Source organism: Ruegeria sp. Alg231-54 (genome assembly GCF_900143525.1).
Taxonomy (GTDB): Bacteria; Pseudomonadota; Alphaproteobacteria; order Rhodobacterales; family Rhodobacteraceae; genus Ruegeria.
Window position 1 is genome coordinate 1 of the sequence record NZ_FREZ01000004.1, and the last position, 57,671, is coordinate 57,671.

Sequence of the window (57,671 nt, forward strand, 5' to 3'; positions counted from 1 at the left end):
AGCGCGGCGAAGCGGGCGAAAACAGGGGCGCGCTGCTGCGCGGGATCGAGCGTGAAGGCGTTGAGAGTGGTCAGGTTCTGTGTAAGCCGGGTTCGGTTACACCGAACACCAAGTTCGAAGCCGAAGCCTATATCCTGACCAAGGAAGAAGGCGGTCGTCACACCCCGTTCTTCGCGAACTACCGTCCTCAGTTTTACTTCCGTACAACTGACGTGACCGGCACCGTGACCCTGGCAGCTGGCACCGAGATGGTTATGCCCGGCGACAACGTGTCGTTCGAGGTTGAATTGATCGCACCGATCGCGATGGAAAACGGCCTGCGTTTCGCCATCCGCGAAGGCGGCCGCACTGTCGGCGCCGGCGTTGTATCGAAAATCGTCGAGTAAGGCGGCTCTGCCACCCAATCGGTTGAACTAAAGAAAGGGCGTCCCTCGGGACGCCCTTTTTTTGTTTGCATTCCTGCTATGGTCAGCACGCGTTGTGCGGAAAGGAATTAATCGTAGGCCGCGTCGACGATGAATTCTACCTTCAGCTCGGCGCGAGCCAATTTGGCTTCGCCGCAAGCCCGCGCAGGGGCATGGCCCTTTGGAACCCAGGCATTCCAGACCTCGTTCAATCCGGCAAAATCCTTCATGTCCGCCAGCCAGATCGTCACGCGCAGCATCTTTTCGCGCGATGAGCCAGCCTGTTCGAGAAGGGCGTCAATCTTCTCGAGGCAAATCCGGACTTGTTCCTGAATTGTCTCGCCCTCGGCGACTTGCCCGGTCAGGTAGGCTAGGCCGTTGTGTTTCACAATTTTGGAGGACCGTTCGCCGGTGTCGATGCGTTCAATCATGGGGGTGTTCTCGTTTTTTGGTGTCGGATACGGTCGTTCATGGTCACAATCCACCAGTATGGCAAACGGAAACCGTTTGAGTGCGTTTCAGAGAAATTTAATACACAGGAAACAAACGTGATCTGAAAGCGCGTGGATCTATCACGCATTCGTGCTGCCTCGATTGCTTGTTTTTGCTTTCTTCCGTCCAAACGCGAACGGGCTTTTTCATCCCGGCGTTGAGTGGCCTCGGCGTGGATTGTAGAAGCTGTTGCTACCTACAACAAAACAGCCACCGCCAACCCCACAGCCCTTCCGTAAAATCTCAGAAAGATCTGCGGCGTGGTTTCTTCCGGCACGCAGGCGAATTATTTGGCCGCGTCACCCGGGGTGGTCTTTTTCTTTAGCAATGTCTGCATAGCGTGTTGGTTGGTTCCGATTTGAAGGAAAAGGCCAATATCGCCTCTGAACACAAGGAACAGAGGCGAAATGAAACAGAAATCATTCGAAAACCTACTGAAACGACTACAGGGGCTCACACCGGATCAAGTGGATGCCCTGATGCGGTCAATTCAGGACATGACTGCCCAGAACGCCGCCCTGACTGGGATCGACCAAACGGCCAGAATGGCCTGCTGTCCTCATTGCCAAGCAACGGAAAAGCAGAAATGGGGGCGCACACGCTCCGGGACTCAGCGCTATCGGTGCAATCAGTGCGGCAAGACTTTCAACGGTAGGACTGGTAGCTCAATCGGCCACATTCGACGGCTCGATCTGTTCTACCGAGTGCTCCAGGACATGTTTGCCTCAACAATCCCGGGCTCGGTCCGCCAACTGGCCGAACGTCTGGGTATCAACAAAGATACCGTATGGCGCTGGCGCCAAATTATCTTGCGTTCGTTGTCGCAACGTATCGAGCCCCTCTCGGGTATTGTTGAGGTTGATGAGACCTTTGTGCGTGAAAGTCGCAAAGGCAGCCGGGAATGGGTGCTCCACCATAGAGACCCAGCGAACTATCCCAAGCCACCGCGCCTGCGCTGGTATGAATACAAGCTCACGGGCGCGTTGATGAAGCGCGGCCTCAGCAAATGGCGGCTGCCGGTGCTCACCGCAATGGATCGGGCTGGAAATCGCTACGCCGAGCGACTGCCTGATAGGCGCGATCGGACGATCTATCAATGCCTGTCGCCGATTATTCGCCGGGATGCGGCTTTGTGTTCCGATGGGTTGGGTGCCTATGCAAGGTTTGCACAAGCCTCTGGTGTCTCTCACTTCGTGCTCGGCACGAAACCCGGTTCCCGTAAGATCGGACAGAGCTTTCACATCCAGAATGTGAATGCCCTACACTCACGTCTGAAAGACTTCTTACGCCCTTTCAAAGGGCCCGCCAAGAAGTATCTGGACGGCTATGTGGATTGGTATTTCGTAAGAAACAGCACGAAGCCAGAGCGGGCCCTGGACAACCTGCTGAAGCTGCCAAAGGTTCAGGGCGACAGTGGCACCTCTGTCGTGCAAATGGAATCAGAAGTTTCGCCTACGTCTCCATCTTACACTGGCACCGAGACAGGGTTGCGTATCTCGGCAAGGAACGCATCCACCTGTTCTTCTTTGGTGGCCCAAGAGGTGACCAATCGTGTCACTGAACTATGGACATTGTGAGGTTCCCAGACATAGAAATCGAAACTCTTTTTCAGATGCGCGATCAGGTCGTTCGGAAAGATTGGAAACAACTGGTTGGTTTCTGTTTCCGCGACGAATTCGTATCCAGCCTCGGCGATTCCAGCTGACAAGCGCGCGGCCATAGCGTTGGCGTGGTGTGCGAGGTCGAAGTAGAGTCCATCGCGGAACAGCTCGCGGAATTGGAGGCCCAAGATGCGACCCTTGGCCAACAGGGCACCGCGCTGTTTGATATGGAAGGCGAAATCATCGCGCAGCTTCGGGTTAGGAATGACGATGGCTTCTCCCAGCAACGCGCCAACCTTCGTTCCACCTACCCAGAATATGTCGGTGAGTTCGGCGATATCTTCCAAGGTCAGGTCATTCTTGTCAGCAGACAAGGCCGCTCCCAGCCGGGCACCATCAAGCAACAACAGCAGGCCACGCTCGCGACACAGTGCCGAAATAGCCTCAAGCTCGGGTTTGGAGTAAAGCGTGCCGACCTCGGTGGCATTGGAGATATAGACGAGGCGTGGTTTAGCCATGTGCGGGAAATGAGCATTTGCCTCCAATGCCGCTTTGATACTGTCTGGGGTCAGCTTACCTTTTTCGGGTGGGACCGTGATGATCTTGTGCCCAGTCGCCTCAATCGCACCGGTTTCCCGCACGACGATGTGCCCGGATGCCGGGGCAATCACCGCCTCATGCGGTCTGAGCGCGCTGGAGATGGCAAGGATATTAGCAAGGGTCCCACTGGCAACAAACCAGATATCCGGGGCGGCCTCTCCCATATGCTGACGAAGCATGTCCCGGGCTGCCCTTGAATACACGTCGTCGCCGTAGGCCGTCTGCTGAACCATATTGGTTTCTGCCAGTGCTGCCAGAATTTGCGGATGCGCCCCTTCGCTATAATCATCCAGAAAGCTGTGTTTCATTGTCTTCTCCATTCGTCTTGCACCAGACTTAGGGAGGTGAAGGGCGCGAATATAGAACGATATTACGTCCCTTGCTGAATATATCTCGCGGGCGTAACGCCATAAATGGCTCGGAAATTGCGAGTCAGGTGGCTTTGATCAGAAAACCCAGCTTCGAATGATGCGTCGGTGATGTTGGCCCCCTTTTGCAGCATTTCCCTTGCGCGGCGCACCCGCGCCAGCATCACATATTGATAGGGAGCCATGTGGAACTGTTTCTGGAACCGGGACATGAACTGCCGTTTCGTGAAGCCAGACAGGTCTGCAAGGGTAGAAATGTCAAAACTTCCCTGGATGTTATCATGGATGTAGTCGCGCACTTCTCCCAGTTCCTTTCCTCCGACACTCCGTTCCTCGCCCTCTGCATCGGACAAGGTTTCGAAGACCTGCCCGACCGCTTGCAGCACCTCCTGCTCCAGAAGGAGGCGGTCGGAATTGGTTTGCAGAAGTGATCGTAAGTTGATCAGCCGGGTGGCAATCTCAGGTGAGTGTTTGAAGGGTTGATGAAAGGAGTAGGTGCTGTCCGCACTATCCATCGCCTCACGCACAATGTCCTGCGGAAAATAGAAAATGGTTTGGCGCCAAGCATCGGCGTCCCCAAGGCCACCATGATGTGCTTCATCGGGCGAAAATGTGGCCACTACATCCTTCGAAGCATGCCACCATTCACCTTTGCACCAGACATCATGCACACCGCTCTCGATGACTCCCACCAAGTATTCCTCGTGAGAATGTTTGGGAAATGTCTGTTTGGTGTAGTCAGCACGAAGATAATCAAACCCACCGAGGAGATCGGTGTGTCTCAACGTCGCCTCGTTTTGCGGACGGCGACCGACGGGGGCTTCCAAAAGCGGCATGAAAGCAAAGTAGATTAAGCAGCGACGCTATTCAAATCCCGTGTTTCTGAAGTCTGGATCGATTATGCCAACACGCTCTGCAGACATTGCTTTTTCTTTTCACAATTGTCAGTATTCTGGCGGCAGATATTCAGATTTTCGGAAACATGATCAAATCGTAAACCAAATTCACCGGGTTTCCCCTGACAGCAATGATCGCGGTTGCTGGCGTAGGGCAGGCCAAGCCACTGCTTACGAACTCTCAGGAAACCTATGTTTCCACCTGCCTGGATCAGAGTGACACGCCAGAGCGTATCATCGAAATCTGCCAGCACGGGCTGGGTAATGTCGGCGCGTCTGATCGGCAGCGTATTGAGATGTTGGATAAGCTTGCATGGGCCTACTATGATCTCGATGATATTGGTCAGGCCGATGACGCGTTTGCCGAAATATTGACCTTGAATCCCGATGCCGAGCTTGGGCTGCAGGGGCTGGCGTGGGTGTATTACAATCGCGATGATTGTGCGGCTGCGACCGCAATGTTTAGGCAAGCCGTATCGCGCAAGCCCAATGCAAGCAACATGGCCGGTCTGGCCGCCAGCGCGCGCCGGGCCGGAGAGATGGATTTTGCCGATTTCGAAGAGATGATGCAAACCGCTCTGGCTCTGAACCCGGAATACACTTGGGCGATGCGGGAACTGGTCTGGAAATTGGTGGATCATAACCGGCAGAACGAAGCGCTGAGCCTGTTCAGAACCACCAGCGAACTGGATCCATATGATCCATATGCGGAATACGGAGTCGCCTTTCTGTTGTCCGAGCAGAACGATTGGGAAGCCGCGTTTGACCATGTAAGCCGGGCATTGGAACTGAAGCCGGATTTCGTGACCGCACTATCGCGCCGGTCCCTTATCCTGCTGATGCTGGACCGGCCCAAACAAGCATTGAAAGATGCAGAAGCGGTGATTGAGGCCGAACCTGGTGACTCGGACGGCTACGTGCGAAAGGCGCGGGCGCTATCAGACTTAGGCCAAAGATCACAGGCGCATGAGGTGTTGGAGTTGGCGGAAAGCCGGGTGGGACCGGGCAGCTATCTGCTTTATTGGTGGGCCAACCTGTTGGCGGACGACCTCGAGTATGAAGCCGCTCTTTTCCACATTCGACGCAGTGTCGCGCTTGAGGGTGTCGACCGCTTTGACAACCGCCTGCATGCGGATATTGCGTTAGGTCCGGGCCACACGGACGAGGCGCGTGATGCCATTGATCAGGCGCTTGGTCTCTATCCCGATGGAGAGTTTGAGCAGTATACGAATGCGCTGGTGCTGCTGGCCGAAGGCAGGTTCGATGCAGCAGAAAGCATGTTCGATTCTGCCACCGCCGCAGGCCTGCACCAGGATTACCTTAGCGACTTTCTGGCCGCTTTGGTGGCCGAGGGGCGGTTCATGCAAGCGATCAAGATGCGTGCTCGGCACAAAAACGGCCAACCGGATGCGACAAGTGACGCGCAACGTTCGAACTAGCGCGTCACTTCGAATTCGGTGATATTTACGACGTCGCCGATTCCGCTGCGCTACGCACCGCTTTGATGTTTGCGCCGTAGACGTCCGGGTTATCGACCGAACCGCCCTTGAATACGGCTGAACCTGCGACCAGCACATCCGCACCAGCTGCGGCCACCAACGGGGCGGTCTTGGGGTCGACGCCACCGTCAATCTCGATATGGATCGGACGGTTTCCGATCATCGACCGCAGTTTGCGAATCTTGCTGGTCATGTCGATGAATTTCTGGCCGCCAAAACCGGGGTTCACTGTCATGACGCAAACCAGATCGGTCAGGTCCAGCAGGTGTTCAACCGCGTCGGCCGGGGTGCCGGGGTTCAACGCAACGCCCGCCTTCATGCCAGCGGCGCGAATCGCCTGCAAAGTACGGTGGGTATGGGCCCCGGCCTCGACATGTGCCGTCAGGATATCGGCACCGGCATCCGCGTAGGCCTGAATGTAGGGATCAACTGGCGTGATCATCAGATGCACGTCCATGACCGTTTTGACATGGGGGCGGAACGCTTTGACGGCGGGCGGGCCAAAGGTCAGGTTGGGCACAAAATGGCCGTCCATGACGTCGATATGTACCCAATCCGCCCCCTGGGCTTCTATGGCCTGAATCTCGGCACCGAAATTGGCAAAATCTGCGGACAGGATCGACGGGGCGATCTTGATGCTGCGGTCAAAGCTCATGAATGGCCTCATATGGATAGCGTGTTGGCACAGCGTATAGCGACGATATGCGCCAATGGGTAGGCCCTCGGTGCGCAGGGGTGTTTACAAAACTTTCACTGTGGCGACACAAAGCCGTTGAATCCCGCCTGTAGCTGGTCGCCAACACGAATTGGGGTGGCACGTGCTGCGGATTGTCTGACTTCGGCACCGACTGGACAGATTTTGGGGTTTGAGCAACGGAGGGTCTCCGGTTCATCGAAGCCACTATAGAGCGAAGATGAACAAGAGATCTGGAGCACCGTGGGATGCTGCTGATCAGTTGGTCAGAGGCATCAAAAGGAAGTCCTGTTAAAAGTGTTCGGCGGAAGAGAAGGTCATGATCGCCCTGGCTCGTATTCGCGGGGAGGAAGGCTGTCTGACGCCAGCGCCTAAGGGTCCAATTAGGGCAGTTTGGTAAGTGAGTGTTTCAGGCTGACCGTACCCACCGAAGAGTGGAAGACGAGAAAGACAATTAGAAACCGGAAAGGCCCGAGTGAGAATATCGTCAAGAAATTGACCTCGCATCTCGATTCTGACCTCGCAGAAATCCCATGCGAAGCATTTGCGGCACTACGAGCGTTGGATTCAGGGGCTACCGTTTTCCCCAAGGTGGATGATCGCATAATTGTCGAATTAGTTGCCTACATGGCCGCACTACTCTCAAGCTTTTATGAAAAATGGCGGGAGGTAGCGGAGGTCTGTCATGGACACAAACTCCACACATTAACCTTCTGTAAAATAAGGGGGTCGTGACCTTCGAGGGGTAAGCAAATGGGTCAATTTTCGTAACGGTACACTGCTTGGCGAACTCGATCTAATGAAATTGGATTTCACCGATTTGCCCTAAATTGAAGTCGCCGTAATTGCAGCAAGGGGGAATGATCTACATTGCCTCTAAGGTGTGGGCGAGGCCGTTTCGGATGTGATCCTCCAACAGCTTCTTGGCCGTGCCCGCGTCCCTGGTCAATGCGGCGTCGAACATTCCCTTGTGCTCCTTAACCGCATCTTCGCCACGATAGGTCAGTACGAGCATCTGATACCGCAGATATTTGTCGTAGATGATCGAGTGCAGGGACAGAAGGTTTTGGGAATTGCAGGCAGCGATCATCGCTTGATGGAACTCCCAATCATACCGCTTCCATGTTTCTTTCTCGGACTCGTCACCCTTGAGAAGCTGCTGTTCCATAAGATGAAGCTTGTGGTGTGCGGCGACGAGATTCCCTTCCCAATCCGTGTCGCCGTTCGCAATGGACAGCTCCAGCGCGTGGCATTCCAACAGGACTCGCAGCTCTGATATCTCGGTCAGATCCTCGCGGGAGACCGGCGTAACCAGGAATCCCCGTTGCTCGGGCGCTTCGACAAATCCGTCGCTGGCAAGCCTGTTCAGGGTTTCACGAAGTGTCGAAAGACTTGCCGAGTAGCGTTCCTTCAAGGCGTCCAGCTTCAGTTTGGAGCCGGGCTGCAACTCTCCGAAAATGATATCCCGCTTGATGCGCTGGTAGGTGCTTGCACCAATCGTAGACGGCTGTTTCGCCATGCGTTTCACCCGATATTCTTAGTTTCTTCGTTCATTTAGCATTTTTCGCAGACGTCAGCAATCCAAACCGATGTATGGTAAAAATAAAAATACCATACATTATTGTGGAATCGGCAAAACGCCAATACGGTCGTGGCCAAGTTGGGCAATGCAGCCCGGTCGCAATTTTCGGTTTCGGGATTTTTCCGGACCCTCCGGAAGGAAGCAAAGTGTCAATGAACTTTCGCATAGCCATTGTTGGCATTGGCCTTGTAGGACGCCGTCATGCAGACGCTATCCGAGCGTTGCGTCATGTCGATCTTGTTGCAGTTGTAGATCCCAGCGACGAAGGCCGTGCGTATGCCGTTGAGCACGGGGTGGCACACTTCGAAACCCTTAAGGAAATGCTCGCAAGTCAGACGCCGGACGGTGCTGTGCTCGCGACCCCGACGACGCTTCATGTGGAACAAGGCCTTACGTGTGTTCGACATGGGTGTGCCGTACTGGTCGAAAAACCGATCGCCGTGGAAGCTGCCGCAGCACTTGAGCTTGTCCAAGAAGCGGAGAAGGCCAATGTGCCGCTCATGGTCGGACATCATCGTCGGCACAACCCTCTGATTAAGTCAGCTAAGGAAGCCATTGTAAAAGGGAAGATCGGAGATGTTCGCGCGGTCCACGCAAACTGCTGGTTTTACAAACCCGACACGTATTTTGAGGCCGCGCCGTGGCGCAAGAAACCCGGTGCGGGGCCCATCTCGGTCAATCTTGTCCACGATGTTGATCTGCTGCGGTATCTGGCCGGCGAGGTTGTGACCGTACAGGCGCAGTCAGCTGCATCGAAGCGCGGTTATGACAATGAAGACGTTGCCGGGGCATTGTTGACGTTCGAAGGGGGAGCGATTGGGACAATAAGCGTGTCCGACAGCATCGTTGCTCCGTGGAGCTGGGAGATGACGTCTCAGGAATACCCAATCTATCCATCGACCACTGAGAGTAGTTACATGATTGGTGGCTCTCATGGGTCGCTATCTGTCCCCGATCTTCGACTTTGGGGCTACCAGGATGAGCAGAGGGACTGGTGGACACCAATCTCGTCAACGGCGCTAAAGAAGGGTGCCTCGGACCCATTGGTCAATCAACTCAGGCACTTCGTTGACGTGGCTCGGCACGACGCGGAACCAATTGTGTCTGGGTGGGAAGGCCTGAGAACACTTCAAGTCATTGAAGCTATTCAAAATTCCTGCCGAACTGGAGAGACCGTCCGGATAGAAAGTCTTCAACAAAATTCGAAAACGGAGGCGGCGGCAATATAAAATATCAGATATTTTTCAAAAAATCTTGCAAAATGATCAAAATAGGTCAAAACTCGGAATCGTCAAAAAGGAAGCATCATGATGTCTCAGGGAGGAGCAAAGTGATTACCAAATTTACCCGACGGGCTGCTGTATCAGCCCTGGTCGCAACCGGTGTACTGTTTAGCGCAACAAGTGGGGCGCTGGCGGAAGGCAAAGTACAACTACGCCTCGCAACATCAGGATCGGAGACCGATCAGCGTTCGGTCGCTATGGCCGAAGTTTTTGCGCCCATGGTTGCCGATTTCGCCAGCTATGAACCCAGCTATAACGGTACAATCTTCGCTCAGGGCACCGAGTTGGACGCCCTCAGCCGAGGCAACCTGGAAATGTCGATCACTTCGGCGCAGGAACTGGCCCAGTTCTTCCCCGAGTTTTCGATCTTTACCGCAGGCTATGTCCACCAGGACGCCGCGCATCAGGTGGCTGTCTTCAACGATCCCTTGATGGATGCCTTTAAGCAGAAGGCCGAAGAAGAACTGGGCGTCAAACTGCTGTCGGTCATGTATCTGGGGCGTCGTCAGGTGAACCTGCGCCAACCCAAGGACGAACTGACCGTCAGCACTCCGGCTGATCTGGAGGGTGTGAACCTGCGGATGCCGGGCACAGATGCGTGGCAGTTCCTTGGTAAAGCGCTGGGTGCCGCCCCGACACCAATGGCGTTCTCAGAGGTTTACACAGCTCTGTCGACCGGTGCCGTTGACGGTCAGGACAACCCATTGCCGACCGTGGTTGATGCCAAATTCTACGAAGTGACTAATCAGATCGTACTGACATCGCACTTGGTTGATTTGAACTATATCGCCATTGGCAAACAGGTTTGGGATGGGCTGACCCCCGAACAGCAAGCCAAGGTCCAGGAAGCTGCTGACGCAGCCGCTGAATCGGGTCGCCAGAAGCAGCTGCAAAAAGAAGAAGATCTGGTCAGTTTCCTCAAAGAACAGGGCATGGAAATCTACGAACCCGACCTCGCCGCGTTCCGCGATCAGGTACAATCGATGTACCTGGACAGCGAATTTGCGGGCGCTTGGCCGGAAGGCGTGCTCGAGCAGATCAACACTCTGGGCAACTAAATCTGAGTAGCGAAGGGAGGGAGAACCCCAATGAAAGCCTTCATCAAGGGGTTCTCCCGACTGACCGAAGCGATTGCCGGCGGGATGCTGGCGGCAATCTTCCTGATCTTCCTGCTGCAAATACTTTTACGCTACTTCTTCACCCCCGCCGGATGGACGCTTGAACTCATCGGCATTCTTTGGGTCTGGGTGATCTTCTTCAGTTGCGCTTTCATAGTGCGTGAACGTGATCACGTGAAGTTCGACATCATCTACCTTTCGGTGCCGATGCGCGTGCGGCAGGTCTTTGCGATGCTGGCCGCCGCAGCGATCGTGGTCGGGATGCTCTACAGTTTCCTGCCGACGTGGGACTACATTGACTGGATGAAAATCCGCAAGACATCGACTGTCCGCAATCCGTTCTCGGGCGAGAAGATACCGCTGCGGACCGTGTTCTCGATTTATGCCGTTTTCATGCTTGTTGTGGCGGCGCGCTACGGGTGGCTGTTCTTTGACATCCTGCGCAATGGGCCGCCAAAAACCGAACTTGAAATGGTCGTTGGGTACAACGTGGTCGACGACCATCCCCGTGTCGATGTGGAAGACGACGAGGACGCTGACAAATGAGTTTTGAACTTCTTTCCTGCCTGCTCGCTCTCTTTCTTCTGGCAGGCATCGGGACACCTATCGGCTATTCCATCCTCTTGGCCTCATTAGTGTACTTGGGCACGGCCGGACTAGACGTCGCTCTCGCAGGCGAAAAGATCCTGCAAGGCTTCTACAAAAGCACGATCCTGCTTGCCGTGCCTTTGTTCATCGTCGCTGCGAATATCATGAACGCTGGGTCGATCACGGACCGTCTGTTGAACTTCTGCGTCGCTGCTGTCGGTCGTTTCAAGGGCGGCCTCGGGCACGTAAACGTAGTCGCGTCTCTGATCTTTTCGGGTATGTCCGGTTCGGCCGTCGCGGATGCTGCGGGGATCGGCAAGATCATCATTGAGATGATGACCAAGGATGGCCGCTACAGCCGAGGTTACGCAGCCGCAATCACGGCGGCGTCGGCGACAATTGGCCCGATCATTCCGCCCTCGATCCCGATGGTGTTGTACGCGCTCGTTTCCAAGGCCTCTATCGGGTCGCTGTTCCTGGCCGGTATTCTGCCGGGCCTAATCATGGGCGTCGTCCTCATGGCGATGAACTACTATCTGGCCGGAAAGCGGAACTTTGCATTGGAAGATCCTGTTCCACTGCGAGAATTGCCGGCTAAAACCGCCAACGCGTTTCCGGCACTGCTGATGCCCGCCATCTTGCTGTACGGCATATATGGCGGTGTCACCACTCCGACCGAGGCTGCAGCCGTGGCTGCATTCTACGCCCTGCTACTGGCAGCGTTGTTCTATCGCGCACTGACCTTCCGTGGCCTGTATCAAGTGTTTGTCGACAGCGCGCGCTCTTCCGCGGCCGTCGGGGTTGTCATTGGTGGCGCCTTCATTCTGAACTTCATCGTCATTCAGGAACAGATTCCACAGTCGATCTCGGCCTTGCTGGAGGGTTCGGATGTCAGCCCGATTGTGTTTCTGATCCTCGTCAACCTGCTGATCCTCGCGCTGGGATGCGTATTGGACGCAACGACGATTATCTTGGTGATCGTGCCTCTGTTCATCCCGACCTGCGAAGCGCTCGGGATTGATCTGGTACATTTCGGGGTGTTGGTCGTCGTGAACTCGATGATCGGTCTGATCACGCCGCCCTATGGCATTCTACTGTTTGTGATCAACGCCGTGACGGACATTCCGCTGCGTGAAATCATCTCAGAAATCTGGGCCTTCCTCGCGGTTCTCATCTTCGCCTTGGTGATCATGATGCTGATGCCGGATCTGGTCCTGTGGTTGCCGCGTATGTTTGGATATCAAGGATAATGTGCCTCTCGGTTTCGACAACGTCGATCCCCGGTGATCTGGCCGAAAAACTGAGTGCTATCGCTGACGCGGGATTCGGGGGCGTCGAACTACACGAACCGGATTTGACCGCTTTTGACGGGTCGCCATCGCAAGTCCGCGAAATTGCATCAGATCTCGGCCTGAAGATTTGCCTGCTACAACCCTTCCATAACCTTGAAGGCCAGGCCGACGCCGGACGGGAGCGCGCCTTTGATCGGCTGAAGCGTAAACTCGACCTGATGAGCGAGTTGGGAACGGAATTACTGCTTATCGGGTCTGCCTTCGAGGTCGATGCCGCTGCGACCGAAGAACAGGTAGTCGCAGATCTTGGCGAAGCGGCCCAGATCGCGAAAGAGATGGGATTGCGTCTGGCCTATATGGGCTTGCCGTGGTCAGATCTTATTCACTCGGATGAACAGGCGTTAGGCGTCGTTGAAGCTGTCGACAGCCCTCATCTGGGGTTGGTTTTGAACTCATTCTTCTCGCTCGCTGACGGGTCTAAACCCGCCCGCCTTCGAGACATTCCCGGAGAGCGGTTGTTCCATGTGCAACTGTCCGATGCACCCCGGCTTGAGATGGATATCCGCAGGCTCAAGCGGCACTTCGGGCTTTTGCCCGGTCTGGGATCGCTGAACCTTGCGGGCTTCGTGCGGGTGCTGTCCCGCGCCGGTTACAAGGGGCCGTGGTCCATCGCGCGCGTCAACGAAGCGGCCCCGCAACCGGGTGGTCGAACACTGGCCCGAGACAGCTACAGATCGCTGGTCAATCTGCTGGACGAGGTGTCGCGGACCGAGCCGGGAACCGATTTCGGCATCCCGAACCTGCCGGAACGCGTTTACGCGTCAGGCTTTGAGTTCGTCGAATTTACAGCCGACGAAACAAGCGGCGCGCAGCTGGCAGATATGCTGTCAGCAATGTGTTTTCGAATGGAGCGAAAACACGTCGCCAAGTCCGTCGAGCTGTGGCGGCAAGGCGCGATCAACATCGTTGTGAATACCGAAAAGGAAGGTTTTGCCCATTCGGCCTTCCTGGGTCACGGCCCTTCCGTTTGTGATATGGGGTTGCGTGTCAAAGATGCGGATCAGACGGTTCAGCGCGCCAACGCGTTGGGCGCGCCGAATTTCTCACAGCCGGTGGGAACAGGGGAACTGGATATCCCGGCCATTCGGGGCGTTGGTGGCAATGTTGTCCATTTCATCGATGAGAAATCCGATCTGCATCGGGTGTGGGATATCGAGTTCGAGCCAGTCGCCAAGACCAAAGCGATCCAGCCCGCCGGTCTGCGCCGCATCGACCATCTGGCACAGACGATGCGTAACGATGAGATGCAAAGCTGGCTGCTCTATTACATCTCGACTTTTGAGATGGCAAAATCCCCGATCGTGAACGTTGCCGACCCGTTGGGTGTTGTGCAAAGCCAAGCCATCGAAAGCCCCGAAGGCGAAGTGCGTTTAAACCTGAATGGTGCAGTTGGGCGTCGAACACTGGCGGCTTCATTCCTTGAAGGCGGTTTTGGTGCCGGTGTTCAGCACATCGCCTTCCAGTCGGACGACATATTTGAAACCTCAGCCCAATTGCGGAAGTCCGGTTTTCCCAGCCTGTCCATCCCAGAAAACTACTACGCTGATCTGCAAGCGACATTCGGGTTAAGTGAAGACCTGATCGCCCAAATGCGCAGGGATAACATACTCTACGATCAGGCGGCGGGTGCCGAGTACTTTCAGATCTACAGTCGCCCCATTTTTAACGGCTTTTTCTTTGAAATTGTAGAGCGCCGAACTGCTTACGCCGGCTATGGCGCGCGTAACGCTGCGTTTCGATTAGCGGCGCAAACGCGACACCACGAGGCGGAAGGAACAACCTAATATGAAGGCCGCACTAATCGGACAAGGGATTTCTGGCTCCATGACGCCTGAGATGCACGAGGCGGAGGGCCGGGCGCAGGGTATCGATCTGAGCTACGGTAGGATCGACACGGCAAAAGAGCCATTTCGTGGAATGTCGGTCGCTGATTTACTACATTATTCCGTTGAATTAGGCTGTGCGGCGGTCAACGTGACACACCCCTACAAAGCGTCGGTCATTGATCATCTCGATGAGCTTTCCAAGACTGCTGAGGAGCTTCAAGCTGTCAACGCGGTGGTTTTTTGTGACGACCGAATGGTTGGCCATAACACCGATTACATAGGTTTCCACAGTGCCTTCGGAGATTTTTTGGGATCATCGAAGACTGAAACGGTTCTCATGTTTGGTGCTGGTGGCGCGGGCAGTGCAGTCTCTTTGGCTTTGCTTGATTCAGGTGTTCGAGATCTGGAGATCATCGATCCTGACTTCCACCGAGCGCAGGCGCTGGTCAGTCGACTAAAGGTCTTGCGCCCTTGTGCGAAGCTTCAGGGTTCCCCCTCGATTTCGTTGGAACGGGTCAAATTTGTGGACGGAGTGGTCAATGCAACACCGCTCGGGATGGATAAGTACCCCGGGTCGGTAATTGATCCATCATTGTTGCGGCCGGATGCTTGGGTGGCAGATATAGTATATTTCCCGCTCGAGACACATCTTCTGAGCAGCGCCCGCACAACTGGGTTAAAAGTGATGAATGGTGCTGGAATGGCAGTTCATCAGGCTGCAGCGTCTTTTGAAATCTTCACCGGCTGCACCGCCTCAATCAGTCGTCTTCAAAACGTTTTCGATTCACTTCGTCAGCAGCGCATGCGCGAGTTTAGAGGTGCAACGGTATGACAAACGACGAGCAAGCTATCCGCCAATGGTGGCGTACCTCCATCATCGACATGAAGCCCGGTCAGATCGCTTTTCGTGGCAACGCCATAGAGGACCTGATCGGGAACGTATCTTTCCCGCAGATGATCTGGCTGATGGTGCGGGGTGATCTGCCCAGCGACGCACAAGCGCGCTTGTTCGAAGCTGCTTTGGTCGCAGGCGTGGATCACGGCCCACAGGCTCCCTCAATCGCGGCTGCGCGTATGGCCGCCACCTGCGGGGTAGGTCTCAATAATGCGATGGCGACTGCGGTGAACATGCTGGGCGACGTGCACGGCGGGGCAGGAGAGCAGTGTGCAGAGCTGTACTATGATATCGCAGTCCGCATGGATGCGGGAGCTTCGCTGAATGACGCTGTTCGGGATGGCTTGGACAGTTGGCGCGAGACCTACGGCAAGATCGTATCGGGCTTTGGTCACAGGTTTCACAAGCCTGTCGACCCACGCGCACCACGATTGATGAAACTTGTTCGTGATGCGACGGCAGTAGGCGCAGTATCTGGCCAGTTTGCCGATATCGGAGAAGAGGTTCAAGCCGAACTCGGTCGTCAACGCGGCGGTCGGCCAATTGCCATGAATATCGACGGCGCGACAGCTGTGATCTTCTGCGAACTTGGCTTTCCTGCGCCCTTGTCACGAGGGCTGTTCTGCCTGTCCCGCTCGGTCGGAATACTCGCCCACGCTTGGGAGCAAATGGGGCAGGGCGGTCGGAACAAAGGGCCGATGCCCCCGAATTACTTACCCCTCTACGAAGACAGGAATGATGACACGTGAGACATCGAAATCCTTCCGGGTCGGCCTTATTGGCTGTGGTCGTATCAGCGATATTTATCTAAAGACACTATCCAATTTTTCGAGCGTCGAGGTCGTGGCTTGTACATGCCTTGATCCTTCGGAAAGCCGCGCCAAAGCGGATCAATACGGTGTCGCCAAGGCCTGCACGCCAGATGAAGTGTTTGACGATCCGACGATTGACTGCGTTCTGAATCTGACAATTCCGGCGGCGCATGCCGAAATCAGCCTGCGCGCGTTGGAGGCGGGCAAGCACGTCTATTCCGAAAAGCCGCTGGTTATGAATCGAACAGATGGTAAGGCGATCCTGCACATGGCCTCTGAAAAGGGGTTACTGGTCGGTTGCGCACCCGACACGTTTCTGGGCGGTCGCTGGCAGACCGTTCGGCGCTTGATCGACGAGGGTGCCATTGGCAAACCGACAGGGGTTTTTGCCCATGTCGGGACCCACGGGACGGAGCGCCACCATCCCAACCCGGATTTCTACTACCAGGCCGGTGGCGGGCCCTTGCTGGACCTTGGGCCATACTACCTGACCGCCATGATTTTCTGTCTTGGTCCCGTAGACCGGGTCGCCGGAATGGCTCGGCGTACTTTCGACAAAAGGATGATCGAAAACGGCCCTCGCAACGGTGAATGGATAGATGTCGAGGTCGACACGCACTCCCTAAGCCTGCTGCAGTTCTCTTCCGGAGCTATAGGGTCGATGACCATGAGCTTCGACGTCTGGGACAGCGAAACTCCGCGGTTCGAGATCTACGGTGAAAACGGCACCATCAGCATCCCTGACCCTGACCCGGTTCATGGTGCCAATATCTTTCAGGGGGATGTCTGGTTGAAGACACGGGACACCTCGCGCTGGTCTCATCAGCCCCGTCCAACTGGTCGCGAGGACTGGCAGGTGGTCGAAAACAAACATGGATTCAATGAAGACAGTCGCGGGCTCGGCCTTTTGGATCTGGCTCTGGCGGCACAAGAAGGACGCCAACCCCGTGCAAGTGGAGCGCTTGCATACCACGTTTTCGAGGTTATGGACGCGATCGAACGGGCGCCGAAATTTGGCGCCTATCAGACAATAGAAAGCCGGTGCGAAGCGCCGACGCCTTTGCCGGTCGATTTCCTTAACGACGAGAGAAAGGAATTGGTTCATGCCGATTGAGACACTCGACTTTGCTCAGCCATTCTTTCGCGTCCAGCACATCAGTGATGAAGACAGAATATCTGTCGAGGGTCGCGCTATCGTCCTTAACCTTGGGCGGCTGGATATCTCGCTCGAGGATCAGGCCGTTGCACCGCTTTCGTCTGTTATCGTGCAAGATAGCTCACTCAAAGGTGTGGAACGCGCAGTAATTGTCCACGGTTTTGACGCTCATGCCGATGAGAACGAGTTGTTCGCATGGGTGAAAGATACATGGCCATCTGCTTTTGATGTTCGCCAAGAGGAGCGTCTGCGCGGTGTCAGCCACTACATGTCGCCAAAGGTCTTCGTGGGTAACGTTGGACTGACCATGTACCATTCCGGTTCGGTCCCATTGAATGTCGGATTGCACAAGGATCATCCGTTCTGCCCGGTACCGGGGTTTCGCGAAGTGCATACGCAAATCGTAGGCTTTGGCAAAATGCAGCAATGCCGTGAGCGGGATGTTGAAACCCTTTACCTCGAAGAATTCATGGCCCCTGGCACGACGCACAAACCGATGTATGACGCCGAATGCAACTATCCCTGGCATCAGTACGAGACGATTACCCCCAGCATTTTCATGGCAGTGGAAATGCTGCCGGAAGGCGTACGGGTCCCGGAAATGGAGATTCAGAATGGCTGAAAGACTTTTACCCCAAGACCTGAACTTCGACGGCCCTTTCCCCCGGTTGTCTCGCCGTTTGCGGCTGGGCGTTGTTGGAGGTGGACGTATTTCAGTCACGCAAGCAACGGCCGCGCGGATGACCGACCGGTGGGAGGTCGCCGCAGGCGCGCTCAGTTCTGACGCTGCGCGCAGCAAGGCACGTGGGGCCGAGTGGTATCTGCCAGCAGACAGGTGCTATGCGTCATTCGACGAGATGGCACAGGCAGAGGCGGCGCGCCCGGATGGCGTAGATGCCGTAATGATCACTACCCCGAACCACGTTCATTTCGAAGCGGCCAAAGCGTTTCTGGATGCGGGCATTGACGTGTTGTGCGACAAGCCCCTGACCAACGAAGTCGCCGAAGCCGAGGGGCTTGAGGAGATTACCGCGCGCACGGGACAGGTCTTTGCCGTCGGATATGCGATGTCGTGCTTTCCAGTGATCCGGCAAGCTAGGCAAATCGTGGCCGACGGAGCTATCGGAAAAATCAACCAAATACATGTTGAATTTATGCAAGACTGGATGACGCCCGAAGATGTAGCCGATGCGCCTCATGTAAAGTGGCGGCTGGACCCAAAGATTTCTGGCCCGACCAGTTGTGTCGGCGATATCGGCACCCATGCCGCGCATCTGGCCAGTTTTGTCTCGGGCCTGCCCTTGACCGACCTGCGGGCCGAGTTTCATGTCTGCGGCGCACCAAAGCCTTTGGAAGACACGGTGTTCATATTCACCCGTTACCAAAATGAAGTCCCAGGAACCTTGATGGCAACACGACTTGCCCCCGGAAACCGGGGTGGGTTGCGCCTGCGCATATTCGGGAACGAAGGAGGCCTCGAGTGGGACCTGGAGAACTCGGAGCAGCTGAAGTTCAATCGGTTCGGTGAGCCGGATCGTATCATCAGCCGAGGTCACGGGCATGGCATCGGCCGCGGCGCAGAACGTCTGATCCGTACCGCGCGCGGCTTCCCTGAAGGGATTATCGAAGCCTGGGCCAACCTCTATACGGAATTTGCCATGGCCGTAGCCGCGCGTCGGGATGGCGTTACCGTCCCGGCCGATTGGCTTGCCTATCCCAGTGTCGAACAAGGCGCAGACGGTGTCCGATTCATTGACGCCTCTGTGCGCTCTCACCAGTCCGGAGGGGAATGGGTCACTCTCTAAGGCTGTTCCAACACGAATGTAGAACATGCCCGGGCCGTTGCTCGGACGTTTCTATTTTTCGCGCAGTATTCAGAGTTGATGTTTTTAAAAATATCAGATATTTTGGATTGCGTATGATGAATTTTAGATTCGCAGACACATGGAGCTGTCGTTCATGGTGAAACCCGAAGAGGCAGGCGCAAGCCCCTCTCTCTATTCCTTGGCGCATCTGACGCTGATTGGCTGCACGCCGCCCGAGCTGGTCTATATAGCCGCCCGCGCCGGTTACGATGCCGTCAGTCCTCGGTTCATTCCGATGCATGTGCCCGGTGAATTCACTCAATCTCCAATCGACAAGGCACAGGTGCAGGCCACCAAAACTGCTCTCTCTACCACCGGCTTGAAAGTGCTCGACGTCGAGCTCGCGCGCATCACCGAAGATGTCGACCCGCGCAGTTTTGAGCCTTCGTTGGAGATCGGCGGGGAACTGGGCGCCAAGCGCATGATCATGAGCGCGTGGACCAACACCCGCGATGATCGTGACTTTCTGATCGACGTCTATTCCGAGACCTGCGAGTTGGCAGCACCTTATGGGCTGACGGTGGACCTGGAGTTTCCAAGTTTTTCACGCCTGCGCACTCTGGATGAGGCGCTCGATATTGTCCGTGCCTCCGATCAGCCCAACGGCGGTATTCTGGTCGACACGCTCTACCTGCACCTCAGCCGTGTGGATCTGGGAGAACTGTTGCACGTCCCATCGGAGTTGTTTCATTTCCTCCATATTTCCGATTGCCTGCCCGGCATCGCCGATACGCGCGAGGGCATGATCCAGCTGGCCCGTGATGCAAGGTTGTACCCTGGCGAAGGTTGGATTGATTTCACCGGCATCATCGAACGGATGCCACCCGTCGACTATTCCATCGAACTGCCCAACCAAAGCCGCGTTGCCGAGTTGGGATATGAAGAACACGCGCGTCGCTGTCTCAGCCACGCCAAGCGAACATTCGGCGAGGCGCGATCGCAGCGCCGCATGCCCGATTCAGCAATTCTAAAATACCAAGAGGATAATCATGGGCAAAGAGCTCACTGAAAACGACCGACAACTCGCGGCCGATATGCTGGCGCGCGCCCGCGCGGCCATGGCCGAAATCGAGGATTGGGATCAGGACAGGCTGGACCGCCTGTCTCAGGCCATCGCGTGGTATGCGGGGAACGAGAAAACCTTCACGCGTCTGGCCCAGCAGGGCGTGGACGAAAGCGGTATCGGAGATCGTGAAGGGCGTCCTGCCAAACGGTTCAAAATCCACATGGTGCTGCGTGATGTCCTGCGCACTCCTTCGACCGGTATCGTCGAAGTGGATGAGGAAAAAGGACTGGTTAAATATGCCAAACCTGCCGGTGTGATCGCGTCTCTGATCCCCATGACCAATCCAGCGATGACACCACCGGTGACCGGCGTTTCCGCCGCCAACGCCCGGAATGCGGTCATCTTCAGCCCGCACCCGCGAACCGCTCATACCACCTTCGAAATGGTCGAGGTCATGCGTGCAGCTTGTCGTGCTGCCGGTGCCCCCGAGGACTTGTTTCAATCCATTCGCAAACCGTCGATCCCATTAACGCAACATCTGATGGAGATCTGCGACCTGACTTTGGCTACGGGCGGCAAACCCATGGTAAAAGCGGCGTACAGTTCAGGGCGTCCAGCCTATGGTGTCGGCGCGGGCAATTCATCTATTGTCATCGATGAGACAGCCGACTTGGACATCGCCGCTCAGAACACACGCATTTCGAAGATGTCCGACTTTGGCTCGGGTTGTTCGGCCGACGGTAACATCATTATCCAGCGTTCGGTCTACGACTATATGATCAAGGCGCTTGAGGCCGAAGGCGGGTACCTGTGTTCGGACGAAGAGAAGGCCACGCTCGAAGCGGCCATGTGGGATGAGAAGGGCAACCGTACCTTCCCGACTATCGCTTGTCCGCCTCAGCAAACGGCAAAGGTCGCCGGATTCTCGATCCCCGAAGATCGCAAATTCCTGATGGTCGAAAATCAGGGGCAAATCGGGCCGCAGCACAAGTTCTCCAAGGAAAAATTGACAACGCTGATGGCGCTCTATCACTTTGATACATTCGATGACGCGCTGGAAACGGTCAGTCAGATCTATAACACGGGCGGCAAAGGCCATTCCTGCGGCATCTACAGCCACAATGACGATCATATCGATCGGCTCGCGCGTTTGGCTCCGGTCAGCCGCATGATGGTGCGACAGCCTCAGTCCAAGGCCAATGCAGGCGCCTGGACCAATGGCATGCCCATGACCAGCAGCCTGGGTTGCGGCATCTGGGGCGGCAACATCACCAATGAAAACGTCACCTTGAAACATATGATGAACTACACTTGGGTCAGCCGCCCGATCCCGGAGGATCGCCCCTCGGAGCCGGACCTGTTCGGTGAGTTCTACGGACAGGAGGTCGCGTGATGGACGGAGCGAAACTGGAAGGCAAAACCGTTGCCGAACATATCGTTGACTTTCTCGAACGCCGTGAGGTCAAGCACGTATTCGGCCTGTGCGGGCACACGAACATCGCGGTTCTGGCTGCGCTGGCCGAAAGTCCAATTGATTTCGTCACCGTGCGGCATGAACAGATCGCCAGCCACGCGGCGGACGCTTACGCCCGGGTGACGGGCGAGGCCTCGGTGGTGTTGTCCCATCTCTCCCCTGGGCTGACCAATTGCGCCACCGGGGTCGCCAACGCCGCACTGGACTGTATCCCGATGGTCGTGATCGCGGGCGATATTCCTACGCACTACTACGGCAAACATCCGCATCAGGAAGTGAACCTGCATGCAGACGCCGCCCAGTGGGAGATCTATCGCCCCTTCGTGAAACGCGCTTGGCGTGTGGACCGGGCAGACCTGATGGCTGAAATTCTGGAAAAGGCGTTCCATCTCGCCGAAAGCGGTCAGCCCGGACCGGTGCTGGTCAATGTCCCCATGGATATCTTCTCAGAGGTGATCCCCGCAGACAGTTTCGACCGTATCCGCGACAACACGCGCGCGCTCAAGAAGCCGTCGATTGACGACGAGACAGCGCGAGAGATTGTCGAAGCGTTGGCTAAAGCAGAAAATCCAGTCGCTTATGTCGGAGGTGGAATTCTTCTGGCACAGGCCAGCGAGGAGTTGCGAGAATTTGTTGAACATATGGGCCTTCCAGTCGCGCATTCCCTGATGGGTAAAGGTGCGTTGCGGGACGACCATCCGCTTGTGCTGGGAATGACCGGGTTTTGGGGCACCGAATTGGTCAACCAGTCCTGCTTGAATGCGGACTACATCTTTGCCTTGGGCACTCGGTTCAAAGAGGCTGATTGTTCAAGTTGGTACCCTGGCTACACGTTCAACATTCCGGGATCGAAGGTCATTCATATCGACATTGAGCCGCAGGAGATCGGTCGGAACTATCCCACCGAGCTCGGAGTCGTTGCTGACGCCAAGGCCGCGCTGCGCGTCCTCAACCGGGTTGCCCGCAAGATGTATCCGGGCGGTTTCGAACGCCCCGCGCTGGAACAGAAGATCGCTGACTTCCGGACAGACTTCAAAGCGCGCAACATGGAAATGGCGACATCATCGGCCTTTCCGATGATGCCCGAGCGTATTTTGGCAGATACCCGCAAGGCACTGCCTGAGGATGCCATCATCACCACGGACGTTGGGTGGAACAAGAACGGTGTCGGACAGCAATTCGATATCCTGACCCCCGGCTCAATACTGACCCCGGGCGGGTTTGCGACTATGGGTTTTGGCCCGCCGGGAGCGATCGGCGCGAAAATGGCGGCACCTGATCGCGTTGTGATCAGTCTGGTGGGCGATGGTGGCTTCGGCCAAAACCCGTCGATGCTCGCAACGGCCGTCGAACTCGATCTGGGCATTATCTGGGTGGTCATGAACAACAACGCCTTCGGAACGATCGCCGGCCTTCAAAAAGCGCATTACGGTTTGACCTATGGAACCACGTTCCCCGGATCAGCCGCCGCACCCGCAAACGGACCGGGCTATGCCGACATAGCGCGAGCCTACGGCGCGGAAGGGCACAGACTCAGCGCTGCCGACGAACTGTTGCCCGCACTGGAAGCGGCAATCGCCAGTGGCAAGCCAACCGTGCTCGATGTGCCAATGATCAACAACCCAACACCAACTACCGGACATTGGAACATCCTGGACATTTATTCGCCGGACAAGGACGTTTCTCACGTCGCGACCTGACGATACTGAGCGCGGTAAGCCGTGCCAGTCCTTTGCCGTCAATAAATCCGTTTGCGATCGAGAAAACTGTAGCGTTGCGGCGGGAAAACGATGCTCGTACCGAATTCTGCGCAACGTGCAACATACCATCAAGGGTGTGCTGTGCGCGTTGTCAAACTGTCTAACATCAGCATTTATGGGTCCAATTTTGGCAGTTTGATAAGAGAGTGCTTCGGGCTGATCGTAGCCACTGAAGAGTGGAGGACGAAAAGGATAATTGGAGCCCGGAAAAGGCCTGGTTAGAACATCATCAAGAAATTGACCTCTCGTCTCGGTTCCGACAAAGCATTTAAAGAACAACCATTCTTCGGCCCTCATTGGGTCGCGTGCAATACTGGTCTCCATCACAGTTACCAACTTGAATCATGTCTGGCGGCAAATTTTAATCCCTTTTGTCAACACGTCCTAGTGAATGCGCACGGTCCCGCTGCTATTTAGCAAACGTTACTCTTCTAAAAGTTCCCGAATATTGGCATCTAGCTGCGCAGTGAAACCTTTGTCATTGCCTGGGTTGGCAACGCAATGGCCCCAAGGGGAATTGTAAGGGCGGAAGATGGCGCGAGGTATGTGGTGGGCCTCAATTTCATTGTCCTCGGGAGGGAAATATAGATCCTGAGTACAGGGCATCAGAATGGCACGAGCCTTGATGGCACCTAGCGCCAGTTCAAAATCTTCATTGTAAAGCGACCCGGCTGAGATGTCGCCTGCCTGCCAAGTGGCAAGCTTTGCCAGTAAGTTGTTGGCATCCCAGCCCTGCACATGGTCCTGCTCCCAATCCTGCATCAGTTCTTCAATGGATTGAAATCCCAGCTGCCGATATAGCCCCTTGCGATAGAATGTCTGAGAGAAGGCCCAGCCTGCATAAACCCGGCCAAAGGCGCTAAGCCCGGCCTCGGGTGGGCTGTCATAGTTACCGCCGTTCCAATTCTGATCCGCGCAAAGGGCGGCCTTGACCCCTTCGAGGAAGACAAAGTTATGCGGTGAGGTCTTGGCCGAGGCGCAGAAAGGCAGGATCGCCTGGACCATGTCCGGGTATTGCGCCGCCCACTGGTAGGATTGGCAGCCCGCCATTGACCAGCCAGCGACTAGGGCGATTTTATCGATCCCCAGCTGATCATGGATCAACCGATGCTGGGCAGCGATGTTGTCCCACATCTGCACCAGCGGAAATCGCGGGCCGTCCTGCGGCGCAGGCGTATTCGATGGCGACGATGAGCGACCATTGCCGAACAGGTTCGGGCTGACGATAAAATGGCGGCTTGGATCAATCGCGCGACCTGGGCCAAAGAACCCCTCGTTACGGGAATTAGTGCCGGTATAAAAGGTGGGCAGAACGATGACGTTGTCACGGGCGGCCGACATTGTACCGTAGGTCTGATAGGCAAGCTTGGCATCCTTCAATACCTTGCCCGACAAAAGCGGAAAGTCGCCCAGCTCGTAAATCTCAAAATCTGGCACCACCCGATCCTTTCCTGTCTTAGTAGAGCCGCAGATATTCCTGCACTTCCCAATCGGTGACCGATTGGTGATACCGCTCCCACTCATCGTTTTTATATTCGAGATAAGAACTACGCATCACCGGGCCCATCACATGTTCCGCCATGGCATCGCCACGCAAAGCCTCAATCGCGTTATAGAGCGTTCGCGGCAATCGGTGGATTCCGAGTTCGGCAAGTTCAGCTTCGGTCTTAGAATAAAGATCAAAATCTGTTGGTTCGCCCGGGTCGGTCTTTTCTTTGATGCCCTTAACACTACAGCTCAGATGCATCGCCATTGCCAGATAGACATTCATGGTCATGTCGCAGGCACGGTTTTCGATGCAGTGGCGGCTCTGTGGCAGGCGGAACTGGGCCGAGCGATTGTTGAAGCCATATGTGATATTGGTCGGAGCCCAGGTGACTGTGCCGCCTTCAAAACCGCCAACGCGCGGCACCAACCCGTTATAAGAATTCACGGTCGGACAGGTGATCGCCGTGATTGCTTCGGCGTGCTGCATCAATCCGCCCACTGCCCAGCGGCTCTCGTCGCTCCAGTTGCCATCGGGTGTCTCAAAAATGTTTTCGCCGGGGCGACTTTCATGCTGCATCGACATGTTGATATGCGCCCCGGACCGCCAGTCTCCCACTGTTGGCTTTGGCATGAAGGTCACAAACAGCCCATGCTGCTTGGCCACCTCTTTCAACGTGATGCGCAAAAAAGCCAACCGGTCGGACATTTCCAGCAGGTTGGTATAATGGAAATCAAGTTCAAACTGGGAATATGCACCCTCGGCCACCACGTCATGCAGGTTCCAGCCTAATCCTTCGATGATGTCGATCAGAGTTTTTAGGAATGGCATCGAGTCTATGGAATACTCAACGTCATAGCCAAATGCCTGACGACGCGGACGAAGCCCATCTGCAGGGTCATCGTCAAATGCCTTAACCGGCTGCCCGGCGTCGTCATATTTCATCACGATAAACTCGGGTTCTACCCCGGCGTAACCGGTGTAACCTTCCAGCGCGGCCTCGTGCATGGCGCGTTTCAAGGCCTGACGCGGACAAACGTTGTAAGGAGCGTCTTCCCAGTAGAGATCCGAGAAGATGATCACCATCGATGTGTCCCATGGACAGACGTAGACGGCATCGAGATCCGGAACCACCACCTGATCGCTGTCGGCGGGGCTTAGCTCGGGCACGTACGAAATCGAATGCACCGCGAACTGTGGCCCTTTCCCAAGGCATAGCGGTTCAAAATCACTCATCGGTACGGGTTTGGTTTTTGGAATACCGTGCAGGTCAATCCAGGCGGCCATCACGTATTTGACGCCAGCCTCTTCCAGACGCTGCCGCACTTCTGCGATACGCGGGCGGTTACGTTCGACAGCGTCGTTGAACGTTTCGTAGTAGATGCGGGTGCTGGCATTATCCTTGGGCATTCGGCGTCCTCCCATCGAATGGCAATCAGATTTGGTTCACCGAGGGTGACCCCTCAGTGTTGGTGCTGGTTTCGGTTGTTCTGTCGCTCAGCGGAAAAGATGTTCAGCCGGGGACAAAATCGTCAGGGTCGATGCCCGGAACCTGCGTGATCCCGGCAAGCTGTTTCCAGTTGTGTGGGTAGGCGGCATAGAAGATCACGCATTTGCCGTCCGACTCGTAGGAAATGTGGTTGTCCTTCGGGACAAACAGCACATCACCACGATTGCAAACATAGCTTTTGCCATCGCAAACCAGCCGGAATGTACCCTCAAGGCAATAAATGATCTCGTCGCAGGTCAGATCCCACGGCACCTTGATGTTGTTCAGGACGTTGATACCGCCGCACATGGACTTGCTGAATTCACTGGTCACCATCGGTTTGATGTAAGTGTCGCTGTCGCCCATCGAGTCGTAGCGATTTTGAACCAGATCGAATTTGAAAAGTTGAGGTGTGTCACCCATTTGGTCAGCCTTCCTGTGCCAGGTGTTTCAGTATGGATTCGTTCAATTCGACCTTGTAACCGTCAGGGTCCTCGCAAAAGGCGATGACCCTTGTGCCGTTTTTCATTGGCCCCGGTGGGCGGGTGATGTTTACCCCCGCCGCAGCCAGCTGTTCGCACGCGGCATAAACATCTGGCGTTTCGATGCAGATGTGACCCCAGCCGTCGCCTTTGTCATAAGGCGTGCCCTGATCCCAATTGGCGGTCAGCTCCAGTGTGGGAAACTCGGCCTCAGGCCCATAGCCGATAAACGTGTTGGTGAATTTGCCTTCGGGGTAATCCGTGCGCCGCTGCACTTCCATACCCAGAATTCCGCAATAGAAATCGAGTGACTTCTCCATGTCGGTGACCCGCATCATCGTATGGGCCAGACGAAACCCTTTGGATATGGGCTTGTTCATCGATCTTATTCCTTCTTGCTTATGCACCTGCCACGTCGCGCTCGATCAGATCCTGAAAGGCGCGCACACTGTCCTCCCAAGCGGGCGACAACAGGCCCCCATCCTCGGCGACCGGGGATTTGCGGCCCTCAAACATGCGCTCAACCATCTCGTGATCTTCCTTGTGGACATCCCACCATAGGTTTCTGAGGGCTTGTACTTCCTCGGCGCTCAGTTCCTGACCTTCGGTCGTGTAAAGTGCTCGGTACTGGCGCATCTTTCCTGGACCAATGGGCACGTTCAGATAGACGCCCAGCTGATCCGGGAAATAGCGGCCCAGAATGAAATTTGGGTACAGGGTCAGATAACGAGAGCTGACACCCAGACTGCCGGATGTGCCCAACTCTTCGTTCAGATCCACAGCGCTGCCGATGCAGGTGCCATCGGTGATGGTATAGTGGTTTTCCAATGGTTGATCAGTGGTTGAGGCATGGACAAACTGGACGTGATAGGGCTCGATAAAGTTCTCCATGATCAGCTTCCAGTTGGTGCCAATCTCACCAAAGTCGAGCAGGCCAATTGGTTCCACTCTGGTGAAGTCCATCCCCTTTAGCCGGCTGATCAAAGGCGCGGCATAGTCTTCGAAATCAGGCGCATTCCCGTCCAGATTGACGAAAATCCAGTCATGCCAGACATGGGTGCGCACGGGCTTGAGGCGATGATTTTTGATGTCAAAGCCGTCGAATTCCTGTTTGCCGGTTCCGGCAAAATGCGGCGCAGCCCGCAGGCGGCCATCCAGGTCATAAGCCCAGGCATGATAAGGGCAGCGGATCAGCTTGCCGACATTCTTGGGCTTGTCGACCAATGTCATGCAGCGGTGCAGGCAAACATTATGAAACACCTGAATATCGCCATCACGACCGCGCACCGCCAGCAGTGGCAAGTCTGCGCAGGTGATTGGATGTGTATCACCGGTGTTGACCATCTGATGGGCAAAGCCGATGAACACCCAGTTCTTGGCCAGGACAGTCTGGCATTCCCTCTGCCAGAACTCTTCGCTGCGATACGCCCCGGCAGTCAGCCCGTGCTGAGGCCCGCCAACGGCCTGCGCTCTTTCCTCGGCAATTGTCATTTGTCCTCCCTTCGACACTGCCACCTGCACCCGCCTGTTCAACGGTATGCGCATGGTTTCCACCGTTTCTCGCGGGGCACCTGTTTGCAGGTATTGTCCCACCGCGCCGGGCTTAGAATATTATTCTGCGAATATCGCACATGTGAGCTAATATTTTTCGGTATCCGCCACTGGAATCGATTTTCGAGCAGGAATTAGAAATTATCTGGTCAATAAACGGCATTTTGATACGAAATTCGAATAACGCAGCCACGCAGGTAACGAGAGCTACAATTTCAACAGGATATTGCAGGGAATTCGGCAATCGCTCCCAAAAATAATACTCGGAATATGTGGTGTTGAGATCGAAGTATGTCGTTTTTCGCACTTCGTTCCGGAAAACTCCCAAGCAATAATTGCGGATTTCGACGCTCTCACCTAACCTCACTTACGAATACAGCAATCGAGCATCAGGTATATGGCAGTAAAAAAGCAGTCAAACGTGCGCGCCACCGCACAGAGCATCAGATCCCCAAAGGATGACTTGAACCAACAGATCATCCGGCTATTGCAGCAAGATGGTCGAATGGCCTTCTCTGAGATTGCGCAGCAGTTGAATGTGTCCGAAGGAACCATCCGCAACAGGGTGAGCGGGCTGCGAGACAACAACATGTTGCGGATTGTTGCGATGTCGGATCCTGTGGCCACAGAGTACACAACCGACGCGATGATTGGGTTAAATGTTGCTGTTGGCGTGACCCCACGCCAAGTGGCGGAACGGCTTGAAAAGAACCCAAGGGTTGTTTTCATCCTGTGGGTCGCGGGCCGTTATGACCTGATCATTGAATTGGTCAGCGACGAGGATAACGCATTGAAGGAATTTCTGGAGCATGAAATCCACGCGAATGACGATATCGCCAATGCCGACGTTATGCCGGGGCTGAAGAATTTCAAGAATCAGTTCCTGCTAAAGCAGAATGTTACGCAGTGATTAGGAGGGAGTCGATCGCTCAAACCAATAGGGCGAAAGGCTTTCAAAAGAGTTTTTTGGGTGGGGCTCTGTTGTGAACTTTTGACCATTGATCTTTGTGACGTTGGCGCCTGAGTCGCGAACTGCATTATCCAGTTTAAGGTTGGTCAAAGAACTTTTTCAAATGTTCGCGGTATCCAAAAGAAGTGAACCTGATCGCAGCATTTTTCCATGTTCGATACGGTGTCACCAATCGAAATCTGGAAGAAATCATTGTGGAACGCTGTGTATCAGTTGATCAAACTACACTGAACCGAGGGGTCACGGGATACTCTTGCGCTATTGTCGAAACTGCGCGCCGCCAAAAAATGACCTGCGACCCTACTTGGAGAATGGACGGGCCCACGTTATGGTGAAAGGCGCATGGTTCTACCTCTATCGGGCCGTCGACAAAAACGGCAAGACATTGGATTTCATGCGTTCTCAAAGCGGAAACAAATCGGCAGTGACGAAGTTCTTTGCCCAGATGCTGGAGGTCAACGGACCTCCGCGGAAGATCGTCATCGACAAGAGTCGTGCCAATACAGATGGGATCAAGGCTGTTAACAAGATACTGAAAGGTTTAGTCTGCCCGGTCCCAATCGAGTGGGAGAGGCGGAGGTATCTCAATAACACCGTGGAACAAGATCACCGTTTGATCAAACGGCGAACGCGCCCGATGCTCGGTTTCAAATCATTCGTTCCTGCAATTTTCACTTTGTAAGGTATCGAAGTCAACAACACGATCCGCAAGGGGCAGTTCTAGCCTAGAACCTGCCCTTTCAAGAAATTCGCGGAACAGGCCGCATAACCGGAAAACGCCGTGATCTCTTCGGCTAGCGAGAAACTTTGCGACAGATCCGACAAGATGAACAAACCATTCTCTCACTAGGAAGCCTGATCGTCCATTCCTCGGCGGTAACTATGAGTCAAAGTGACTCTCAGAAAATCGCCGTGCTTCGACCCATTGGCGCTGGCGCCAGGCAATGTGACAACACCCCAAACAATACTGTGAGTATCGAATTGAGATTGCCTGTTGCATTTTAGCAATGGGCGAGCCGTACGTCCAATAAGGCGAGCTTAAAATAGATAATCTCCTTAATCTTGTGTTTATTCTATTCCGAAGTGAGATGGGGAAATTTGAATTGTAGGTTGCCGTTCTACGCGAACGCAGCTTGCCCTCAAATATTGTGGCTAAGTCGTGTGTGGGGTGCAAGAGTGTCCAAAAAATCAAGATTGTTATTGGCTGTTTCTTTTTATGCATTAATTTCAACGCCTTTATTCGCAGCCCCCACGGCAGACTCAAAAGTAGGCGACACGGTGGCCAACCCGGTGACAGGTATGGACACCACTGTCAGCGCACTGATTGTCGACCCGGCCTCGACGCCCACAGCCGGAACAACAGCATTTGTAGAGACAGCAGATGGCTACGTTTTCCTAGTCAAAGATGTCGGAGCAACAATCTACAATTCCGACAATCCTCCGCTAGCATTCGAAATTGTCTCCATTTCTGGAGCAACGGCTCAGATTAGCAATTCAGGGGCAACCGGAACGGCTGGCTTGTCCACTCAGTTGACCCTTTCGCAATACAATAGCAACTTTAATAGCTCTGGCACCCCGGGCGCAGTGACGCCGCCTGAAGACGTGTCAGGGCCAAACGGCGTGAACCAAGTTGTCTATGGTCAGGATGGCAGCAATGGTCGGGACGGCGCGTTGGTTGTACCGCCCAGCTCTGGCGGCAATGGCTCAACTGGACCGACGCAGACAAAGACCCTCAGTAGCGATGTCAACGCCACAAGCAACATGGGGTGGCAGGTCGGTAGCGTCGGTGGTGATGGTGGCAACGGCGGTGACTCATACCTTAGCTTCTGGGACGGGCGCGACGGCGGCGACGGCGGCAAGGGCGGCACCGTCAATGCAACGCAGTCCAGTAGTAGCACGATCCAAACCTCGGGCAACGACAATGACGGCATTTTCGCATTCAGCCGAAGCGGCAAGGCTGGGAATGGCGGCAGCGGTTTCGCCGCCCCAGGCGGCGGCACTGGCGGGCATTCGGCAGATGGAGGTAACGTAACCGTCACGCAGAGGGGTGTGATTTCAACGTCCGGAGACTCAGCCGATGGTATCTACGCACTGAGCGTTTCGAATAATGGTGGCAATGGCGGCTCGCAGTGGGGATTGGTGGGGGCCTCTGGTGACGGCGGGTTTGGCGGCAGCGGTGGAGCTGTAACCGTCAACACGACATCGACCGGCAGCATTTTGACAACCGGCGATTATGCGAACGGGATTTACGCCCAGTCGATTGGCGGGTCCGGCGGGTCTGCAGGCACCAGTGGCAACCTACTGGTGTCCTTGATTGGCGGTGCCGACAACGGCGGTAACGGTGGAACAGTCACGGTTTCTCATGCTGGCGCTATTGAAACACAGGGCGATTTCTCGCGCGGGATCGTGGCGCAGTCGATTGGCGGTGGCGGTGGTTCTGGCGGCGCAGGGGGCGGGTTGGTTGCGTTGTCTCTGGGTGGTGTCGGATCGAATGGCGGCAGCGGCAGCGCCGTCAGTGTGACGGTTCAGGGCAGCGGCAGCATTTTGACCTCGGGCAAGGGTGCCGATGGGGTCATGGCGCAGTCAATTGGCGGTAGCGGTGGTACTGGTGCGAATTCGTATGGTTTGGTCGCAATTGGTGGTACCGGGTCGCGCGGCGGCACAGGTGATGCGGTAAGCGTAAGCAACTACGGACAAATCCAGACCGGAGGCGACGGCGCGCGCGGCATCATTGCCCAGTCCATTGGTGGCGGCGGCGGCGATGGTGGCTCGTCCGCTGGTATGGTTTCCGTTGGCGGCAACGGCAGCGGCGGCGGTGCCGGTTCAACTGTGACCATCGTAAATGACGGGATCATTACAACGACTGGAGACGATGCGATGGGCATCCTGGCCCAGTCCATCGGCGGCGGTGGCGGCAATGGCGGTTCTTCCGGATCAGTTGGCGCCTTCGTGGGTGTGGCCATCGGTGGCGATGGCGGCTCCGGAGGTGAAGGCGGTGACGTGGATGTCACATTGTCAAACACCGACAGCAGTCAGCCATCGGCAATTCAAACTTCGGGCGACCGCTCGACCGGTGTGTTCGCGCAATCCGTCGGCGGCGGTGGCGGCAATGGCGGCGGTGCAGTGTCTGTGGCGGTTGGGGCCTTCGGCGCTGCATCGGTGTCGGTTGGTGGTTCCGCAGGAGATGGCGGCGACGGCGGCGATGTATCGATTAGCGGCAGCGGGTCGGCCTCAGTGCAGACCGGAGGCGACGACGCAATCGGCGTGATGCTGCAATCCGTTGGCGGCGGTGGTGGTAATGGCGGATACGCAGTTTCTGTTGCTGTTTCGGGCGGTCCGGTTTCGGGTTCACTGGCAGTTGGCGTCGGTGGCGACGGCGGCACGGGCGGTGAAGGCGGCACGGTCACTGTTGGTCAGTTCAACAGCAGCGGCGTTGCCATGGCTGCGGGTTTTGAGGGAACTATAGTTACAACTGGGAACCGTTCGACAGGTATGCTGTTCCAATCCGTTGGCGGCGGCGGCGGCAATGGCGGTTTGGCCGTGGCTGCAACCGGAGGCGCCTCTGCGCTGTTTTCCGGCAATGTCTCGATTGGAATTGGCGGTCAGGCCGGAAGTGCCGGCAACGGTGGTGATGTTCAGGTTTACACCAAGGCAGACATCACTACGACGGGAACCAATTCAAGCGCTCTGATCGCCCAGTCGGTTGGTGGTGGTGGCGGCAACGGCGGTGGCAGCATCGCGGCGGGCATCAGTGCAAGCGCCGGGGCAGCAGTTGGGATCAATGTGGGTGTTGGAGGCGATGGTGGTGGTGCCGGGATCGGTGGCGACGTCACTCTGATCGCCGGCGGGACAACAATTGAAACCAGCGGAGCGTTTTCCAGCGGCGTGGTCGCGCAGTCCGTTGGCGGCGGCGGCGGCAATGGCGGCTACAGTGTCGGAGCCAGCGCCGATATTGGCGGCGCGGCAGCTGGGTCCGTCAGCGTTGGCCTTGGCGGTAAAGCTGGCGGTGGCGGTGACGGCGGCGCAGTTACCGCTCAGGTTGACGCAGACGTCACAACGCGGGGTGATGACTCTGGAGGTGTTGTGGTTCAGTCCATCGGCGGCGGTGGCGGCAATGGCGGGTTTAGTGTTGCAGCCGGGCTGGCCGCAGGCGGTGCCGGTGCAGGAACCGTTGATGTCGGGCTTGGCGGCGATGGCGGCAGTGGCGGTATCGGCGGCAGTGTCACCGGTGTTCGTGTCAATGGTGACGTGAGCACCGAAGGTCTGCGCTCGACCGGCGTTGTGATTCAGTCGATTGGCGGCGGCGGTGGCAACGGTGGCTTCAACGTGACGGCCGGTGTGGCCGCAGGTGGCGCAGGCGCTGGTTCGATTGGTGTCGGACTTGGCGGCGGCGGTGCAACGGGCGGCAATGGTGGCGTGGTTGAAGGCCAGGTGGCGGGCAACGTTACTACGCTAGCGGACAATTCCAGCGGCGTTGTGTTCCAATCAATAGGCGGTGGCGGCGGCAATGGCGGCTTCAACGTGACGGCCGGGATCGCGGGTGCAGGTGCAGGCGGCGGAGCTGTGACAGTCGGTCTTGGCGGAGACGCGTCTGGCGGTGGCATTGGACAAACGGTGACCGCCCAGGTCAGCGGAACTGTTAGCACCGGCGGAGCAGATGCGACAGCTGTGCTGGCCCAATCCGTCGGCGGCGGCGGTGGCAATGGTGGCTTTAATGTCAGCGCCTCGCTGGCGGGCGCGGGTGTGGGCAGCGGTGCCGTTTCAGTAGGGCTGGGCGGCAGCGGCGGCACAGGTGCAACTGGTGGCACGGTAAATCTGACGACCACGGATGCAATCGTAACGGCCGGAGACAGGTCGTCCGGCGTGGTCGCCCAGTCGATTGGCGGCGGCGGTGGCAATGGTGGCTTCAACGTCTCAGGCACCGGCGCTGGGGCCGGTGTCGGGTCCGGCGCAGTTAGCGTGGGGCTTGGCGGCGACGGCGATGGCGGTGGTGATGGTGGCGCGGTCACTCTGACCTCCGGCGGGACAATCCTGACGCAGGGCAACTCGGCAACGGCGTTTCTGGCACAATCCATCGGTGGCGGCGGCGGCAACGGCGGGTTCAACGTCAGTGCTTCGGTCCAGGGATCTGGCGTTGGCGGTGGCGGAGTCTCGGTTGGCCTTGGCGGCGATGGCGCGGGCGGGGGTGATGGCAACACTGTCATCGCGACGTCCAACAATGCGGTTGAAACCCGTGGTAACCAGTCCTCGGGCGTAGTGGCGCAATCCATCGGCGGCGGCGGCGGCAATGGCGGGTTCAACGTCTCGCCGGTTCTGTCGGGTGCTGGTACCGGTAGTGGCGCGGTCAGCGTCGGGTTGGGCGGATCGGGTGATACGGGCGGCGATGGCGGCAACGTGACGCTGACCTCAAATGGCACTATTCTGACCGATGGCTTCGCTTCCAGCGGTTTTGTTGCGCAATCCCTTGGCGGCGGCGGTGGTAACGGCGGCTTTAACGTCTCGCCGACCTTGTCAGGCGCAGGCGTCGGGGCGGGTTCAGTCTCGGTTGGGCTGGGAGGCTCAGGCGGGGACGGAGGCGACGGCAGCCTGGTGACCGCGAGCACAACGGCCAACGTTGTGACCAAAGGCGATGCTTCAGTTGGTATTCTGGCACAGTCCGTTGGCGGTGGCGGCGGCAATGGTGGCTTCAACATTTCACCTGCATTGGCCGGTGCGGGCACCGGTTCAGGCGCGATCAGCGTCGGTCTGGGCGGATCTGGCGGTGGCGGTGGCACCGGTGGTGTCGTTGGTCTGACTGTTGCGAATAATGTGCAAACCGAAGGCGCGCAATCCAGCGCGGTTGTTGCCCAGTCCATCGGTGGCGGCGGCGGCAACGGCGGCTTTAATGTCTCTGCATCCGTCGGCGGTGCTGGAACTGGTTCTGGCGCAGCAGCCGTTGGGCTAGGTGGTCGGGGAACTGGCGGAGGTGATGCCTCAGCGGTAACAGCAAACGTGACGGGAAACCTTGTGACGTTGGGCGAAACCTCGACCGGTCTGCTGGCGCAATCCGTCGGCGGCGGTGGTGGTAATGGCGGAATGAACATCTCAGTCGCCGTTGCAGCGGCAGGTACGGGATCGGGTGGCGCATCCGTTGGTCTGGGCGGCGCATCTGGAACGGGTGGCGACGGAGGAACGGCTGAGGCCACTCTGAACGGCAACGTTTCGACCCAAGGGGACGAGTCCGGCGGTTTCATAGTTCAAAGCCTTGGCGGCGGAGGCGGTAACGGAGGGCTGAATGTCTCTGCGGCCGTGAATATTTCGGGCACCGGCGGCGGCGCTATTGGCGTTGGCATCGGTGGGTCTGGCGGTGACGGCGGTAGTGCAAGCACGGCTGCGGGCTCGGTTACCGGAGACGTAACCACAAGCGGCGATAACGCAACTGGGGTTTTGGTCCAGTCCGTCGGAGGCGGCGGCGGCAATGGCGGCGTCAACATTTCAGGCGCCCTCAGCATTGCGCGCACAGGGTCCGGTGCTGCGGGCATCGGAGTGGGCGGCTTTGGCGGTAGTGGCGGTACCAGTGGGGCCGTCGACAATACGTTCTCGGGCAATGTCAGCACTTCGGGCTCACGTTCGGCCGGAATTATTGCCCAAAGCCTCGGCGGCGGTGGCGGTAACGGTGCCACGAATATTTCCGGCGCGATTTCGGTGGCCAGCAACTATTCAGGTGGTCTCGGGATCGGCGTTGGTGGCTTTGGTGGCGATGGTGGTGATGCAAACAATGTCACGCAACAAGTCACTGGCAATGTTGTAACGACAGGAGACGACTCGGTCGGGATTCTGACGCAAAGCCTTGGTGGCGGCGGCGGCAATGGTGGCACCAACATTTCGGCCGCGTTGTCCCTGTCTCGATCGGCCAATGCGGCCGTGGGTATCGGAGTAGGCGGCTTTGGCGGCGGCGGCGCAAATGCCGGTGCCCTGGTTCAGTCGACTGTTACGGGCGGTGTTGGCACCGTCGGCGATCGCAGCACAGGTATTCTGACACAGAGCCTCGGTGGCGGTGGCGGCAATGGTGGCACGAATATCTCGGCCTCATTGGGCATCAGTCAGGAAAATGGTGGATCGGTCAGCCTTGGCGTTGGAGGCTTTGGTGGCGGCGCCGGCAACGCTGGCGAAGTGATCAGCACGTTGCGGTCCCGCACGGATGGAACCGCGACGACCTCGGTTGTCACAACCGGTGCTGACAGCATCGGTGTCATGGCGCAATCCGTTGGCGGCGGCGGCGGCAATGGCGGCCTCAACGTCTCGGGTGCCGTTAACCTGACAGGTAAATCCGGTGCGGCTGTTGCCTTGGGCCTTGGTGGTTTTGGCGGCGGCGGCGGCGATGCCGGGGCGGTAACACTGGATGTGGAAAGTAATGTAGTCACGGCTGGCGACGGGTCACATGGCGTATTGGCGCAGAGCCTCGGTGGCGGCGGCGGCACAGGCGGCGTGAATATCTCGGGCTCTCTGGCGCTGACAAAGCCCTCGGGGTCGGACACAATCTTTTCGGTCGCGGCTGGTGTTGGCGGCTTTGGCGGATCGGGTGGCGATGCCAGCAATGTTGATCTGGACTACACCGGCAATGTTCAGGCCGTTCCGATGGTCAGGCAACCCGACGGCACATTTGCCGTCGACCAAAGCAAAGGCGGCAGCGGTATCATCGCGCAGTCGCTGGGCGGTGGCGGTGGCAATGGCGGTACCAATGTCTCCGGCGGCATCGCGATCAGCGGCAAGCCGGGTGCGGGCCAAACGGACAGCAGTAAATCTTATGCAGTGGTCGTGGGCGTCGGTGGGTTCGGCGGTGGCGGCGGTGATGCCGGGAATGTCGATGTGAATATCGGTGCAGGCAGCACGATCAGGGCGCACGGAACCGGGCAATCCGGTCTGTTGGCTCAATCCCTTGGCGGCGGTGGCGGCAATGGCGGCCTGAATGTGTCGGGTGGTATCGTATCCGACAGCTCGTTGATTGTTGGTGTTGGGGGCTTCGCCGGTGACGGCGGCAAGGCAGGAGACGTCACTGTCATGTCGCAGGCTGACATCACAGTCACTACCAACCCGGACGATATCTCTATCCCCGATACGACAACATTCGAAGACAAGCTGCGCGATTTCCTCGGCGACACGATTGTTGACGACACCGAAGAGCTGGCCTCTTCCTTCGGGCTCGAACGTTTGTTCATCGATATGGGTGTCTTCAACGAAGAAAAACCGGATACCGATGGTTCAGCTGGTTTGATGGCACAGTCCATTGGCGGTGGCGGTGGTAACGGCGGTCTGAACGTTTCGGGCGGTATTGCGCTGAGCAAAGATGGCAAGATCCCTTCGGTTACCTTTGGCGTCGGCGGCTTTGGCGGCGACGGCAATGTTTCGGGTGATGTGACCGTGGACCACACCGGCACCGTTTCGGTGGCGGGTAACTGGAAGCACGGTGTTTTGGCACAGTCCATCGCCGGCGGTGGTGGCAACGGCGCGTTGAACGTGACCGGACAGCTGAACTATGGCGACTCTAACAACTCCGATGGTAAAACCGATCTGAGCATTGTGGGCGGTCTGGGTGGCCACGGCGGTACCGGCGCGGATGCTGGTGATGTTTCAGTTGCGCAATCTGGCAATATTTCGACAAATGGCTATCACGCGCGCGGTGTCTTTGCCCAAAGCATAGGCGGCGGCGGCGGCACCGGTGGGATTAATGCGACCTTCGTCGGCACGAAAGACAGCTCGCCAATTGCCATGGGTATCGGCGGCTTTGGCGGTGGCGGCGGCGATGCAGGCGATGTCACGGTCGCGCGTGGATCCGCGGTTGCGGCGGCGGGTACCATCACGACCGACGGGGCCGGTTCGCACGGGATCGAAGCCTCAAGCATTGGCGGCGGCGGCGGTGATGCCGGTATCAACGCGGTTGTGGGCATCAGTAAAACCACCGGAAGCAAGAGCAATGGCGGAACCGGCGATTCATCTGATCGGAAAACGCCTACCAATACAGGCGTCGATGACTCGGTGATCGCCAACTACAACGCCGTTCTCGATGAGTTGGAAGGCAAGGTGAACCCGGCCGACTCCTCCGGCAATAAAACCGGCGTGTCCGCTGTTATCGCCATCGGCGGTGATGCTGGAACGGCCGGGGACGGCGGCACCGTGGATATCGACCACTACGGCGATATCGTGACGCTGCAGGACGGTAGTCACGGGGTCTTTGGCCAGTCCATTGGTGGAGGCGGCGGCAACGCGGCTTTGAACCTTGGTATGACCTACGAACTGGCCTCAGACGCGACCAACAAGGGCTTTGGCTTGGCAATCGGTGGCGGTACGGGTGAGGGTGGTATCGGCGGTTCGGTTGATGTTCGCAATACCGGGGACATCACGACCAGCGGCGCAGACTCTCATGGTCTGTTCGCTCAATCTGTTGGAGGCGGCGGCGGCAATGCGGGCTACAACTCTGCCTCGACATCCGTAGATGGCGGCAACGTGAACATTCAAATCGGTCGGACCGGTGGCACCGGAGGAAGCGGCGGCGATGTCTATGCAAGCTCGAACGGCATCGTTCGCACTGCTGGTAACCGCTCATATGGTTTCTTCGCTCAGTCCATCGGCAACGGCGGCGGCAATTCGTCTTCGACATCAGTCAGCATAGGTACGCCCAAGACCGGCGACAGCAAGGGCAACAAAGCCAGCTTGTCAGTCGGGCTTGAAGGAGGCACTGGTGGCGAAGCGGGCGATGTGACGGCGGTTGTTGCAGGTACAATCGTCACAGAGGGGACGGATGCTCACGCCGTGTTTGCCCAGTCCGTCGGTGGTGGCGGTGGCAATGGTGGCAAGGCCAGCAATTCAGCCGGTAAGGGTACGTCTGTTGCGCTTTCCATTGGCGGCACGGGCGGCACAGGTGGCGTAGGCGGCAAAGTCGACGTGTCCAACACTGCACGAATTGCGACCTTAGGTGATCGTTCAGGTGGTTTGATGGCGCAATCCATCGGTGGTGCGGGTGGCACCGGCGGCATGGTTCAGGCGGGTCAATCGAACCTCGACACCATCAAAGCCGTGGTCAATCCGTCGACGGTCGGGACGACTATTTCGGTTAACATCGGTGGCACAGGCGGCGACGGCATGACTTCGGATACCGTGACTGTCGTCAGCGATGGGATCATCACGACCGAGGGCACGATGGCTCATGGCATCTTCGCTCAGTCCGTTGGCGGCGGTGGCGGTATGGGTGGTCTGGTTGAAAATAGGATCATCAGCCTGCGCAAAGATATCGGGAACACAGCGACTCTGTCCATTGGTGGCAATGGCGGAACCGGAGCAATGTCTGCAGCGGTTTCCGTCACAAATCGGGACCTAATCCAGACGACGGGTGCCAAGTCCATTGGCATCTACGCGCAGTCCGTCGGCGGCGGGGGTGGCGATGCGCAACAGGTGCGCAACATCATTCTGGGCCGGTCCTCGGACGGGGCAACGACAAATGCAATTCTGATTGGTGGCACAGGTGGCACTGGCGGGTCTGGCAGCACGGTAACTGTCGTCAATGAAGCTGATGCCACTATCCGCACAACCGGTAAGGAGAGCCATGGCATCCTTGCGCAGTCCATCGGTGGCGGCGGCGGCAATGGTGGCTCTACGATCTCGGTCGACGGGCGCTATGGCGGGGCTGAGGCCAGCACGCGGCGGGCACTACAATTCGGTCTTGGCGGATCGGGTGGTACTGGGGGCACGGGCGGCAACGTCCTGGTGACCAATGCAGGGACGATCGTGACAACTGGTGAAGGTGCGCATGGTATCTTCGCCCAATCCATCGGTGGTGGTGGTGGTAATGGTGGCAGTTCCATCACTGGGACGCTGCGACTGAAGACGGGCGATAGCAGTTCTCCGACCGCGCAGTTGAATATTGGCGGTTCCGGAGGCAGCGGCAACATCGCCGGCAACGTGGTCGTAACAAGCAGCGGTGACATCCGGGTTGATGGCGCGGGTGCATACGGCATCATGGCGCAATCCGTTGGCGGCGGTGGCGGCAATGGCGGGCTGGCCGTTGCGATGGATGTAAATGACCTCAAGAACACCATGACCGGCAAGTCCTACTCGAAGATCGCAATTGGCGGTTCGGGCGGGGATGGCGCAGATGGTGGAGACGTCACGGTCAACCATACAGGCGCGATTGTCGTGAATGCAGAAAACGGGTTTGGCATCTTTGCGCAATCTGTTGGCGGCGGCGGCGGAAACGCCGGATATTCAGTGTCATCCCCGCTGGTTTCGGCATTGGATTACACGGTGTCGCAACTGCTTGGTGCGCGCGAGGGTGCCACTGGGTCGGTTGGAACCGTTACCGTCAATTCGACAGGGGACATTCTTGTGAATGGTTCAGGTAGCGAGGCTATTTTCGCTCAGTCCGTGAATGGCGGTGGTGGTAATTCCGAAACATCAGTCGATTTCACCACCGAAACTGCCAGTGCCGGAGGAACCGGCACTTCCTATATCAGCGACATCTCTTTGGGTGGCGATGAAGTTTCAGACATGGCTGGCAGTCAGGTTGCGCAATCACATACCGGCAATATCGCGACGACAAGCGACCGCTCGACCGGCTTGATGCTGCAGAGCATTGGCGGCGGTGGTGGTACATCCACTAACAATATCAATATTCAGGACGGTGACGGTATCGACATCACAGCACGTTTGGGTGCGATTAACACGGATGACGCCAGTGGCGGCGACGTGAATGGCAGCCGGACCGGAGATGTGGGCACTGACGGCGCGTTTTCCACTGCCGGTGCAGCGCAGTCTATCGGAGGCGGCGGTGGTAAACTTGTGCTGAACAGCACAGGCGCGGCGGATCCAAACAAAGCGGCGTCGGTGATCCTGGGTTCCGACCCAAGTTTCCGCAATGACGGCGGTGATATCGACCTCTCTCTGGACGGAGTCGTTACCACTACGGGTGATCGGTCATTTGGTCAGAGTGTCCAAAGCATTGGCGCGGGTGGCGGCGAGGTCGTTGTCGCTGGACTAGGACGTTTGGATGTAACTTTGGGTGCGCAAGACGATTCAACCGGTGACGGCGGAACCGTTGATCTTACCAATATCGGGGGCATCACCACCAGCGGTTCCGGGTCTCATGGTTTCGTAATCCAAAGTATAGGCGGCGGCGGCGGCCTCGTCTCTACAGATTTGGATGCAAGCCAAATCACCGTGAATCTCTCGCCTGCTAATGGCGGTGACGGTGGTGACATTACGTTCACCCAAAACGGTAATATCGTCACCACCGGCGAAAACGCGATTGGCGTTGTGGCGCAGTCGCTCGGCGGTGGCGGAGGCATGGTGGATTCGGTCTTCCGTGGATCCGCAGGCGGTGTCGGGTCCGGTGGCACCATCGACATGGCGCTGAACGGTAATATCCTGTCCGTGGGCGAAGGCGGTATCGGTGTTCTGGCCCAATCCGAGGGGCGCGACGGAGCGGGTGCAATCACACTTGGCTTCGATGGCGTCGTCATGGGCGGGACTGGGCAAGCAGACGCAGTTGCATCAATCGTCGTGGACGGCGGCGCGAACAACGTGCTGACTTTGTCCAAAGACACAGTGCTTCTCTCCGGGAACAACCAATTGGTGAATGGCGGAGACGGTAATGACCAGATCTCGCTTGCGGGTGACGCCTTGGGCAATCTGGACCTTGGAGCGGGTACCAACGGTCTGACTGTCGAGGAAGGGGGCGCCTTTTATGCGCTGGACACGATCAATCTGGGCGCTGCTGGGTTGATGCAAGTGAATGGCGACTTTATTTTGGGGGCGAACTGGGGTCTGAATACGGACATGACACCGACCGTTAAGTCGGGTGACTTTGTCTTTACCGGAAACGTCAGCCAGACCACGAACCTGACTGGAAGCCTGGCCTTTGGTGCGACGGCGTCCTCGACCTTCGACGCATATTTCCTGACAACGGGTGCATCGGGTGGCAATAGCGATCTGGTCAATGTCAACGGTGACGCCACTATGGGCGGCACCTTGACACCACAGCTCAATACGCTTCAGCGGGCGTTGCCTCTGGTCATCGTCAACCCGAATGGAACAGCTGCGGATGCGGGCACGACGATTCAGGACACAGTAGTGTTGGATTACTCGATTGGCTTGAACGGCTCGACATCGGACGGCAGTTCGATTGATCTGGTGATAACTCCGGACTATTCGACCGCGAATATGAACGCGAACGAAGCGGCTGTTGGTGATTACATCAATCAGGTGCTGAACGGGCAGGGTTCGGCGGCGCAAGGTGAGTTGTTCGCCCTGATCGGGAACATGACCTCCGAAGCTGACGTTATCGCGGCAATTGGTGCATTCACTGTGGCCGATTATGCCGCGGATGCGGTAGATGCCTACTACGGTACCCGGGTATTCGCAGACGCACTGCATAATTGCGAGCGGTTTACCGATTACCAAGCCGGAGACGATCCACGCAATTGTGTCTGGTTCTCCGGAGGAAGGTCTTTCTACGACCGCGAGCAGACTGGTATCTACGATGAGTTGGACATCAACAATACCAACCTGTCTGCCGGTGTCCGTTTGCCGGTTGGGGATGAGCTCTATGCTGGTTTCGCGTTGGGTCACGACCAAATAAGCCTTCGGAATGGATCGCAGTACAATGCGACCGGTGACCGGTTCAATCTGGGTGCTTCGCTGACCAAATACACCGGCCCGTGGGAGTTCGCGGCCATGCTGTCAGCCGGTTGGTCAGACTATGACTCCGACCGGTCGGGTGGGATCAGTGGTGTGCTGCCCAACGGAAATGTGGTTAACACCGTTGGCGTCAGTTCGATCAAGCACAAGATGAACCAGCAAAACCTGCGGTTGAGTTTTGCCTATGATCACAGATTTGCCGGTGGCAGTTCCTATCTGCGACCCGAGATCGCTGTTGATGCCACCCGTCTGGCGACGGAAAGCAACGGCGATGCAACCCTTTCGGGGATCGTCCTGCAGGATGATAGCGAGATGATCTATTCCCTGACCCCATCGCTTGAGATCGGGACAGAACAGATCCTCAGCGCCTCTCAAAAACTACGCGTAAGCTTCCGCGCCGGCGCCATCATCTCGTCGAACGACACAGTTTCAGTAAGCGCCGGTTTTGCAGGCGCAAGCGCAGCCGATGGCGGGTTTACAAATACCAGCTTTATCGGAGACGCCCATGGGCTGGTTTCGGCGCGATTGGGGCTGTTTGCGTTGGATGACAGCAGCTTTATCAATCTAAGCCTCGACCATATGTTCGGGGACTCAACCAAGGCTCTCCAAGTTGGTCTGGGCCTTGGGCTACAATTTTAAGCAATGAGGGACTACAGTATGAAAATTTGGCTTAGCGCACTAGGGGCCTCATTGGGTTTGGCACACCCTCTTGCCGCGCAAGAGAACGGCACGCTCCCGTGGTCGGTAAATTGTGGAAATCCGGGCAACGGAACCGAGCTGGTCTGTGAAATGACCCAAAGCATTGTTTTGACCGAAAACAATCAGAGGCTGACTTCTATTGCGTTCGTAAAGCCTGCGGGAAAAGCTGAGACCGAAACCGTGCTGACCTTGCCGTTTGGCCTGCTATTTTCCGAGGGGCTGATCGCGAAAGTCGATGACGTCGAAGTTGCGCGTCTGGAGTTTCTGACTTGCGAGGCTCAAGGCTGCTTTTCCCGTTCCCTCGTCTCGTCCGAATGGATGTCTGCGTTGCGGATTGGTAACCAATTGGTGATCGAAAGTAAAAATACCGCAGGAGACCCGATCTCCTTTGGTTTTGATCTGACGGGGTTCAGCAGGGTATCTGATCTTTTGCCATGACGGCTGTTTTGAGCATGGCCGTCTTTCGAGGTGTTGTCACGTTAGCTCCGCGCCAACAAAGAAGCCGTGATGTCCGCATTTCAAGTGGCTCTAGTTGTTTTATCCCGGGGATTGCTCATGTGATCTTTTCGTTGGAATGTGAGGCGGCACTAGGGGACAAGTTCGTCATGGTCGCGCCAAGACCACGCACGCGGTAAGAACAGCAATACAGCGATTTCGTCGTTGTCTCGGGGAACTGGGCATCAATCCCAAGACAGTTGCTAAGTGGCGCAAGCGACAGACTGTCGAGGATCAGAAGGCCGGCCCTAAAAAGCCACGTTCAACCGTTTTCAGCGAAGATGAAGACGCAATGGTTTAGCGTCCTGGCGGCGCACCCTGTTGCATTAGACGATTGTCTATATGCTTACAGCCGTCGATCCCGCACCTGACCCGCCCCTCTCTGCGTCGTTGTCGTCAGCGGCATAGCATTTCACGGCTGCCCGATATGAGAGGTGACAAACCCAAGCGTCAGACGTTCAAACGACGAGCCCAAGCGCCGCTTGCTGGAGCTTTGTTGAGTGTCTTGTTTAAAATTTTTCCGCCACGCTGATACAAAAAGAGCGTGAAGCTAGGCGTTAAGTCCCGGCATCTGGTGGATTGGATTGACGATGAATCGATCTGGTCCTGAAGTCCAGATTTTGCAGATGTATTCGCATGGCGTGAGATCGCTTAGTGCCTTCAAACGACGGGCGTAGTTGTAGGCATCGAGGAAGTCGGCCAAGTGCGGGCGAAGCTGGTCGTGGTTTTCGTAGTGATACCGCTTGACGGTTGCGTCCTTGATGGTGCGGTTCATGCGTTCGACCTGACCGTTGGTCCATGGGTGGTTCGGCTTTGTCAGACGATGTTCAACCCCGTTGACCTCGCAGATCATGTCGAACCGCATCGGCCTGGAATAGATAGTGTTCCGGTTCCGGGGTTGCTCTGCGAACTGGATGCCGTTGTCAGTCTAGATGGTGTGGATACGGTAGGGCACCGCTTCCAGAGGGTGCTCCAGAAACTCCCAAGCCGTCTTTCTGTTTGCCTTTTCTACCAGTCGGGCCACGGTGAACTTGCTGGTTCGGTCAATGGCTACAAAGAGAAAGAGCTTGCCGTCGGCGGTCCGGAGTTCGGCGATGTCGATATGAAAATAGCCGATTGGATACCGCTTGAACTTCTGCCGCTTCGGCTTGTCCCCATCCATATCAGGCAGTCGTGAGATGCCGTGTCGCTGCAAACAACGATGCAATGAAGATCGTGTAAGATGAGGAATGGAGGGCTGTAGAGCATATAGGGCACTGAATAAAATCTCAAATACGACCGACATCCAAATGCCAGCAGCTTGAAGCCAGCGCATGAACACCGCTGACGAAAAAAAGATCGCCGCAAAAGCATTCAAAATTGCACCAAGCAATCCGACTTGAAACGCTATGATGATCATCAACCAACCGGGGCTTGCCGGTAGGATAAATGCTGTCAGAATTGACCCAAAAAACAAAACCGCCTTTGGGTTTGTCATCATTACAAAGTATGCTGTTCGAATGGGTGCATTAGTTGCAGGTGATCTGACATTAGCATCCAGGCGGAACATGCCGCCCCGCCGCCCCGCTCGAAAAGCGTTTACTCCTAGATAGATAACATACCCCGCCCCAAGCAATCTCAAAGAGACATAGAGGGATGGGACCACCTCAATCCCGGAAACGGCGATCAACGTCCAAGTTAACGAACCGGAAGCGATACCCATTGCAGCTTTTAGTCCGGCCAGGCGACCGGCGGTCACTGAAGCTGTTATAATTGTCAGGTGGTTTGGACCCGGCACTGCCCGACCAACAATTTGAATGACTGCGATTGGGAATAGTATTCTCAGGAGGGTGCTGGCTTCCATCGTCAAAACATCCTACGCATTTTTCCCGGATTCCAGAAAACAAGTTTTTGCTCTGAGAAAATCTGTATGAGCACGGACACTAAGCACGTATTACCGCGTCACAGGGCGAAAAATTCGCGACACCTTTGGGCTCTTATCAACAATCGATGAGGCCCGCTGAGAATGTCTGCTGCGAGCCCTTAGTAACGAACGCTGCACTCGGAACCAATGTCAGCTACCGGGCCAGTGTACCTTGAGTCGGGTGGGACTGGGCGGCAGTGATATGTAAGCGCTACATTACGTATGGGAAATTGTCGACCCGTGCTAAGGTCAAGCCTCCACAAGGAACAAACCTATGTACCGTGTCCGACTTTTTGCCACTCGCCACTCGCGCGCATTTGAATGGATCTACAAGCGTGTCGAGCAGGTCATGGTGGCGCTAGACCCCCTTTTCGCAAGAATTGGCTACAACCGTGTCGAGCACCCGATTGTCCTTATCGAAAAGGGAGTGAAGACACTTCTTTTCGATTGCAAAATGTGCGGGCAATGTGTGTTGTCCTCAACCGGCATGTCCTGTCCGATGAACTGCCCCAAACAGCTGCGCAATGGTCCCTGTGGTGGGGTGCGGAAGGGAGGGTATTGCGAGGTGAAGCCTGAAATGAAATGCGTTTGGACGCTGGGCTGGGACGGGGCCAGCCACATGAAAGACGGGGCCGCGAAGATCAGGGAGGTTTTGCCACCTGTCGATCGCAGTTTGCAAGGCTCTTCCTCGTGGTTGCGCGTCAGTCGCGAAATGGCGGTACTGAACCGTGAAAAACGGGATGCGGCCCGCATGGCCCTTGCTGACGCCTTTCCAGAGGCACGATTGCAGGAACCAAGCTCGGCTCCTCTGGCAGACGAGCCACCCAAGGCCACGACCACAGGGCGCGGCACATGAGCGATACTTCACCCATCGAAAACACCCTGCTGCCCTATGCCAAGCCACTTGAGGGTCATGTTTCTCACAGTCGGCTTGAGCGTGTTTTGCGCTCGGGCCGCTTTGCGGTGACGGCTGAATTGAACCCGCCCGACAGCGCCAATGCGGCGGATGTTTTTGATGCGGCCCAGCCCTTGGGAGAGGTCGCGGATGCGATCAATGCCACCGACGCATCGGGGGCCAATTGCCATATGTCCTCCATCGGCATCTGTGCTCTGCTGACCCGCGCGGGCTATTCCCCGGTTTACCAGATTTCCTGCCGCGACCGGAACCGTATCGCCATTCAGGGCGATGTTTTGGGGGCTGCCGCGCTGGGTGTCAGTAACGTGCTTTGCTTGACGGGCGATGGCGTGGGCGTGGGCGATCAGCCCGGCGCGAAACCGGTGTTCGATTTTGATAGCCTCAACTTGCTGCGCACCTTGCGCACAATGCGCGACGAAGGTGTGTTTCTGTCGGGGCGAAAACTGTCCAGCCCACCGCAGTTGTTCCTCGGGGCGGCAGAAAACCCGTGCATCCCACCTTATGAGTGGCGTGCGGACCGCCTGACCAAAAAGGTCGAGGCCGGGGCCGATTTCATCCAAACCAACTATATTTTTGACATTCCCCTCTTTGGGGCATTCATGGAGCGGGTGCGTGATGCCGGCATGGACAAGCGCGTGTTTGTCATCGCCGGGGTCGGCCCTCTCGCCTCGGCCAAGGCGGCGCGGTGGATGCGCAGCAACGTGCCGGGCATTCACATCCCCGATGCCATCATCGACCGGTTGGAGGTGGCGCAAAACCCTTCGGATGAGGGCAAGAAAATATGCATCGAGCTGATCCAGCAACTGCGCGAGATTGTGGGCGTCTCAGGCGTGCATATTATGGCCTATCGGCGCGAACACCTTGTCTCCAGCATCATCCTTGAATCGGGTGTTCTGGCAGGACGGCGCAAGCGGAAGAAAGGTTAACCTGTCTGGTCGGATAAACATTGCGTGTCGTTATTGATCTTGCGGAACAGCCGACCACTTGCAGCGACTGGCAGACTTCTAACCGTGCTGCTTTTCGCAGCAGACGTAATGTTCAGATTGCTGCCGTTGGAGCGGGCGCAGCGAGTTCACACTTTGTCTGCTCACCTGTTATTTTCCACCTAGTCCTGAATGTCGGGAATATGCGGTTCGCGACGTGCTGCACATGCGAAAAACCGAAGCTTGACCGATGGCGGCAATGGGTTCAACAGCAGACATTCGAAAGCTAATAATAAGGAGCGCCGGATGTCGGCTCTGCGGGACAAAACCGCCGTTCGCAGCAGCGCAGCATATTAAACGGATTACAGCTGATTGATATGCCGCAAGGTGCACCCTCTGCGATTAGGTTGGAAGTCAATACTGTGTTAGGATCGCCTAAAAGTCAGTTTGAAGGATGGGGGGATAGTCATGAAACACGCCAAAATTTTTAAAAAAATTGCGATGGGACTTGCTAGCTCAGCATTCTTGACTTCAACGAGCGCTTTGGCGTTTGAAGGTGTCGTGTCAGAAGCCACTGTCGATGCCGGGACCGACTATTCGCCATTTGTTGATCGGTCGTATCCGGATCAGGTGCTTTTTGGCGATTTGCACTTTCATACAGAAATTTCCTTTGACGCCGGGTTGGTAGGTACTTCACTCAACATTCACGACGCCTTTCGTGTGGCGCGCGGCGAGCGGATCCTCTCTAACACCGGACAATCGGTGCAACTTGTCCGGCCACTAGATTTTCTGGCCATCACAGAACATGCGGAGATGCTCGGACTGTCCACCGCCATCCGCGCGGCAGACCCCCGCCTGCTGGCTGACGAATGGGGTCGCCTGACATACGAGCGGTTCAATTCGGGACAGGAAGGGCGGATGGCAGCCTTCGCCGACATAATCGAAATATCGACAGTGCAGGGCCGCGACCCTACGGCGGGTTTGAATCTCGATGGCGACTTGTGGCAACAGATCATTGAAACCATTGACCACTACAACAATCCCGGCGTTTTCACAGCGATTGCGGGTTACGAATGGACATCGACCCCGCTTGGGAACAACCTGCACCGCGTCGTTCTCTTCGGTGACGGGGCGGATAAGACAAGCCGCACCCGCCCTTTCACGTACTTCGACAGCGAAGATCCTGAGCCGATGTGGGATCACTTGGCTGCCTACGAAGAGGAAACCGGTGGCAGCGCGATTTCGGTACCACACAATGGGAACGTGTCGAATGGTATCATGTTTGCGCCAACCAAGTTCGACGGATCACCCATGGATGCGGACTATGCAGCCAAACGCGCCCGTTGGGAACCAATGCACGAGCTAACGCAAATAAAAGGCGATGAAGAAACACATCCGATGTTGTCGCCAGATGATGAATTTGCCAACTTCGAAACATGGGACGTCGCAAATCTCGCAGGGACAGCCGCCAAAGAACCTGAGATGCTGCGTTATGAATACGCGCGCTCGGCGCTCAAAGTAGGGCTTGAGATCAAGCGTGAGATCGGTGTGAACCCGTTCAAATCAGGTTTCACAGGCACAACGGATTCCCACACGGCGCTCCCGACAACGCGTGAAGACAATTACTTTGGCAAGTACCAGCACACAGAGCCGTCGCCAATACGGCACAACCTTGATGTGATCCCATCGGACGACCCGGCGCTGCGGATTGTCACCGCGCAGGAATCCGCGGCAGGGTTGACCGCCGTCTGAGCGCGCGAAAACACCCGCGAGGAAGTACATGGAGCGATCTCCCGCAAGGAGGCCTATGCCACTACTGGCAGCAGAATCCGTGTGCGCGTCTTTGGCGGATGGGACTTTGATGCAGAGGACCTTAGCGCCCCCGACTTTGCGGCGCACGGTTATCGTAATGGAGTGCCGATGGGCGGCGATCTGGCCAATGCGCCGGATGGGGCCGCACCCGGATTCCTGATCCGCGCCCTGCGCGACCCTGATGGTGCTAACCTGGACCGCGTGCAGATCATCAAGGGCTGGATCGACGGGAGCGGCGAGACCTTTGAGCGCATCTATGATGTTGCGGTGTCAGGAGGTCGCGAGATCGGCACAGACGGTCGCGCCCGCGAACCTGTCGGCTCGACTGTCAACGTTGAGAAGGCAACTTACAATAACTCAATTGGGGCCGCAGCACTGGACGGATATTGGCAGGACCCAGACTTTGACGCCTCTCAGAATGCCTTCTACTACGTGCGCGTTATTGAGATTCCAAAACCGCGTTGGACCACAATTGATGCTGCGTATTACGACGTTCCTTTACCGAATAGCGTTCCAGCAGAAATACAGGATCGCGCTTACACTTCGCCAATATGGTACAGTTCAAACTAGTACCTTGTATTATATCCGGTGCCGTTAACGCGGCGCGCCAGAACTCTCTATTGCTGCGAATGCAAATTGACTTGCCAGAAGAATGCCTGCTTTGGGCTCAACGCGGTCATCTGAGCACTTTTGACGGATGCCCACAAAGCGGCTGAAACCGGACACTCAATACCAGTCGGCACGCGGCAACGTCTGCTTTGACCTCCCGCTGACCGCTTATGCGGGAACCGGACCTTGATTTGAACAGGAGCTACGTCCGAGTTGCGGACAAAACTGCCGCTCAGTCATTGGGTGGTTCGTAGGGGTCTGGCGTTCCCGGCGGGACCAGAGGGTACTCCTTGAACGTTGCGATGTGCTCCTGCAACTGCGGTAGCGCCTTTTCGACCACCCATGTGTGGGGGAAGAGTACGCTTTCGCGCTCGTGCGGATCATTCAGAAGATTGTAGACTCTTGGTGTGTCAAAGGAATTTGTCACACCAAAAGCTGTCGTATTCTCTTTGAACAGGACTTTCCAATCCTTCCATTTAACGCCGAAAATCTGTTCACCCATGTAAACGATCACGCCATCTCGATTTGAATTTGGCTGGGCACCGAGAAAGAATTGGGATTGGTCGATGCCATCAAAGGCTCGGTCTCGTGGCACCTTGCCGCCTGCAAACGCCGCGAGTGTCGGAAAGAGGTCCATCGAGTGGACAACATCGTTACTCGCAGAACCGGCAGGGATTTTCCCAGGCCATTTGATCGCAAAAGGTACGCGCATACTTCCCTCGAGGCTGGTGAAGAGAGTGCCACGCCAAGGTCCTGCGGTGCCATGAACCGCAGGGACTGGAGAGACGTTCGCATTTCCAACTGGCAGAGCTTCGGGGCCGTTGTCGGCAGTAAAGATCACCACGGTATCATCCGAAACACCCGCGGTCTCCAACGCATCAACGATGCGCCCGATGTAGGTGTCAGTCTGAAGTAGAATGTCGGCCCAAACACCGTTTCCAGTGGCACCATCGAATTCCTCGGACGCGATGTTTGGATAGTGGGTCTGCGTATAAGCAAGATAAATGAAAAAGGGTGCGTCGTCCACGCTCTTCGCTTCGATGAATTCGATAGCCTTTTTTGTCAGGTCACCATCTATCTCGCCGCGATAGTCCAGATCATAGTCCCGCACTATGGATGCTGGCTCACCCGAAACACCTTGCTTGACGACGGGCTCTTCCATCTCGGCTTCAGCAAATCCCGGAAGCGTTCGCCAGACTGTAACGTCAGTGGTTTCGACGCCGTAAAACTCGTCGAATCCTTGATTCGTTGGATAGCGCCCCGCAGACCAGCCGAGGTGCCATTTTCCGTACATGGCCGTGTTGTATCCGGCATCCTTTAGCATCTCGGCCATAGTGATTTCCCATTGAGTCAGACCGTAGACGCCGCCGCCCAGTGGGACCGTATGGTTGCCGCTCCGGATGCCGTAACGCCCTGTCATAGTCGCAGCTCGAGAGGGAGTGCACTGACTTTCCACATTAAAGTTCGTGAGCCTAAATCCTTCTGCAGCCAGGGCATCCATTTCGGGAGTCGCTGTACCGCGGATTATGCCACCACCGTTGAATCCTGGCTCACCCCAACCAAAGTTATCTAGAAATATGAATACGATATTGGGTTTGTCTTGAGCCGAGGCAACTGTGGCAAATAGAAGAAAAAAGGACAGTAGGAATGTTCGTGAGAACCACTTCATGACAACGCCTCCAATCAAGATCACTGGCCTAAGACTGACGAACAAGAGCACCCATCGTCAAGAACGGCTACTCACTGCGGCACCTGAAGCAAGGTGGCTGAGCGTCACCCTTATGGGCGAACTCGAGGTTCAGAAATAATCGAACCTCTCTCAGGATCGCTGGTGCCCAAATTAGAAAAACCGTTGTTTTACTTGACGAACTGCCGCGCCAGATGTTGCCATAGGCTGGCATTCAGCTCTGCTGGGAGGTTCCAATGAAGTTTTTTCTGACATCGACAGCAATCGTTTCTGCCACGTTCATGGCAAGCTCTTCAAATGCTCAAGAGGCTGCACAAGGTGGGCAAGTTGGGGAGATGACTATATCGGTTGATGATATGCGCGAACCTGCACCGGCTGATTTCTCACCGTACGCTGGGCGTGATTTTCCTACGCGTCCTCTGTGGGGTGACACCCACATTCACACGTCAAATTCGCTCGACGCGCGCGGATTTGGAGTCATTCTGAGCCCGGACGATGCCTATAGATTTGCACGCGGTGAGGAAGTCACGACATCGCACGGCCTGCGCGTGCAGTTATCGCGCCCGCTCGACTGGCTTGTCGTTGCCGATCACTCTGATGCCATGGGCGCTATGAATGAAATCATCGCCGGAAACTCAACATTGATGCGTGACCCAACGCTTCGAGACTGGAGCGAACGACTTAACGCCGGCGGAGACGTCGCTCTAGGCGCAACAATGGAAGTCATTGAAACTTTCGCGGGTATTACGGGAGATGCACTTCCCGAGGCAGTTTCAGATCGAAGATTTGTACAATCCGTCTGGGACAATTTCACGCAAACTGCGGATCACCACAACGACCCCGGGACTTTCACTGCGTTCATCGGATACGAGTGGACATCCACTGAAGCTGGAAACAACCTCCACCGCAACGTGATCTACCGAGATGATGCCATTCGCGCGCGGCAAATGCTACCTTTCACAACCGCAGAAACCTTTAATCCGGAACGGTTATGGGACTGGTTGGAAACATATGAACAAGAGACTGGCGGGCGTGTGCTGGCACTTGCCCACAACGGCAATGTCTCCAACGGTCTAATGTTCCCAGTCGAGACAAATCCGGAAACGGGTGAGCCATTAACCGAAGACTACGCAGAACGACGTGCAAAGTGGGAACCAATGTATGAGATCACCCAGATCAAAGGTGATGGAGAAACTCATCCGTTTCTAAGCCCGAACGATGAGTTCGCAGACTATGAAACATGGGATAAATCCAACCTCGGTCCGACACCCAAGGAAGACTGGATGCTCCAATACGAGTATGCACGTGAGGCTCTGAAGAACGGCCTAAAGCTAGAAGCTCAACTAGGCACCAATCCATACAAATTTGGAGTCGTGGGCTCGACTGACAGTCATACTGCTTTAGCGACAGCGGAAGAAGACAATTTCTTTGGCAAACACTCCGGTGTCGAACCGGAACCTGGCCGTTGGCAGCATGTCGTTGGCGAATTTGACGCGTTAAGGATTCTAGGGTGGGAAATGGCAGCCTCTGGCTATGCGGCGGTCTGGGCTGAAGATAACACACGTGAAGCAATATTCGACGCAATGGAACGGAAAGAAGTATATGGGACGACCGGTAGTCGTATTGCGGTTCGTTTCTTCGGTGCTTGGGACTTTACGGAAGCCGATGCAAAATCTCGTTTGCCCGCCGAAATAGGATACAAAAAAGGCGTGCCGATGGGCGGGGACCTCGCGGAAGCACCTGCAGACGCGGACGCTCCAACTTTCCTCATTGCTGCATTGAAAGACCCGTTTTCCGGCAATCTGGACCGCATTCAGATTGTGAAAGGTTGGTTGAATTCCAACGGTGACACTGAAGAGCACGTTTATGATGTGGCTTGGTCAGGAAACCGAGAGCAAGATGCGGACGGCAAATTACCAGCGGTGGGGAATACAGTGGATGTTGCAACGGGTACGTTTACTAATTCAATTGGGTCCCCGGAACTAATAACTGTTTGGCAGGACCCCGAATTCGATCCCTCTGTGCGGGCTTTCTACTATGCTCGTGTCTTGGAAATTCCTACCCCGAGGTGGACAATTTACGACACGGTTCGGTTCGGGGATGAACTACCTCCCGAGGTGCCGACGTCAACACAGGAACGTGCTTACACTTCGCCAATTTGGTATACTCCCTAGGGCTGAGATCATTAATAATCCAACGTCGTTCAACACAAATGTCCGACGGTTCCTATGACAACAACATTAGTCGGTCTTTATCCGTACGGACGACCGTTTTCGGCGCGATGCAGTCGTCTGACGGTTTCAGTAGAACATTGGGCCGGTTCTGAGGGCTTCAAGGTCCGCTGAGCGGGACAATTCCGACATTCAGTTTTCGACTTCGCTGACGCAACATCGGTTCGCACCAGTAAGCTTGGCCGAATTGGCGCCCGGCCCAAAGCTAGGCGAGGTCGATACCAAAACCCGATTGCACAGATCGGTCATCCGTCCGTTTGGCGTGCCGCGATGCTCGTTCCTGAGAAATATTTCGATGGACGCGGCTTGCCGCGGCAACATTTCAAGATAGACACCGTCTTCGTTGGGACTGGGAATGACGCGGTTCACGATGTCACGCGTGTGGGCGAACCTTTTTCGCTCCAAAACTCCCAGATACCGGATCAACTCGTCATGCAGATAGCGGTCGCGCAGCGCGCTGTCTCGTTCACCACGGTACAGCTTGGCACGTGCGGCCTGCAGGGCGGCTTGGTCGTCGTGAACTCCCCTTAATGACTGCTTGATGCGCCCTGAGCGCACGGATGCGGTAAGTTGGGCTGCGCTCATACAGCGACGTTCAGTGCGCCCGCAATCGCGCCTGCAACGGCAGGGTCCTGAAGGTAGCCGACGATGCCGTGCCGGTTCGGCGTTGTGTTATCGACGTTTCCGTTGTTGTCGATGGCCGGGTCAGTCCCAAAATATGGCGCCTCCAAAGGGTTCAGCGCTACGATGTCGCGTTCATCATAAGCGTTTTACCATCCTTCGTCAGCCGTGTTTTCGGGAACACCCAGCGTTGCAGCAATCGCCTTGATCTCCAATGGACTGCCAAGGGTTATGTATTTTTCAAGGTCAATGTTGGTTCGATTGTTACGGATAACGTTGTAGCCAACAACGGTTCCCAGCGAATGCCCAACGATGACGGTCGGCAGTGTGGTCAGGGTTTTCTCGTCGATCTCGTCGATGCCCTCCTGAACGAACTTGACTCGGACATACACAAAGACATCTCGCAGAAGCCATTCGATGCCTTTTTCCGACAGTTCCGGATACCGACTGTCGATGGCTTTGACAATGGCGTGAAGCCGTCCGCTGTTTAGCAACCCTTTTACCTTGGGCGCACCGGGCGGTAGCTGGCGCTCGCCGTCTTCCTCTGTCAGTTGATCGGAATCTTGGAGCATTTCATCCAGGACGCTGGCAACAAAGTCTCCGATCGCTTCATTCTCACCGTCCCCTTTGGCAAGCACGTCTGCAGGCAGCTCTGCCTGATCGGTGTAAGTGTCCAATGCGTCACCGTAGAAAGGGAAGTCAATCTTCAGATCAGGGGGCAGAGTCTTCCCCGCCCTTTCGACACCAACCCGAAGAGCCTGTTCCTAAATACGTTGAGCGTCGCCTCATCCTGTCCTCCCTGGGCACGTCCGTGTATAAAAAGCAGTTGCATAAATCTCCGATAGTGACTGAAATTGTGGTGTCAAAATCTCCATACCTCTAGCCGAGAAGGTGGTCCAAAGGCATGGTTGCAAATGGTCTCGAACCTCGTCGAACACCGGATCGATCGTCGCTCGGCCAAGCCCAAGCAGGTTCCAGCTTCGCGTAAGCATAGGACACTGGGACGCCACGGGTGTTTCCTCAAAATCACCCAGAATCTGGTGATCAAAGAGGTATACGCAAAGGTCCTCCCGAACAGCGCGATAGAGCATTCGGAACATATCCATCGCGTTTATCTCGGTTAAACTATAGGCCACATAGAGCGATAAGGCGGGATCAACCGAGGTTCCGTAGCTAATGTTATTGAAAAGTTCCGAAGCATTCGCTTTGCTTGCCAAACGAAACGCTTCAGCCTCGCTCGACAACGCTGCCAGAGCGCGGAGCCGGTCGAGCTGCGCCGCCTTTTCGTGATACGCACCTTAACGATAATCGTATTCCGCGGGAGCATAGCTAATTTGCGCCACACCGGTTTCGTTGACCACGATGTGACAGATATAACCGCGCATAGGCACGCGTACGTAGGGGTGGTGCTGGTGTTCGCCACGCGCTTTTCAGCAATCCATTTTAGAAGGTCGCGGCGGGTGTAGCGAACGGACCGACCGGACACTTTGATGAACAACCGGCCGCCGCCACGCTCGCGCCAATTTTGCAAAGCGCGGACAGAGTAACAATGGTAGTCTGCCGCTGTTTTTTCGTCGATCAACTGACCAAAGTAGTCTGGGTTAAGTTGTGTCTGCATCTTCGCCTCACTGCGGTTGAAGGTATTGAAGGCAGAATGCAGCGAAGATGATTCATGGTCTAATGGCGGCGAATTCTGACGTTAGTTATGACGACGCGGCGCAAGAGTGGTCAACATAAATTGCTGCTTTTACTTCATTATTGTCTGTGTGGTGAAGTCTGGCGAAATGCGGAGAAATGACTCTGGTCGTTCTTTTAATCAGTGGGTCGCAGGTTCGAATCCTGCACGGCTCACCACTTTTTTCAAAGGGTTAGCAAGGACAAAGGCTGGCCAACTCTGGCACGAGAGCTAAAGTCAAACTTTATCTGTTCTTAGGTGTGGTTTTGTGTGTTGAACCAGTCGGGCTCTAACTGCTGCACCAGCCGGTGAATGATGACTATGCCGCAAAGGGCGAACTGCCGACGGATTTGCACTACACTGCAATAGAAGGGATGTGGTTCGGGTTGGGATGCAACCCCGCCAATGTTTCATTTGTTCAGGGGCTTGGACAGCGGGATTTCGCGGATCCCTTGATGACCGAAATGTATGGGGCGACCACTATTTCCGGTCAGGTCAGCTTTGGCGTAACTGAGGCCAAAATGCGCAAATGGGAACTCAGAAAGATCGGTGGTTCGATCTACCGGACGACTTAGGAAGATTTATCTGTCTATACGCAGATTATTAAAAGCCGAAGCATCGTGATTTCAGCCGAACACGGTATGAAATCAAACGCCCTTGAGTGGCTGATCGACTGCGCGCTTGCGACCGCGCAAGAACGCTGACGTGGTCCCTATTCACAAACCCAAAGAGCCCCCCTTTCGCCAACCTCTTGCATTGACTATGTGTAGCTAAACGCCAGCGGAGCGTCGCCGGCCCTTGATGTCTGCCTTGAACAATCGGGAGCGTGCCAATGTTCTTTCTCCGTCCGGCACTTGCTGCATTTTGCGCGTGCACATTGCCTGCAATCGCCATCGCACAGACCGAAGCAGCTGCTTTGGACGGCCTGCAAATCGAGCTGAATTCGGTTCAGGATGTCGAAAACGCATGTCGACTGACGTTTGTGGTGGAAAACCAAACCGGGACAGCCATTGACGAAGCCAGCTTTGAGACGGTGATCTTTGATGCCTCCGGCAGCGTGGTCAGCTTGACGCTCTTCAATTTCCGTGACCTGCCAGCAGATCGCCCACGTGTACGCCAGTTCGATCTGCCGGGTATGGCGTGCAGCTCGGTCGGAAAAGCCCTGATCAACGGCACGAACACC

At 56.2% G+C, this 57,671-nt stretch carries 36 protein-coding genes and 7 pseudogenes (1 of these 43 running past the window's edge); 27 read left to right on the forward strand and 16 right to left on the reverse strand.

Going from position 1 to position 57,671, the window contains the following annotated elements:
- Positions 1-386: pseudogene (gene tuf, locus DHN12_RS09200) on the forward strand (elongation factor Tu); the annotation flags it as partial.
- A 107-nt stretch (positions 387-493) separates the two neighbouring features.
- Here the strand turns inward: tuf and DHN12_RS09205 are convergent.
- The gene (locus tag DHN12_RS09205; RefSeq protein ID WP_108859937.1) at positions 494-835 is read right to left on the reverse strand and encodes a RidA family protein; all 342 of its coding nucleotides are present in this window, start codon (positions 833-835) and stop codon (positions 494-496) included.
- 468 nt (positions 836-1,303) lie between these two features.
- Between DHN12_RS09205 and DHN12_RS09210 the strand changes: the two are divergent.
- A pseudogene (locus tag DHN12_RS09210) lies at positions 1,304-2,284 on the forward strand (IS1595 family transposase); the annotation flags it as partial.
- Positions 2,285-2,361: 77 nt separating this feature from the next.
- On the opposite strand, the gene DHN12_RS09215 reads toward DHN12_RS09210, so the two are convergent.
- Entirely contained in the window at positions 2,362-3,405 is a 1,044-nt protein-coding gene (locus DHN12_RS09215; protein WP_108859938.1) for a low specificity L-threonine aldolase, read from the reverse strand.
- 62 nt (positions 3,406-3,467) lie between these two features.
- Positions 3,468-4,301: an AraC family transcriptional regulator gene (locus tag DHN12_RS09220; RefSeq protein ID WP_108859939.1), complete on the reverse strand. Its 834-nt coding sequence runs from the start codon at positions 4,299-4,301 to the stop codon at positions 3,468-3,470.
- A gap of 191 nt (positions 4,302-4,492) precedes the next feature.
- On the opposite strand from DHN12_RS09220, the gene DHN12_RS09225 reads away from it, so the two are divergent.
- A complete protein-coding gene (locus DHN12_RS09225; protein ID WP_108859940.1) occupies positions 4,493-5,800 on the forward strand; it encodes a lipopolysaccharide assembly protein LapB in 1,308 nt (435 codons plus the stop codon).
- Between the two features lie 25 nt (positions 5,801-5,825).
- Here the strand turns inward: DHN12_RS09225 and rpe are convergent, their stop codons facing one another.
- Positions 5,826-6,515 carry a ribulose-phosphate 3-epimerase gene (gene rpe, locus DHN12_RS09230; protein ID WP_108859941.1) on the reverse strand — a complete coding sequence of 230 codons (690 nt, stop codon included), beginning with the start codon at positions 6,513-6,515 and terminating at the stop codon, positions 5,826-5,828.
- Positions 6,516-7,419: 904 nt separating this feature from the next.
- The gene (locus DHN12_RS09235) at positions 7,420-8,073 is read right to left on the reverse strand and encodes a GntR family transcriptional regulator (protein WP_108859942.1); all 654 of its coding nucleotides are present in this window, start codon (positions 8,071-8,073) and stop codon (positions 7,420-7,422) included.
- Between the two features lie 215 nt (positions 8,074-8,288).
- Between DHN12_RS09235 and DHN12_RS09240 the strand changes: the two genes are divergently transcribed.
- The 13 genes from DHN12_RS09240 (at position 8,289) to DHN12_RS09300 (ending at position 23,211) form a co-directional block, all read left to right on the forward strand.
- Positions 8,289-9,365: a Gfo/Idh/MocA family protein gene (locus tag DHN12_RS09240; protein ID WP_234416601.1), complete on the forward strand. Its 1,077-nt coding sequence runs from the start codon at positions 8,289-8,291 to the stop codon at positions 9,363-9,365.
- 101 nt (positions 9,366-9,466) lie between these two features.
- The gene (locus DHN12_RS09245; RefSeq protein ID WP_108859943.1) at positions 9,467-10,477 is read left to right on the forward strand and encodes a sialic acid TRAP transporter substrate-binding protein SiaP; all 1,011 of its coding nucleotides are present in this window, start codon (positions 9,467-9,469) and stop codon (positions 10,475-10,477) included.
- A gap of 30 nt (positions 10,478-10,507) precedes the next feature.
- Positions 10,508-11,083, forward strand: a complete 576-nt coding sequence (locus DHN12_RS09250; protein WP_108859944.1) for a TRAP transporter small permease — start codon at positions 10,508-10,510, stop codon at positions 11,081-11,083.
- Positions 11,080-12,375: a TRAP transporter large permease gene (locus DHN12_RS09255; RefSeq protein WP_108859945.1), complete on the forward strand. Its 1,296-nt coding sequence runs from the start codon at positions 11,080-11,082 to the stop codon at positions 12,373-12,375. The genes DHN12_RS09250 and DHN12_RS09255 overlap by 4 nt, the downstream gene beginning before the upstream one ends.
- On the forward strand, positions 12,375-14,261 hold the full coding sequence (locus DHN12_RS09260; RefSeq protein WP_108859946.1) for a bifunctional sugar phosphate isomerase/epimerase/4-hydroxyphenylpyruvate dioxygenase family protein: 1,887 nt from the start codon (positions 12,375-12,377) through the stop codon (positions 14,259-14,261). Before DHN12_RS09255 ends, DHN12_RS09260 begins: the two co-directional genes overlap by 1 nt.
- Position 14,262: 1 nt before the next feature.
- The gene (locus DHN12_RS09265; RefSeq protein ID WP_108859947.1) at positions 14,263-15,135 is read left to right on the forward strand and encodes a shikimate dehydrogenase; all 873 of its coding nucleotides are present in this window, start codon (positions 14,263-14,265) and stop codon (positions 15,133-15,135) included.
- Positions 15,132-15,947, forward strand: coding sequence for a citryl-CoA lyase (locus DHN12_RS09270; RefSeq protein WP_108859948.1), 816 nt, complete (start codon positions 15,132-15,134; stop codon positions 15,945-15,947). Before DHN12_RS09265 ends, DHN12_RS09270 begins: the two co-directional genes overlap by 4 nt.
- Complete coding sequence (locus DHN12_RS09275; protein WP_234416602.1) at positions 15,937-17,124, forward strand: Gfo/Idh/MocA family protein; 1,188 nt, start codon at positions 15,937-15,939, stop codon at positions 17,122-17,124. The genes DHN12_RS09270 and DHN12_RS09275 overlap by 11 nt, the downstream gene beginning before the upstream one ends.
- Positions 17,114-17,788: a hypothetical protein gene (locus DHN12_RS09280; RefSeq protein WP_108859950.1), complete on the forward strand. Its 675-nt coding sequence runs from the start codon at positions 17,114-17,116 to the stop codon at positions 17,786-17,788. Before DHN12_RS09275 ends, DHN12_RS09280 begins: the two co-directional genes overlap by 11 nt.
- Positions 17,781-18,971, forward strand: a complete 1,191-nt coding sequence (locus DHN12_RS09285; RefSeq protein ID WP_108859951.1) for a Gfo/Idh/MocA family protein — start codon at positions 17,781-17,783, stop codon at positions 18,969-18,971. The genes DHN12_RS09280 and DHN12_RS09285 overlap by 8 nt, the downstream gene beginning before the upstream one ends.
- Before the next feature lie 139 nt (positions 18,972-19,110).
- Entirely contained in the window at positions 19,111-20,040 is a 930-nt protein-coding gene (locus tag DHN12_RS09290) for a sugar phosphate isomerase/epimerase (RefSeq protein ID WP_234416603.1), read from the forward strand.
- A complete protein-coding gene (locus DHN12_RS09295) occupies positions 20,021-21,430 on the forward strand; it encodes an aldehyde dehydrogenase family protein (RefSeq protein WP_108859952.1) in 1,410 nt (469 codons plus the stop codon). Before DHN12_RS09290 ends, DHN12_RS09295 begins: the two co-directional genes overlap by 20 nt.
- Positions 21,430-23,211 carry a thiamine pyrophosphate-binding protein gene (locus DHN12_RS09300; protein WP_108859953.1) on the forward strand — a complete coding sequence of 594 codons (1,782 nt, stop codon included), beginning with the start codon at positions 21,430-21,432 and terminating at the stop codon, positions 23,209-23,211. The genes DHN12_RS09295 and DHN12_RS09300 overlap by 1 nt, the downstream gene beginning before the upstream one ends.
- Positions 23,212-23,694: 483 nt before the next feature.
- Here the strand turns inward: DHN12_RS09300 and DHN12_RS09305 are convergent, their stop codons facing one another.
- From DHN12_RS09305 to DHN12_RS09325, 5 genes are all read right to left on the reverse strand, one after another.
- Positions 23,695-24,708, reverse strand: coding sequence for an alpha/beta fold hydrolase (locus DHN12_RS09305; RefSeq protein ID WP_108860171.1), 1,014 nt, complete (start codon positions 24,706-24,708; stop codon positions 23,695-23,697).
- Positions 24,709-24,727: 19 nt separating this feature from the next.
- Entirely contained in the window at positions 24,728-26,167 is a 1,440-nt protein-coding gene (locus DHN12_RS09310; RefSeq protein ID WP_108859954.1) for a glutamine synthetase family protein, read from the reverse strand.
- 103 nt (positions 26,168-26,270) lie between these two features.
- The gene (locus DHN12_RS09315) at positions 26,271-26,669 is read right to left on the reverse strand and encodes an AraC family ligand binding domain-containing protein (protein WP_108859955.1); all 399 of its coding nucleotides are present in this window, start codon (positions 26,667-26,669) and stop codon (positions 26,271-26,273) included.
- Between the two features lie 4 nt (positions 26,670-26,673).
- Positions 26,674-27,108, reverse strand: coding sequence for a lactoylglutathione lyase (gene gloA / locus DHN12_RS09320; protein ID WP_108859956.1), 435 nt, complete (start codon positions 27,106-27,108; stop codon positions 26,674-26,676).
- Between the two features lie 19 nt (positions 27,109-27,127).
- Positions 27,128-28,219 carry an aromatic ring-hydroxylating dioxygenase subunit alpha gene (locus tag DHN12_RS09325; protein WP_108859957.1) on the reverse strand — a complete coding sequence of 364 codons (1,092 nt, stop codon included), beginning with the start codon at positions 28,217-28,219 and terminating at the stop codon, positions 27,128-27,130.
- A gap of 457 nt (positions 28,220-28,676) precedes the next feature.
- Between DHN12_RS09325 and DHN12_RS09330 the strand changes: the two genes are divergently transcribed.
- The 5 genes and pseudogenes from DHN12_RS09330 to DHN12_RS25215 form a co-directional block, all read left to right on the forward strand.
- Positions 28,677-29,189 (forward strand): Lrp/AsnC family transcriptional regulator, encoded by a 513-nt coding sequence (locus DHN12_RS09330; protein ID WP_108859958.1) that lies wholly within the window; start codon positions 28,677-28,679, stop codon positions 29,187-29,189.
- A 185-nt stretch (positions 29,190-29,374) separates the two neighbouring features.
- Positions 29,375-29,973 (forward strand): annotated as a pseudogene (locus tag DHN12_RS09335) (IS6 family transposase).
- 575 nt (positions 29,974-30,548) lie between these two features.
- The gene (locus DHN12_RS09340) at positions 30,549-43,556 is read left to right on the forward strand and encodes an autotransporter outer membrane beta-barrel domain-containing protein (RefSeq protein WP_108859959.1); all 13,008 of its coding nucleotides are present in this window, start codon (positions 30,549-30,551) and stop codon (positions 43,554-43,556) included.
- Between the two features lie 18 nt (positions 43,557-43,574).
- Positions 43,575-44,054, forward strand: a complete 480-nt coding sequence (locus DHN12_RS09345) for an invasion associated locus B family protein (protein WP_159090005.1) — start codon at positions 43,575-43,577, stop codon at positions 44,052-44,054.
- Between the two features lie 205 nt (positions 44,055-44,259).
- Positions 44,260-44,574 (forward strand): annotated as a pseudogene (locus DHN12_RS25215) (IS481 family transposase); the annotation flags it as partial.
- 87 nt (positions 44,575-44,661) lie between these two features.
- On the opposite strand, the pseudogene DHN12_RS09355 reads toward DHN12_RS25215, so the two are convergent.
- Together DHN12_RS09355 and DHN12_RS09360 are read right to left on the reverse strand one after the other, a co-directional pair.
- Positions 44,662-45,375, reverse strand: a pseudogene (locus DHN12_RS09355) (integrase core domain-containing protein); the annotation flags it as partial.
- A 12-nt stretch (positions 45,376-45,387) separates the two neighbouring features.
- Positions 45,388-45,954 (reverse strand): annotated as a pseudogene (locus tag DHN12_RS09360) (LysE family translocator); the annotation flags it as partial.
- Between the two features lie 334 nt (positions 45,955-46,288).
- Between DHN12_RS09360 and DHN12_RS09365 the strand changes: the two are divergent.
- From DHN12_RS09365 to DHN12_RS24800, 3 genes and pseudogenes are all read left to right on the forward strand, one after another.
- Complete coding sequence (locus tag DHN12_RS09365) at positions 46,289-46,870, forward strand: methylenetetrahydrofolate reductase C-terminal domain-containing protein (protein WP_108859961.1); 582 nt, start codon at positions 46,289-46,291, stop codon at positions 46,868-46,870.
- Positions 46,867-47,856 carry a methylenetetrahydrofolate reductase gene (locus DHN12_RS09370; RefSeq protein WP_108859962.1) on the forward strand — a complete coding sequence of 330 codons (990 nt, stop codon included), beginning with the start codon at positions 46,867-46,869 and terminating at the stop codon, positions 47,854-47,856. Before DHN12_RS09365 ends, DHN12_RS09370 begins: the two co-directional genes overlap by 4 nt.
- 627 nt (positions 47,857-48,483) lie before the next feature.
- A pseudogene (locus tag DHN12_RS24800) lies at positions 48,484-50,235 on the forward strand (DUF3604 domain-containing protein).
- Positions 50,236-50,506: 271 nt separating this feature from the next.
- Here the strand turns inward: DHN12_RS24800 and DHN12_RS09380 are convergent.
- A complete protein-coding gene (locus DHN12_RS09380; RefSeq protein WP_108859963.1) occupies positions 50,507-51,943 on the reverse strand; it encodes an arylsulfatase in 1,437 nt (478 codons plus the stop codon).
- A 254-nt stretch (positions 51,944-52,197) separates the two neighbouring features.
- Between DHN12_RS09380 and DHN12_RS09385 the strand changes: the two genes are divergently transcribed.
- Complete coding sequence (locus DHN12_RS09385; protein WP_108859964.1) at positions 52,198-54,135, forward strand: DUF3604 domain-containing protein; 1,938 nt, start codon at positions 52,198-52,200, stop codon at positions 54,133-54,135.
- A gap of 189 nt (positions 54,136-54,324) precedes the next feature.
- Here the strand turns inward: DHN12_RS09385 and DHN12_RS09390 are convergent, their stop codons facing one another.
- From DHN12_RS09390 to DHN12_RS09395, 3 genes are read right to left on the reverse strand one after another with little or no spacing between them, the layout of a single operon-like run.
- Positions 54,325-54,777, reverse strand: coding sequence for a hypothetical protein (locus tag DHN12_RS09390; RefSeq protein ID WP_108859965.1), 453 nt, complete (start codon positions 54,775-54,777; stop codon positions 54,325-54,327).
- Positions 54,774-54,923, reverse strand: coding sequence for a hypothetical protein (locus DHN12_RS24430; RefSeq protein ID WP_159090006.1), 150 nt, complete (start codon positions 54,921-54,923; stop codon positions 54,774-54,776). The genes DHN12_RS09390 and DHN12_RS24430 overlap by 4 nt, the downstream gene beginning before the upstream one ends.
- Before the next feature lie 39 nt (positions 54,924-54,962).
- Positions 54,963-55,490 carry a hypothetical protein gene (locus tag DHN12_RS09395; protein WP_108859966.1) on the reverse strand — a complete coding sequence of 176 codons (528 nt, stop codon included), beginning with the start codon at positions 55,488-55,490 and terminating at the stop codon, positions 54,963-54,965.
- Positions 55,491-56,796: 1,306 nt separating this feature from the next.
- On the opposite strand from DHN12_RS09395, the gene DHN12_RS09410 reads away from it, so the two are divergent.
- Positions 56,797-57,063 carry a hypothetical protein gene (locus DHN12_RS09410; RefSeq protein ID WP_108859968.1) on the forward strand — a complete coding sequence of 89 codons (267 nt, stop codon included), beginning with the start codon at positions 56,797-56,799 and terminating at the stop codon, positions 57,061-57,063.
- 257 nt (positions 57,064-57,320) lie between these two features.
- Positions 57,321-57,671, forward strand: the 5' portion of a protein-coding gene (locus tag DHN12_RS09415; protein ID WP_234416604.1) for a hypothetical protein. 84 nt of this gene lie beyond the right edge of the window; 351 of the gene's 435 nt are visible here — the first part of the coding sequence; its start codon is at positions 57,321-57,323; its stop codon lies off the right edge, out of view.

Excerpts from the sequence above, each read along its gene's own strand:
- DHN12_RS09380 (WP_108859963.1), bottom strand. The coding sequence starts at position 51,943 with ATGAAGTGGTTCTCACGAACATTCCTACTGTCCTTTTTTCTTCTATTT.
- DHN12_RS09250 (WP_108859944.1), top strand. The coding sequence starts at position 10,508 with ATGAAAGCCTTCATCAAGGGGTTCTCCCGACTGACCGAAGCGATTGCC.
- DHN12_RS09345 (WP_159090005.1), top strand. The coding sequence starts at position 43,575 with ATGAAAATTTGGCTTAGCGCACTAGGGGCCTCATTGGGTTTGGCACAC.
- DHN12_RS09275 (WP_234416602.1), top strand. The coding sequence starts at position 15,937 with ATGACACGTGAGACATCGAAATCCTTCCGGGTCGGCCTTATTGGCTGT.
- DHN12_RS09290 (WP_234416603.1), top strand. The coding sequence starts at position 19,111 with ATGGAGCTGTCGTTCATGGTGAAACCCGAAGAGGCAGGCGCAAGCCCC.
- gloA (WP_108859956.1), bottom strand. The coding sequence starts at position 27,108 with ATGAACAAGCCCATATCCAAAGGGTTTCGTCTGGCCCATACGATGATG.
- DHN12_RS09390 (WP_108859965.1), bottom strand. The coding sequence starts at position 54,777 with ATGAGCGCAGCCCAACTTACCGCATCCGTGCGCTCAGGGCGCATCAAG.
- DHN12_RS09255 (WP_108859945.1), top strand. The coding sequence starts at position 11,080 with ATGAGTTTTGAACTTCTTTCCTGCCTGCTCGCTCTCTTTCTTCTGGCA.
- DHN12_RS09315 (WP_108859955.1), bottom strand. The coding sequence starts at position 26,669 with ATGGGTGACACACCTCAACTTTTCAAATTCGATCTGGTTCAAAATCGC.
- DHN12_RS09240 (WP_234416601.1), top strand. The coding sequence starts at position 8,289 with ATGAACTTTCGCATAGCCATTGTTGGCATTGGCCTTGTAGGACGCCGT.
- DHN12_RS09340 (WP_108859959.1), top strand. The coding sequence starts at position 30,549 with ATGGACACCACTGTCAGCGCACTGATTGTCGACCCGGCCTCGACGCCC.
- DHN12_RS09330 (WP_108859958.1), top strand. The coding sequence starts at position 28,677 with ATGGCAGTAAAAAAGCAGTCAAACGTGCGCGCCACCGCACAGAGCATC.
- DHN12_RS09280 (WP_108859950.1), top strand. The coding sequence starts at position 17,114 with ATGCCGATTGAGACACTCGACTTTGCTCAGCCATTCTTTCGCGTCCAG.
- DHN12_RS09300 (WP_108859953.1), top strand. The coding sequence starts at position 21,430 with ATGGACGGAGCGAAACTGGAAGGCAAAACCGTTGCCGAACATATCGTT.
- DHN12_RS09285 (WP_108859951.1), top strand. The coding sequence starts at position 17,781 with ATGGCTGAAAGACTTTTACCCCAAGACCTGAACTTCGACGGCCCTTTC.
- DHN12_RS09270 (WP_108859948.1), top strand. The coding sequence starts at position 15,132 with ATGACAAACGACGAGCAAGCTATCCGCCAATGGTGGCGTACCTCCATC.
- DHN12_RS09205 (WP_108859937.1), bottom strand. The coding sequence starts at position 835 with ATGATTGAACGCATCGACACCGGCGAACGGTCCTCCAAAATTGTGAAA.
- DHN12_RS09325 (WP_108859957.1), bottom strand. The coding sequence starts at position 28,219 with ATGACAATTGCCGAGGAAAGAGCGCAGGCCGTTGGCGGGCCTCAGCAC.
- DHN12_RS09215 (WP_108859938.1), bottom strand. The coding sequence starts at position 3,405 with ATGAAACACAGCTTTCTGGATGATTATAGCGAAGGGGCGCATCCGCAA.
- rpe (WP_108859941.1), bottom strand. The coding sequence starts at position 6,515 with ATGAGCTTTGACCGCAGCATCAAGATCGCCCCGTCGATCCTGTCCGCA.
- DHN12_RS09370 (WP_108859962.1), top strand. The coding sequence starts at position 46,867 with ATGAGCGATACTTCACCCATCGAAAACACCCTGCTGCCCTATGCCAAG.
- DHN12_RS09385 (WP_108859964.1), top strand. The coding sequence starts at position 52,198 with ATGAAGTTTTTTCTGACATCGACAGCAATCGTTTCTGCCACGTTCATG.
- DHN12_RS09225 (WP_108859940.1), top strand. The coding sequence starts at position 4,493 with ATGATCGCGGTTGCTGGCGTAGGGCAGGCCAAGCCACTGCTTACGAAC.
- DHN12_RS09310 (WP_108859954.1), bottom strand. The coding sequence starts at position 26,167 with ATGCCCAAGGATAATGCCAGCACCCGCATCTACTACGAAACGTTCAAC.
- DHN12_RS09235 (WP_108859942.1), bottom strand. The coding sequence starts at position 8,073 with ATGGCGAAACAGCCGTCTACGATTGGTGCAAGCACCTACCAGCGCATC.
- DHN12_RS09365 (WP_108859961.1), top strand. The coding sequence starts at position 46,289 with ATGTACCGTGTCCGACTTTTTGCCACTCGCCACTCGCGCGCATTTGAA.
- DHN12_RS09260 (WP_108859946.1), top strand. The coding sequence starts at position 12,375 with ATGTGCCTCTCGGTTTCGACAACGTCGATCCCCGGTGATCTGGCCGAA.
- DHN12_RS09295 (WP_108859952.1), top strand. The coding sequence starts at position 20,021 with ATGGGCAAAGAGCTCACTGAAAACGACCGACAACTCGCGGCCGATATG.
- DHN12_RS09265 (WP_108859947.1), top strand. The coding sequence starts at position 14,263 with ATGAAGGCCGCACTAATCGGACAAGGGATTTCTGGCTCCATGACGCCT.
- DHN12_RS09220 (WP_108859939.1), bottom strand. The coding sequence starts at position 4,301 with ATGCCGCTTTTGGAAGCCCCCGTCGGTCGCCGTCCGCAAAACGAGGCG.